Below are 57671 nucleotides of genomic sequence, written 5' to 3'. Positions count from 1 at the left end.
TGGCGGGGTCGACCTGATCGTTGGAATCCTTCTTCGCATTCGGCAGCCGCACCAGCGGCTTGGTCAGGCGATGCGGATGGTGGATGTAGTCGAAGCCGAAGCGGCCCTTGACGCAAAGACGGTTGTGATTGGCGGGGCCGTCGCGGCCCTCGGCATAGATCACCTTCTCGTCCTTGACCTCGTAGGTCACCTGGCAGCCCACGCCGCAGAACGGGCAGAGCGAATCCACCTTCTTGTCGGCATAGGTGACGCGGGTCTGCTTGTCGTCGAGCATCACGGCCGGCATCAGCGCGCCGGTCGGGCATGCCTGCACGCACTCGCCGCAGGCGACGCATGTGGACTCGCCCATGGGATCGTCGAAGTCGAACACGATCTTGGCGCCGTGATTGCGGTAGGCCATGCCGATGACGTCGTTGACCTGAACCTCGCGGCAGGCACGCACGCAGAGGCCGCACTGAATGCAGGCATCGAGATTGACGCGCATCGCCGGATGGCTGGCGTCGGTCTCCCAGCGCTCGGCGGCGGGGAAGCGGCTCTCGGTGACGCCCGTTGTCTCGGCCCAATGCCAGAACTTCGAATCCGGATCGTGCGAGGTCTCGCGCGCCGGCTGGTCAGCGACCAGCAGCTCCATCACCATCTTCTGTGCGGAGACCGCGCGCGCGGATTCGGTCTTCACCTTCATGCCGACCGACGGCGTGCGTTTGCAGGAGGCGGCAAGTACACGTTCGCCCTCGATCTCGACCATGCAGGCGCGACAATTGCCGTCGGGGCGATAGTCCGGCGCGGGCGAATAGCACAGATGCGGGATCTCGCGGCCCTGACGTTTTGCGACTTGCCAGATCGTCTCGCCGGGTTTGGCCTCGACCTGCTTGCCGTCGAGCTCGAACGTAATTTTAGTCATTCGGCCGCGTCCTTGAACTCGTCAGGGAAATATTTGATCACGGAGGACAACGGATTCGATGCCGCCTGTCCGAGCCCGCAGATCGAGGCATCACGCATCGCCTGGCTCAATTCCTCCAGCAGCGCGCGGTTCCAGACCGGCTTCTGCATCAGCTGTGCCGCCTTCTGGGTTCCGACGCGGCACGGCGTACACTGGCCGCAGCTCTCATCCTCGAAGAACTTCATCAGGTTCAGCGCGGCGGCACGAACGCTGTCCTTCTGCGACAGGATCACGATCGCGGCCGAGCCGATGAAGCAGCCGTATTTCTCCAGCGTACCGAAATCGAGCGGGATGTCGTCCATCATGGCCGGCAGAATGCCGCCGGACGCGCCGCCCGGAAGATATGCATAGAACTGATGGCCGTCGGCCATGCCGCCGCAATATTCGTCGATCAACTCGCGTACGGTGATGCCCGCAGGCGCGAGTTTCATGCCGGGGTTCTTGACGCGGCCGGAGACCGAGAAGCTGCGCAGGCCATGGCGCTCGTGGCGGCCATTGCCCTTCCACCAGTCGGCGCCCTTCTCGATGATGTCGCGCACCCACCACAACGTCTCGATGTTGTTGATCAGCGTCGGCAGGCCGAACAGGCCGACCTGGAACGGATAAGGCGGCTTGTGCCGCGGCAGGCCGCGCTTGCCCTCGATGCTTTCGAGCAGCGAGGACTCTTCACCGCAGATATAGGCGCCGGCGCCGCGGCGCATGTGCAGCGTCGGGCCGCCCGCGGGAAGCTTCGCGATCTCCCGCTCGAGAATCTCGCGCGAAGCCGGATATTCGTCGCGCAGATAGATGTAAACGTCGGAGGCCTGCACCACATGCGCGCCGATCAGCATGCCCTCGATGAAACGGTGCGGATCGGTCTCGAGATAATAGCGATCCTTGAACGTGCCGGGTTCGCCTTCGTCGCCGTTGATCGCCATCAGCCGCGGACCGGGCTCACCGAGCACCGCGCGCCATTTGCGACCCGTCGGGAAGCCGGCGCCGCCGAGGCCGCGCAACGAGGCGTCATCGAGCCCCTTCAGCAGATCGTCCTTCGACAGTTCGCCGGAGCGCACACGCCCCAGCAGCTTGTAGCCGCCGCCGGCGACATAGGCGTCGTAGTCCATGTACTTGGGCAGATGCGCGTGGGTCTCGCCGGCCTTCGCCGCCGCCATCACGTTGGCGACGGTGGCATAGTCGACGAAATTGTGCCCGACTTCCGCGGCCGGCGCCGTATCGCAGCGGCCGACGCAGGGTGCGCGCACGACCCGGATGCCGGGACCGGACGCGCTCTGCAGATCCTCGAGCAGCTTCTCACCGCCGAGCATGGCGCAGGTGAGCGAGTCGCAAACGCGGATCGTCAGCGGCGCGACGTCAGGCTCGCCTTCCTTCACCACATCGAAATGCGCATAGAAGGTGGCGGTCTCGAACACTTCGGCAAAGGCAAGCTTCATCTCGTCGGCAAGCGCGGCGAGATGGGCGGCCGATATCCGGCGATACTTGTCCTGGATCAGGTGGAGATATTCGATCAGAAGATCGCGCCGCCGCGGGCGATCGCCGAGCAATTGCTCGATCTCATGCGAGGCGGTCGGGTCGACTTGGCGGCCCTTGGGCGTGGCCTTGGCTCGCTTCCGTCCCTCGCCCGGATGCTCGAACGAGCGGACCTCATGCACGTCGTGGCTCATCGATCGTCTCGTAAACCTTCTTTAGAACACGTCCAACCCTAACCTTTGGCATACCAGATGCCAAGAGAATTTCGTCGTTTAGATAAGCATTTAAGGGGCATGCGGCCAACGAGCCCCATGCCCTTCACCCCAAACTCTTCGCGGGAACCTGGACTCAGCTCTTGTTCATGCACTCTTCGATGTAGAACCAGCGGTCATCGCCGGTCAGGCCCTTAGATTTCACCTCGCCGCGGCAGGCCTTGAGCTTCGGCTTGTTGGCCGACCACTTGGCCTTCATGTCCTTGAGCTTCTGCATCGTGAGCTTGATCTTGCCCGGCTTGGCTTCGGTCGCCGCGGCCGGGGCAGGCGCCGCCGCGGTCTGCGCGGACGCGACATGAACGCTTGCAGCCAGCAGCATGGCGGCAAGGCAGATTCGGGTACGAAGCATAGGAATCCCCCTAGGTCCCATTCTCAATCATTTTGTCAGGCAAGCACCGCGGGTGGCTGGTGTCGGCCTCCCGCGGTGGTGGGATTGCGATCAGAAGATCTTGACGGCACTCTCCAACGTCTTCCAGACGCCCCAGGCCAGGGGAACGCCGACGAAGGCCCAGAACAATGCCGCCTTGGCGTCCAGGCCGCCCCTGCCGATGCCGAACGAGCCGTGCTGGATCGCCGCTTCGCTCTTTGCGCTGGCCGCCTGCAAGCGGGCGACTTCCTCGTGGCTCATGTTCCACTTGGGATCGACGGGCTTGATCAGATAGTTGCAGATCAGGCCGGCAATCAGCATGGCGCAGAGGATGTACATGGTCGTGTTGTAGAGTTGATCACGCGGCACACCGGCGGCGAGTTGGAACTCTCGGATGTAGTTCACCACCACAGGACCGATGATGCCTGCGGTCGACCACGCCGTCAGCAGCCGGCCATGGATGGCACCGACGAACTGGGTGCCGAACATGTCGGCGAGATAGGCCGGCACGGTCGCGAAGCCGCCACCATACATCGACAGGATGATGCCGAAGCCGACCACGAACAGCAGCTTCGAGCCCATCGCCGCAAAGGTCGGCGCGAGTGCGTAGAGCGCGATGCCGAGCAGGAAGAACGTGTAGTAGGTGTTCTTGCGGCCGAGATAGTCCGACAGCGAGGCCCAGAAGAACCGGCCGGCGATGTTGAACAGCGATAGCAGACCGGCAAAGCCCGCCGCGATGCCAGCGATGACGGTCTTCTGCTCAGTCGAGAGCTGGCTGAAAGTCAGATCGGGCAGACCGATCAGCTTGCCGGCAAAGATCTCCTGCAACATCGGCGAGGCCATGCCGATCACGCCGATGCCGGCCGACACGTTGAGGCAGAGCACCCACCAGATCAACCAGAACTGCGGCGTCTTGTGCGCGTTGTCGAGATGCACATGGTGCTCGGTGATCATCGACTTCTTTTCGCTCGGTGGCGTCCAGCCCTCGGGCTGCCAGCCGACCGGGATCACGCGATAGGCAAACGCGCCGATCATCATGAAGACGAAGTAGATGACGCCCATCGCGACGAACGTCTCCCAGACGCCGACTGAGGTCGGCGTCTTGAAATAGTTGATCAGCAGGTTGGCGAGTGGCGCACCGATCATCGCGCCGCCGCCGAAGCCCATGATGGCCATGCCGGTCGCCATGCCGCGACGGTCGGGGAACCATTTCACCAGCGTCGACACCGGCGAGATGTAGCCGAGGCCGAGGCCGACACCGCCGATCACGCCGCAGCCAAGCCACATGATCCAGAGCTGGTGGACATAGACGCCGAACGCGCCAATCAAAAGACCGCCGCCCCAGCAGCAGGCGGCGACGGCACCGGCCTTGCGCGGCCCGGCGCGCTCGAGCCAGCCGCCCCAGATCGCGGCGGAGACGCCGAGCAACACGAAGAACAGGGTGTACATCCACCCCAGGCTCGCGACCTTCCAGTCGCAAGTCGTGGTGAACAGCTCCTGCCACAGCGACATGTCGGGGCACGCCTTGCTCTGCGTGATGCCGATCGCACGCGACAACGGCAGCCAGAACACCGAGAAGCCATAGGCCATGCCGATGCAGAGATGGATGCAGAGCGCGGCCGGCGGCACCAGCCAGCGATTGAAGCCGGCCTTCGCAACCGTATGTTCGCGATCGAAAAGTCCCGCGCCAGCGCCTGAAATGCTTCCAGCGCCTTCGATAGTCGTCATGCACCCCTCCCCCTGCAGTCGCCCTTCTGAGCGAGACTGCCGCTACGATCGTGTACCTCAGCCCCTTGCGGCACAGCGATTGTCCCTGCTGCCCCGCACAATCACCCGACACGCGCCAGATCCGTCACGCGTGTCTGAAAAGTTAACCCCTCGAACGAGGGTCTATGCCCGATACGATTTGCAGGCTTCGTGCGCGGCCCGCTGCCCCGCGTATCGCGGACAAGACTCAACCTCCGCGCCTGCGCACGCAAAGTCAATTGGGGCAGAAGCCTCGATCGATGTCGATAGTTAAATGGTCGGTATCCGCGCGGTAACGCGCTCAAGAACGCAGCGCAGCATTGGCGCTGTCTATCGAGCCATTCGCTTTTTCTATCAAGAACACGATGCGCGCGTCGTTGCGCTCGGTGATCTCCACCGTATCGCCGGTCTCGCGGATCAGGTTCGGAATGTCAATCACCGACAAGGGATCAGTGCAGTACACTTCGAGCTGATCGCCCGGCTGCAATGGTTTCAACGCCTTGCGTGTTTTCAAGGCTGGGAGCGGGCATTTCAGCCCGGTGAGGTCGAGCGTCGTTCGGGTCATGACCGCAACATGGCGGGAGGGATCGCGGACGTCAACGCAAGGGCTTCAGAGCAGACCCGCGTAGGACAGGAAACCTACGCTCTCGCCTGGCTCGACGCGCGTGACGCCTTCACCCAGTTCAATCAGGCCGTCAGTCTCCACCAACGATGACAGCAACCCGGCGCCTTCGCGCGGAAACTTGACGGCTTCCAGCGCGCCGTCCTGCGCGCGCCGCAAGGAGACGCGCACATATTCGCGACGGCCCGGCTTCTTCTTGTAGCTGAACGCCGCGCGCAGCGGGATCGGCAACAGTGGTTCCGGCAAACTGCCGGCGAGCGCCAGCACCGTCGGCCGCACCACATGAACGAATGTGACGAAACTCGCGACGGGATTGCCAGGCAATCCGACCAGCGGTGTCCCGTCGATGATGCCCATCGCCACGGGCCGGCCAGGCTTGATCGCCATCCGCCACAGCACGAGTGAGCCGACGCTTTCGACCGCCGCCTTGACGTGGTCTTCCTCGCCGGTCGAGACGCCGCCGGTGGTCAGGATCAGATCATGGTGGCCCGCAACCTGCTTCAATCCGCTCGCGAGCGACGCACGCTCGTCGCGCAAGATGCCGAGATCGGAGACCTCGCAGCCGAGCCGCCGCAGCATCGCCATCAGCATGAAGCGGTTGGAATCGAACAGCTGCGAGGCCGCGCGCGGCTCACCTGGCGAGGCCAGTTCGTCGCCGGTCGAGAAGACGGCGACACGGATACGCCTGACGACATCAAGCCGGGTCAGACCGAAGGCGGCGGCAAGCGCAACATGCTGCGGCCGCAGCCGCTGGCCGGCGCGCAGAGCGACCTGCCCCAGCGGGATATCCTCTCCAGCCGGGCGCACATTGGCGCCTCGCTTCAGCCCGGGTGGCAGCACGACCTTGCCTGATTCGTCGATACGAACGTCTTCCTGCATGAAGACGGTCTCGGCGCCCGGCGGCATCGGCGCGCCCGTGAAGATACGCGCCGTATGGCCGGGCTTGATCGGCGCCTGCGCAAGGCCGCCAGCCTGGATGCGGCCATCGAGCGGGAATGCCTGTTCTGTTTTCCCGGGGAGGTCGGCATTGCCCACGGCGTAGCCGTCGACAGCCGAGTTGGTGAAAGGCGGCAGCGGCAGCGGCGCCACGATATCGTGTGCGAGCACGCGCCCGTCGGCCTCAACCAGCGCCACAGTCTCGATATCGGCAATCGCGCTGACGCGGGCCGCGATCAGGCCAACGGCCTCGTCGACCGACATCATCGGTCCGCCGAAGGCAAAACAATCATCCGATAGCTGCGCCATGGTGCCTCGTCAGCGCATCGCGGCGCTTCTTGCAACTGCTTCCTCGACCGGCATCGCCGCACGCAGGAGCAATGCCGCGGCAGCCTCGATATCGTCGAGATGGACCGTCGGCAGTCGGGTTTCAACCTTGGCGTCGGTCGCAATTCCGGCAATGCCGGGATCGTCGGGAAACAGCAGCGGCTTGTCGTTAGCGGCGCGATGCACCTCGATCTTGCGATGCGGTTCGCGCTTGAAGCCTTCGACCACCACGAGATCGACGGCGGACAATTTGCCCAAAAGTTCCGGGAGCCGCGGTTCGGCTGCACCACGCAATTCGTGCATCAGGGCCCAGCGGTTCGACGAAGCCACCAGCACCTCAGCCGCCCCCGCCTCGCGATGGCGCCAGGAATCCTTGCCGGGCACATCGACGTCGAACTGGTGATGCGCATGCTTGATGACTGAGACGCGCAACCCCTGCGCGTTGAAATGCGGAATCAGCCGCGTCAACAACGTTGTCTTGCCCGCACCACTCCAACCCGCAAGGCCGATGACTTTCATCGCAACTCAATCTCCGCCGACTGCATCACGCGTCCGGAACCACCTTCTCCATCGTCGTGAGCATGCTTATATCGGCTTGAACCGATTGTCATGCTAACGTCGCCCCCATGATGAAGATCGACAAAGCCCCGGTACCCCTGATTGTCCCCAACCCCGACGACCCCCGCCTGACCCAGAGCGTGACCGGGACAGACCAGACCGGTGCCAAGGTCGAGATCAAGGTGCCGATGGAACGGCCGCTGACGCTCTACCTGAATTCGCAGGAGATCGTCACCATGATGACGATCGGCGACTATCCCGAATATCTGGCGCTCGGCTACCTGCTGAACCAGAACATGCTGAAATATAATGATGCCGTCACCGAGGTCGAATACGACGACGACCTCCAGGTCGTCGTCGTGCGCACCTCACATCACACCAATTTCGAAGCCAAGCTGAAAAAGCGGACCCAGACCTCGGGCTGCGCGCAGGGCACCGCCTTCGGCGACCTGCTCGAGGCGGTTGAGAGTGTCGCGTTGCCGAAGGCCGAGCTGCGCACGTCCTGGCTTTACCAGATGACCCAGACCATCAACACCATGCCCTCGCTCTATCTGGAGGCCGGCGCGATCCATGGCTGCGTGCTGTGCAAGGAAGGCGAGCCGCTCTGCTACACAGAAGACGTTGGCCGCCACAATGCCGTCGACAAGATCGCGGGCTGGATGTACCGCCACGGCGTCGATCCTTCCGACAAGATCCTCTACACCACGGGACGCCTCACCTCAGAGATGGTGATCAAGACCGTGCGGATGGGCATTCCAATCCTGGTGTCGCGCTCCGGCTTCACAGCCTGGGGCGTCGATCTCGCGAGACAAGTGGGGCTGACGCTGGTGGGACGCACCCGCGGAAAGCGCTTCATCGCACTCGCGGGCGAGGAACGGATCGTCTACGACCAGAATCTCGCTTACGTCGAGGAAGAGTCGGCGAAGCACAAGCGCAAGGGTGAAGGTGGTGACGACTGACATTCCGGCCACACAAGGCGTGCTGCTTGCTGGTGGCCTTGCGCGCCGCATGGGCGGCGGCGACAAGCCGATGCGGACCATCGGCGGCCGCACCATTTTGGAGCGCGTGATCGCGCGCCTCGCACCCCAGTGCGACGGATTGATCCTCAACGCGAATGGCGATCCTACGCGTTTCGCCGCGTTCGGCCTGCAGGTCATCGCAGACGACGTGCCCGGCTTCCCCGGCCCGCTCGCCGGCATTTTGGCCGCGCTCGACTGGACCGCGATGAACCGGCCTGACCTCGAATGGGTGCTCAGCGCCGCCGGCGACTGTCCGTTCCTGCCGCGCGATCTCGTCGCGCGCCTGCATGAGGCACGAACGCGAGAGAGCGCGCAGCTCGCGGTCGCCGCATCCGGCGACCAGTCGCATCCGGTGATCGGCCTGTGGCGCGTCACCTTGCGCAACGAGCTGCGTCACGCACTGGTCGTCGAGGATCTCCGCAAAATCGACCGCTGGACCGCACGCTATCCGCTGGCGACGGTGACCTGGGCGGCCGAGCCGATCGACCCGTTCTTCAATGCCAATACGGTCGAGGACATCGCCGACGCCGAGCGTCTGGCGGCGCTGGATGACGCGGCCTGAGCCGCTTTACGATTTTGGGAATTCGTTGAGAAGCTGCGCCCAGATGATCGCGAAGGCGATGAGGCCGGCAACGCCGACCAGGATCGTGAACCGCGGCAGCCGGTTGATCGCGACCAGCAGCCAGGCCGGCAGGAAGAACAGCCCAAAAATCATGCCGAGCGGAAACACCGCGAGCCACTGAAAGCCGGTGCCGTCACCCTGCGGGACATGGGCGATCGCATAGAACGTATAGAGCCAGAACAGCGTGCCGGCCGCCGCCAGAAGGGCGGCGATCTTGCGGAAATTAAGGGGTGTCAACGCGGTCATGGCCTGGCTCATGCCTTTGGTCGCGGCGATGGCCATCCCAGTTCATGGGAGCATCGAACCGGGCTGAGGTGAGCTGCGACTACCGATCGGGACACGCCTCGGATCAGTCATGATCGACCCCCTCCTGAACGCCATCTTCACAGTCGTCGATTTCGTGTTCGACCTTTCGATCGCGATCGATCGCACCAAACGGCTGAGCCGACAGGCCACAGGCTGCGACAAGATCGTCGATGTCCCTCCGGACCCAAAGCCCTTGCCGCCAGCCGCACAGCGTGCGCTCGCGGAAGCCAAGGAGCGGGAACGCGCCCGTGAGGCGGCAGCTCAAGCCGCCAGCGGCACCGACCAGGCATCGTAGCCGTAAACCCAGCTCGTATCGGTCCGCTGCTTCAGCCAGATATTGGCGCGCGAGGTCTCCTGCACCCGTGTGGTCCGCACCTTGCGCGTCGCCTCGTAGCGGCGAAAGGCATCTGCAACGCCGTCACGGTCGACGCCGTCGAGGCAGCGTGACAGCACGGCGGCATCCTCGATCGCCATCGCCGCGCCCTGCGCCATGTAGGGTGTCATGGGATGGCAGGCGTCTCCTAACAGCGTGACCTTGCCGTCAGCCCAGCGATCGAGCGCCTCGCGATCCATGATCGCCCATTTGTGCACGTCGGGACACGCTGCGAGCACCTGCGTAACCTGCGGATGAAAGCCCTCGAACGAGGCGCGCAGGTCGCGCACATCGCCCTTCGCCGACCAGGACTCGATGCGAAAGTCCGGCTCGGGCTGGCTGGTGACGAGATAGACCTCACTTCGATCCGGCTTGACGTAATAGATCACGATGTGACGATCCTCGCCCCACCATTTGGTGCAATCGTCGATCGCCTCACCGAGCAATGCGGCGGGATAGGTGGTGCGATAGGCAATGCGGCCGGTGAATGTGACCGGCGCGGTATAGAACAAAATGTCACGCACCGCCGAATGCACGCCGTCGGCGCCGACCACGGCATCGGCAACGACGCTGGCACCGTCGGCAAAGCTCAGCCGGACACCTTCGCTGGTCTCGTCGAGGCCGACGAGCTTGTGATTGAGCCTCACAAACTCATCCGGCACCACGCTCGCCAGCGCCGCATGGAGATCGCCACGATGCGCCAGCAGATAGGGCGCGCCAAACCTCTCTTCTGCGCTCTCGCCAAAGATCATGTCGAACTTGATGTCACCGCTCTTCCAGTCGCGGTTGTTCCATGAGCGCGGATAGAACGCGTGCTGGCGCATCCGCGCCTCCAGCCCAAGCTCGCGCAGCACCTTCATGGCATTGCAGCCGATCTGGATGCCGGCGCCGATGCGGGCGAACCGGGAGGCCTGCTCGTAGACCATCACGTCGATGCCGACGCGCCTGAGCGCCGCAGCGGTCGCAAGCCCGCCCATGCCGGCCCCCACGATCGCAACCGAAAGCGGCCTTGCCATCGCGTCCCCCTCTGTTTTCCGCGCGGCTTGAGTGCCGCGTCGACATCTATGCGGGCCGGAAGCCCGCGTGCTCCAGCGCCGTGCGCGCCTCGTCCGAGCCGAGCGCATCGAGAAACGCCTGCACGGCCGGACGCTGCTTGCGCGCCGTCACCAGCGCGAAATCATAATGCTCCTCCGCGAAGGGAATGAAACCGAGCCCGACCGCATGGGCGACCGGCGCAATGGTCATGCCCCAGTCGGCACGGTGCTGCGCGACGGCCGCGGCCACCGCGTTGTGCGAGCGCGGCTGATTCCAATAGCCCTCCGGGCGCGCGCCCCCGAGCAGCCGGTCGATCAGGATGCGCGTGCCCGCGCCCTGGTTACGGTTGACCATGATGCAGGCGGGATCGGCGAGTGCGGCAGTAACAGCCTGCTTCGCGCTGCGCCCCTCGAAACGCCTATCGCCTTTCCGGAACACGATGCCCTGCATTCGCCGCCAACCCGGCACGAGTTCGAGCCCGTCGACGAGATAGGGCGTGTTGTAGGTCTCGCTCTTGTCGTCGAACAGGTGGATCGGTGCGAGATCGCATTCGCCGCGCTTTGCTGCCGCAAGCCCACCGAGGCTGCCGACCGCAATCGAGCGCACCGTGAGGCCCGCAGACGCGAGCTGCGCGGTGACGAGATCGAGGCCAATGCAATGGCTGCCGACGATGACGAGATCGGGCACGCGCACATGCGGCGTGAACAGCGTCACCTCGGCCTCGGTGCCGGCCGGCATCTGGTCGGCGAGCGCGTCGATGCGCAGAAAGCCGTCGGCCTGCGCAAAGGAGGTGATCGCCCCAGAGCCTTTGCCTGAGGGATAGGCGATCAGGCCGTCCTTGCCTTCGACCAGTGAGACCATGACGAATTCGGTGCGACCAAGCTCGGAGGCGATGCGCACTGGCACCGTCGCGCTCACCTTGGCATCGGAGCGCGGCGGCAGGCCGGCCATTTTGCGCAGCGCCGGCACGATCATGTCGTGGAAGGTGAACATCGCCGAGGTCGGGAAACCCGGCAGGATCACCACCGGCTTGCCGTCGCAGACCGCAAGGCACAGCGGCTTGCCCGGCTTGAGCGCCACGCCGTGTGCGATGATGCCGGGCTGGCCGAGCCGGCCAATGATGCGATGGGACAGGTCACCCGCGCCTTTCGACGTGCCGCCGGAGAGCACCAGCATGTCGGCATCCGCCAGCGCCTGGCGCATGGCCGCTTCGAGCTTGGCTTCGTTGTCGGGAATGGCGCCGAGGAAGATCGCCTCGCCGCCGTTCTCATCGATTGCGGCTGCGACGATGGCGCCGTTGGTGTCGTAGATCGCGGCAGGGCCAAGTGCCTCGCCGGGCTGCACCAGCTCGTCGCCGGTGGAAATCACGGCAACACGCGGTTTCCGCGCAACTTTCACCTCGGCGATGCCGCAGGCCGCCAGCATGCCGATCTCACGCGAGCCGATGATTGTGCCGGCGCGCAGCAGCGCCTCGCCGCGCGCGATGTCGGATCCGGCGTAAGAGACGAATTGCCCCGGCGAGACCGCGCGACGAACTTCGATCCCATCGGGCCTGCCGGGCTGGGTGTGTTCGACCATCACGACGGCATCGGCACCACGCGGCAGCGGGCCACCGGTGGCGATCGGCGTTGCGGTCCCCACCGCGACTTGCAGCACCGGCGCGACGCCGCAATGAATCGTCTCGCCGTTCAGTGCGAGCCGTACGGGCGCAGCTTCGCTGGCCATTGCTAGATCCGCCGAGCGGGCGGCAAAGCCGTCGACATTGGAACGGTCAAATGGCGGTACGTCGATCGACGCCGTGATATCCTCAGCGAGCACCCCGCCGAGTGCATCGGCGAGCTTGCGCGCCTCTCTGGGGATCGCACGCGGGAACAGGGCCTTCTCGAAGCGCGCCAAGGCTTCCTCGCGCGAGAGGATCTTGAGAAACTGTTCCTGCTCGAGCCCGCTACGGTCTGGCGGCTTTGGGATCATCGTCATGCGGAATCCATATCATTCCCGCATCAGATAAGCATCGACCGGTTCGCCCGCCGCAAATCCCTCGTGGCTGGCGGGAATGAGCAGCCATGCATCGGCGCCGGCGATGGCCCGGAGCGGCCATTCGCCCACGGCAAGCGGCATCCACGTCTTATGTTCCCCGGACAGCAGCGCGATTTCGGCGATCCCGACGCTGGAGGCGACCTTGCGCGCGAGCGGCAAGGTCACGGCGCAGCGCGGCTGCCGCGCCGCCAATCTATCGATCAGCGGAAGCACCAGCGCGAACCAGACCGCCAGCGCCTGAGCTGGTGACCCGGGCAAGGCGACGACGGGAACCTTTCCGAGCCGCCCTGAGGCTGCGGTGCGTCCGGGCTGGAGCGCAACACCATGACTGAGCTGCGCTCCGCGCTGAACCAGCGCCGCGACGACGGCGTCCGCACGACCGACGCCGGTGCCACCGATCGTCAGCAGGAGCTCGCAGGCGGAAGCATCGAGCGCCTCCGCGATCGATGCGACATCGCGCGATCCGACTTCATGCGCGCTCACATCAAGTCCCGCCCCGCACGCGAGGCCGGCGATCATCTGCATCGTCGCGGTCGCGCCCGGCACGTTGACGATGCGGAGCCGCGGCCGTCTGACACTCAGTCTATCGTAGCCAGCGACACGCGCGAGCAACAAAGCCGCCGCGCCAACGGGATATCCCGCCGCGGCCGCGAGCGAGTCTTCCGCGATGTCGCCGCCGCTACGCCCTACGCCTTGCCCAGGAACGCCCTCCGCCAGCACCTGGGCCAGCGGGCCCGACACCTCGACGGCGCCAACATCGAGAACGCAATCGCACCCCGCCGGCATCGCGTCGCCAGCGTCGACCCACGCCGGAAGCTCGGTCAGAGGCACCGGCGAATAGGAGGACGCGCCGACGAGATCGTTGGCGCGCAACGCCCAGCCATCCACGGCGGCGATGTCGCGCGGTGGATAGGCTGGCAGCAACGGCATTCCCGCGGCGATACAGCCGGCCGCTTCAGCCAATGGCAAATCCACCGGCGCGACCGGGTCAACGGCCTCCAGCAGCGCGGCGAGCGCGGTGTCGAGCGGCGTGAGCGAGGGCGGCAGGCGCTGGGTCATGCCTCATGATGGATCACGCATCGCTCAATTTGGCAACCGCTCGCGCTTCGACCATCAACCTCCTGATTTGTCCGCATTCGGAAAGAACACCTGCTGCCCGTCGACCTTGTAGCCGGCGATCGCTGCCTGCCCCTCAGACGAGATCAACCAGTCGACGAAGATCTGGCCCAGTTCCTTTCGGACACTCGGATGCTTCTCGGGGTTCACCAGCATGACGCCGTATTGGTTGAGCAGCCGCTTGTCGCCCTCCACGACGATGTCGAGATCGCCGCGGTCCTTGAAGGCGATCCAGCTGGCGCGATCCGTGAGCACATACGCATTCGCCGCGCGTGCGGCGTCGAAGGCGGCCGTCATGCCGGGCCCGTTCTCGCGATACCAGGCACCCTTGGCGCTGGCGATGTCGATGCCGGCGACGATCCAGAGCGCGAGCTCCGCCGCGTGAGTGCCGGAACGATCGCCGCGCGTCACGAACGACGCCCCCTTGGCCTCGATCGCTTTCAGCGCAGTGGCGATGTCCTTGCCCTTGACGCCTGCGGGATCACTCTTCGGTCCGATCAGCAGATAGTCGTTGTACATCACGTCGAAGCGCTTCGATGCAAAACCGTCAGCGACGAACTTCTCCTCCAGCGGCCGCGCATGCATCAGCACCACGTCGGCCTCGCCGCGCCGCGCACCGTCGAGCACCTGATCGGCGCGCCGTGCGATCACGGTCACCTCGATGCCGGACTTGTCGCGGAAGATCGGCAGCAAATAATCGAGCAGCCCCGACTCCTGCGTCGACGTCGTCGAGGCCAGGACGATAGCGCGCTCCTCGGCAAACGAGGCCGAAATGCTCCCGCCGAGGCCGCAGAGAAGCGCAAATGCAAAAGTCAGTCGGCGAACAGCCATGCGGGGTTCCCTTGAATACGACCCGATCATGATGATCGATTGCGCCGCACTCGTGACGATCTTGCTCGCTGCACGGGCAACAGGAAATAGAGTTTGGCTTTGGCCACTACCAAAGGGCAAGTTCGCGATACATTGCGTGCCGAAGCGAGCAAGCCGGGAATTTTCGGCAATCAATCAGCCGGCTCGTTGACCGCAATCACACCGACAAAGCGGGCGCAAGGCTCACGCCATTCGAGCCTCGCAAGATCGTCAACCAAAATCAAAACACGCGTCGGGATGTGTTGCAAAGCAACGAGATCATCGGGCATGGTTCGCAAAGAAAGTTGAGTGCAGAATTCCACCTGCGTTGAACGCCAAAAAGAAGCAAGAATTTGCATAGGAATGCAGGATGGAATTCCTGACGACCAGCGAAGCCGCTGACTATCTCCGTCTCGGCGAACGCAAGCTCTATGAACTCGTCACCAACGGCGCGATCCCCTGCACCAAGGTAACCGGTAAGTGGCTCTTCCCGCGGCACGAGCTCGATCTCTGGGTGCTGTCGGGAATGGCGCGTCCGGCCGGCATGCTGATTGCCGAGCCACCGCCGGTTGTGGGCGGCAGCCAGGACGAGCTTCTGGATTGGAGCCTGCGCGAATCCGGCTCGGGTCTGGGATCGATGACCGAAGGCAGCGCGCGCGGGCTCGAGCGGCTGCAACGCGACGAGGTGATGGCCGTCGCGGTGCACTTCCACAGCCTCGATGCCGAGGGCAATCTCGCCGCCGACGCCAGCGTGACGGCGCTACGGGGCGCGCCCGACCTGCATGATGCGCTGCTGGTGGCCTTCGTGCGACGCGAGCAGGGTCTCGTGCTGCCGCCGGGCAATCCCAAGCGGGTGCGCGGGCTCGCCGACGTGCTCGCACTCGGCGCCCGGATGGCGATGCGGCAACAGGGAACCGGCGCGCAAATGTTGCTCGACGTGCTGTTGACGCGCGCAGGCGCCTCGATGCGCGATTTGCGCCGGGTGGAGACGCCGGCCCTCACCGGACCAGATCTCGCGGAAGTGGTCCGCGCCGGACTAGCCGATTGCGGCGTCGCGACGCGCGCGGCGGCACGCTCGGCGGGGCTCGATTTCGTACCGCTGGTCTGGGAAAACCTTGATCTCGCGATGCGGCAGCGCAGCTATTTCCGCCCTGCCATGCAAGCCCTGATCCGGTTCCTGAGTGAACGGCGGCTGCGCCAGCGCGCCGAGGAGCTGACCGGCTACGACCCCTCGCCCGCCGGCCAGATCCGCTTCGCGGCCTGAGATTGACGCCCACCCCAAAATAGTTGCAAAAGAAACCAATTCAGCCGGGCCATACCCGGCACAGGCAACTTTCGGCCAACGAGCCGGATCAGGGGAGGACAAGCGTGAATCCAACGAGATTTGGACTGCCGGTCGCGGCCGCCTTGATGGCGGCGCTGCTGCCGGACACGGCGTCGGCGCAGGTGTCCGACGACATCGTCAAGATCGGCGTGCTCACCGACATGAACGGCCCGGCTTCGGCTCCGACCGGTCAGGGCTCGGTGACGGCAGCGCAGATGGCGATCGACGATTTCGGCGGCACCGTGCTCGGCAAACCGATCAGCATCGTGATCGGCGACCACCAGCTCAAGGCCGACATCGGCGCTGCGATCGCGCGGCGCTGGTACGACGTCGACCAGGTCGACCTGATCGTCGACGTGCCGGTCTCGGCCGTCGGCCTCGCGGTGCAGAACATCGCCAACGAGAAAAAGCGGCTGTTCATCACCCACTCCACCGGCACCGCGGACTTCCACGGCAAGTTCTGCTCGCCCTACGCGATGCAATGGGTGTTCGACACCCGCGCGCTCGCGGTCGGCACCGCGGATGCGGTGGTCAAGCGCGGAGGCGACAGCTGGTTCTTCATCACCGACGACTACGCCTTCGGCCACTCGCTGGAGCGCGATGCCTCCAGCGTCATCACCGCCAACGGCGGCAAGGTGCTGGGCTCGGTGAAGCCGCCGCTGGCGACGCCGGACCTCTCCTCCTTCGTGCTGCAGGCACAGGCCTCCAAGGCCAAGATCATCGGCATTGCGGCCGGCCCGCCCAACAACATGAACGAGATCAAGACCGGCTCGGAGTTCGGCGTGTTCAAGGGCGGCCAGCAGATGGCCGCGCTGCTCGCGCTGATCACCGATATCCACGGCCTCGGCCTGCAGGCAGCCCAGGGCCTGTTGCTGACGACATCGTTTTACTGGGACATGGACGACAAGACGCGCGAATGGTCGAAGCGCTATTTCGCCAAGATGAACAAGATGCCGACGATGTGGCAGGCCGGCGTCTATTCCAGCGTGATGCACTATCTCAACGCCATCAAGGCGGCCGGCACCGACGATCCGCTCAAGGTCGCGGCGAAAATGCGCGAGACGCCGGTCGAGGATTTCTTCGCCCGCAACGGCCGCCTACGCGATGACAATCTGATGGTGCACGACCTCTGGCTGGTGCAGGTGAAGACGCCGGAGGAGAGCAAATATCCGTGGGACTATTACAAGATCCTCAGCACCATTTCCGGCGACAAGGCCTTCGGGCCGCCGGACCCGGCGTGCGCGATGGTGAAGAAGTGACGGCCTAGCCGTCACTTCACGACGCCGATCTCGCGAAAGTACTTCATCGCGCCCGGATGAATCAGCTCCGGTTTCGGCGCCGCGGCGATCGTGTTCGCCGCGGTGGTCTCGCAGGCCTGGGCGAGCTTCTTGCAGAAGGCCGCCTCGACGCCATGGAGCGTCTTCGCGAGACGATAGGCGACATCGTCGGGCAGATCCTCGCGCGTGAGCACAAAACTCCAGGAGCCGAGCGAGGCGATCGGCTCGGCCTGTTTTGGATAGGAGCCGGCCGGAACGGTCAGCGATTTAAGGAACGCATGCTTGGCGCGGATGCGCGCGATCTCCTCCGCGCTGGGCGCAATGAAGCGCGCGCCCGAAGCGCTCGAGGCCACCGCTGCAAATCCGGGCCAGCCGATGCCGGCACCCCAGAGCGCGGCGACGCGGCCGTCCTCGACCATCGCGGGGCCGTCGCCGGCGCGGTCGAGATAGATGGCCTTGAAATCCTCGTCCTGCTTGAGACCGAGGCCGTCGAGCACGTAGCGCGCCAGGATCGGCAGTCCCGAGCCCTTGGCGCCGAACGCAACCGGCTGGCCGACGAGATCGTGAATCGTCCTGTAGGGACTGTCCGCCCGCACCACGAACATGCCGGGGTTGGAATAGATCGCGGTCAGGATCTTCAGCCGAACGGGCGTCCGTCCGATGCCGGCGAAGGCCTCATAGGCCGGCTCGCCCGCGACCAAAGCGAGATCGAGCTCGCCCTTCTCCAGCAGCGGAATGTTCTCGTTGCTGCCCTTGGTGTTGCGCGGCGCGATGGTGAGCGAGGCATCCGCCGCATTCATCACCTCCGCGAAGGCGTTGCCATAGAGCGGAAAGCCGCCGCCCGGCGTCGCGGTGCCCAAGCTGATCGTGGTCGTTGAAATGGCGTTGCCTCCGGTTTGAGCAGCAGCGGGACTCAAGAGCAAAGCCGCACTGAGAAGGATAGTGGTTGCGAATTTCATGGTCGTTCCGGCTGCGCCTGCGTCAACATCGACTTGAGGCGATGTAGGCAGCGGGCGGTTTTTGTGAAAGCATGCTCCGCAACCACAATAGAACAATGGGAGGCGGCATGTTGCGAATTTTGCGTAACGGTGTTTTCGGTCTGGCTTTGCTATCCGGTTTATTCGCCGCCGCACCTCCCGCCTCCGCCGCCTACCCCGACCGCCCCGTGCACTGGATGATCGGCTTTGCCGCCGGCGGCCCGGTCGACATCGTCGCCCGCATCATGGCGCAGTGGCTGTCGGACCATCTCGGCCAGCAATTCATCGTCGAGAACCGCGCCGGCTCCGGCGGCAACATCGCGGCTGGCGCCGCGATCAACGCTGCCCCCGACGGCTACACGCTGCTGTTCGTCGCGCCCAACAACGCGATCTCGACCTCGCTCTACAAGAAGCTGCCGTTCGACTTCCTGCGCGACACCACCCCGGTCGCCAGCATCATGCAGCTCACCAACATGCTGGTCGTCTCCAATGCGATGCCGGTGAAGACGGTTCAGGAGTTCATCGACTATTGCAGGGCCAACCCCGGCAAGATCTCGTTCGCCTCGTCCGGCAACGGCACCTCGGTGCACATGTCGGCCGAGCTGTTCAAGGTGATGACCAAGTGCGACATGGTGCACGTGCCCTATCGAGGATCTGCGATCGCCTTCCCGGACATCATCTCCAACAAGGTGCAGCTGATCTTCGACAATTTGCCGTCCGCGCTGGAGCAGTCGAAGGGCGGCAATGTCCGCGCGCTCGGGGTGACCTCGCCGCAGCGCTGGCCGACCGTGCCCGACGTGCCGGCGATCGCCGAGACCGTGCCCGGCTTCGAATCGGTCGGCTTCTACGGCATCTCCGCGCCGAAGGGCACGCCACCCGAGATCGTCGAGATCCTCAACAAGGCGGTCGGCGAAGCACTGAAGGACCCGAAGCTGGTGGCGCGCCTCGCCGAGACCGGCGGCATCCCGAGGCCGATGACGCCGGCCGAGTTCGGCAAGCTCGTCGCAGACGAGACCGAGAAGTGGCGCAAGGTCGTGGAGTTCGCCGGGGTGTCGGTGGATTAGGCCGGCGCTCCCCCGCCGGTCATTGCCCGACACGACAAAGGGGACCCGCGGGGCCCCTCCCGTCAAAACGCGAAAACAACCCCATGCACAGTAGAAAGCGGCGCGATTACAGCGAGTTACGGCAGCAAAAACCGCCGCCCCGCGAAGACCGGTTGACACGTCGGGCAAAACAGGCGCATAAGGGCATCATCGTCAAATTCGGTAATTCGGAAATGAGCGCCAATGCGGCCTAAGCCGCTTTGGATCGGTGACACCCGGCATTGCACCCCCGCCTCCATCCCTGTAAACGAACCGCGCACCGTTGCCGGCCGCACGTTCCCGCGGACCGCCTCGCGGCGGGGCCTGTAGCTCAATGGTTAGAGCCGGCCGCTCATAACGGTCTGGTTGCAGGTTCGAGTCCTGCCGGGCCCACCAAAGCAAAATCAATAAGTTAGGGATCAAGTCTTTCCGTGTCCGGAGTGGCGTCGGAGCGACAACGGCTTTCTTGCAGGTTCACACAACAGGGTCGCATATAGCCCAGCCCCCTTCGGCGAACGAGCAAGGTTCGCTCTGCCTTCAAATTCGGACGTAACGCAATATCGTCGAGATGGGCCACAAGAAGACGCGACCGTGCACGGTCATTTCGCTCGTTTCCAAATCACATCGACATTCTCCCCACTTGGAGGGCGAATGGTTAGCGTAAGCTGATCATCGGTGATCGTAACAAAGCGTTTCTGATCTGCACCATTCCAATTCGGAAATGAACTACCTTCAACATGAATTGCTATGCTGCGGTCTGCCTCGTTCACCGAGTACGTCCCAAAATAAGTCTGGGTGCCATTAGCTGTTGCTTTGTTTTCTTCCGCAGTACCCTGCCAGAGCGCATTGCTTGTGTATTTGGCGCGATCTGAACGCATGACCGTGATGATGTACCGTCCGCCGGCATCAAAAATGGCCATGCCGGTTGGCTTCTCTCCAAACTGTCGTAAGGTGGTGCCATCATTTTTCTTTTGCTCCCAAGAAACTACCATCCACGTCCCGACAAGTCTTTCCCTTAGCGATGGCTGCTGGCCAGAGGCGCTATGCAAAGAGATGCCCAAAGTTGTGGCAACGCAAGTGCCGAGAACGCTAAGGTGTTTCATTGGTGTCCTCCGTGACTCCGCCTTGTGCCGGCTTCGCAGTTTATAGCAGGCAATAAGAAATCCGGGCCACGAAAGACTTTCGCCTTGCCAATGCAACTAGGGCGCGGACTCATAATTCGCGGCCAGCCATTAGGCGGATTGATCGACAGTGCGAGAGCTTGCTAAGGCCGATGATGTCATCGAATAGCACGCCCCACTTGTTGCGGCGTGTTCGTCCGCCTCAGGCGCATCGCCGCAGCTGGCCTCAACAAAGCCGCGACTCGATCAAGTTATAGCGGCCGGCGCGGTAAACAGCCATGGGACGGAAGCCGCTCTCGGTCAGGAGCCGATAATATTCCCTTTCGGTCCGTTCACGGCCACCTGGACCGCGCAGCATATTCAAATCGCTCATCGCGCACGACCTGCCGGCGTCATCGGTGCCGGGCAATTCCGGCATCGCACGTTCGACTAATAGCAGTCTGCCCTTTTGGGGAAGTGCGTTGCGACAGTTTTCCAAAATGATGCGGCTGCGCTCATCATCCCAGTCGTGAATAATGCTTTTCAAGATGATCGCATCGGCCACTGCAGGCACCGCGTGAAAGAAATCGCCTGCAACAAAATCGACGCGGTCGGAGATTCCGAGGTGCCCGAAGTGCTGGTTGGCGGCGTCGGCGCACCTCGGCAGATCGAAAACCGTTCCTTTGATATTCGAGTATTCTCTCGCGACGGCGCCCATGAGTTCCCCGGAGCCGCCTCCGACATCCATCAAGTGGGAGATCGTGCCAAAGTCGTAGGCCTGCAGCAGATCGCGCGTGACCAGCCGTGTTAGGTCTGTCATGGCTTCATTGAATATCCGCACATGCTCTGGCGTGCGCGCCATCAGATCGAAATTGTCGTCGATGTCCTGGAGTTGGGCAGCCGTCTTCCCTGACATGATCGAATCGAGAAGACCATCCCATCTCTTGGTCAGCATGTAGCCTTCAAAGATGACCCAGTTCTTGAACGATCGTTCAGCAGTCCCGTCGAGTCCCGCCCCCAGTTCGGTTAGCAAGTAACGGCCTTCGCCGACGCGAGAGCAAATCCCGACGGTTGAGAGGGCGACGAGCAAGCGGGCCAATGCGCCTTGGTCCGTGCGGGTTCGACTCGCGAGTTCTTCGACCGTTCGCGGTCCGTCGCGCAGCAATTCGGCAAGCCCCAGCTTGGCAGCGACATAGATCACGGCCGTCACACGGTGCGATTGAACAAGGTCCAACAACTGTTCGGGGGGATTGGTGGTCATGTGCCGCCCTAGTCTTCGATCGGGAATCCCGACACCCTCACGATCGGCCCCCAGCGGTCCAAGTCGGCGCGCTGGATACGTTGGAGTTCGTCCGATGTCGTTCCTGTTGGCTCACAGCCCATGGCATGAATCTTTGCGCGCATTTCGGGATCGCGCCCGATTGCAATGATCTCCTCTCCCAGACGCTCAACGGACTGACGGGAAGAACGGGCAGGCGCATAGAATGCGAACCATCCGGACGCGTCGATATCGATCCCGCTTTCCTTGAGAGTCGCGGTTTGGGACAGGAAGGAAGATCGCCCGCCGGCTGCGGTGGCGATAATGCGTATGCCACCATCCCGGTGTTGCTCCAGGAGTTCGGAAAGAAACGCCATATACATCGGGACCCGGCCGGCCAGCACATCTGGGAGGGCAGCAGGTGTACCTTTGTAGGGCGTGTGGCGCAGGTTTAGGCCTGTGATCCGGCCAAACTCGCCGCAGATGAAATGAGGTGCTGTACCTGCTCCCGGCGAGCCGTACACGGCCTGTTCGGGATTGGCCTTCATCCAGTCGATAAGTTCGTGCACCGAATGGATGGGCAGCTTCCCGCTGACCGCCAGAGCCAGATCGACCGTCATCACCTGCGAAAGGGGCACAAAGTCGCGCTCTGCATCGTATCCCAGGCTCCTGAAGAGATGCGGCTGAAGTGTGAACTGCGAAGCTGAAGCAAACAGCGCTATCTCCTCGCCCGGTGCGGCATTCTTGACCGCTCGAGCGCCAATCCGTCCGCCAGCGCCAGCAAGATTCTCCACAATGGCCACCTTGCCGAGCCTGGTATGGAGTTGCTCGGCAAACAGCCGGGCGATCGAATCTCCCGACCCGCCAGGCGGGAACGGAAATACGATCTTCAGCGGCTGGTCGGCGGCAATAACGGGTAGCGGAAGAGCCAGCGCCGAAAACCCGCCCAGTATGGCGCGACGCGAGTAAAGCTGCATGGCGTTCTCCATGTGCTTCGGAAAGCAACGCAATGATCCGGCCGGCTTTCCATCTCGCTATCCTGAGGCAACGACGGTATAACCTGAAATCGCAACTTCCTATCGGGCTATAACGTGAGGTGAACACTCATGCAATGGCAGGACCGCATCGGCCGACGCCTGCGCCTCAAGGATCTGCATACGCTCCAGACCGTCGCAGAGGTCGGCAGCATGGCCAAAGCGTCTCACCGTCTTGGATTGTCGCAGCCTGCGATCTCCAAAGCCATCACCGATATGGAGCACGCCGTCGGGGCTGCGCTGCTGGATCGCACTTCGCGCGGAGTCGAACTCACTGAGTGTGGCCACCTTCTTGTCGATCGTACGCGCGTCGTTTTCGACGAAATAAAGCTGGGTGTTACCGACATTGTGCAAAGGTCGAATCCGGCGCAAGGGCTCGTTACGATCGGTACAACCGAGCCGGTCACCGCGATCGTTACAGAAATTATCGGACATCTCGTCCGAAGATATCCGGGCATCAGGTATCATATCACGATAGGTGATCGGGATGCGCTGGAGCATGCTCTGCGCCAGAGAATGCTTGATCTGGCCATAACGCGCTGGGCGCCGTTGCCGGTCGCCGATGATTTGTCCGCGGAGGTGCTGTTTAGGTCCTCGCTTGCGGTGATGGCGGAGCGACGGCATCCGCTCCTGCGATCGAGGAAGAAGTTGAAGCTCGCTGAACTTATGCAAGAGCAATGGACGCTCTCGCCGCCCGATTCTTTTTTGGGGCGTACCGGCGTCGAACTATTTCGGCGACATAACCTGCCGCTTCCGCCAACGACCGTCACCACGATTTCAATCTACATGCGATTGAATCTGTTGGCGAGCAGCCGGTTTATAACCCTATTGCCCATGCAGATACTCAGAATGCGATCGAGTAGCGCATGGCTGCGCGCGCTGAACGTCGATCTTGGCGATACTTCCGCCCCGATAGCCTCAATCACCTTGAAAGGACGACGGGCCGGAGGTGCCGTCAAATTATTCCAAGAGGCCAGCCGGGAGGTCTGTAAGGCGCTGGTTGGAGTAAGCTGATTTGTCCGAGCGGACTGTTATAGGCGGACCTGACGATTTTATGAGTACGAGTTTATGAGTAAGCGCCCCAGCCCAGCAGCGCCCACCAGAAATCCCACAGAAACCCCGTGAACAAACGCGCAGGAGCGTGCGCAAGAATGGACGAGCTTTGTTGAAAATGCTCAGATATTCCGGATATTCGCTGCGCTCATAACGGTCTGGTTGCAGGTTCGAGTCCTGCCGGGCCCACCACGCTTCGCCCTTCGGGCTACGCGTGGCGCAGCCGCGACGAGACCGAAGGGCGACGCGTGTCCGGCGTAGCTGGAGCGCAGCGGAAGCGAAGACGGACTGCTGCCGCGAGCTACGGCTCGGCAGGCCACCGCACCAGAAACGCCCCACTACGATGGCAGCGACTGCATGAAGCAGTTAAGCGCCGCGTCGGAGCGGCTTGTCGCCGGCGAGGCAGATATCTGACTCAGTTGCTGAATGCGAAGCGGAAGCAGCGCTGTCTCACAGGGCGTCACGATCCCCTAACGAAGGTGTGACCCGGCGCCAGTAAGCCATTTCACATCCAAAAAGCCTGAGCGTCGCCTAAATCGTCGAACGTATTCTTCTGCCCATGAACCACTCTCGTCAGGGGTGAAGAATGTTTGAACGAAATTATTTTGGTGAGCCCATGAGCATCGATCGCGCGGCCAACCGCTTTTCGACCATCTCCAATGCCGGACGCGCTGGATCAGGAGTCACGAAAGGACTGATTTTCTCCGGGTGTCTGGTGGTCAGCTTCATCTCGATGACCGGCGCCGCATCGGCTCATGTGAAGTGGTTCGTGCCATGCGTCGTATCCGACGATCCGCTGCCCGTTCAGGCGGTATTGACGACGAAGTTCTTTCTATTCCTGGCGCTGTTCCTCGCGCTGTTCTATCTCGCTTGCGCGGCCGAGCAGACCAGGTTCGGCGCCACGGTCTCGAAATTTCTGGATCAATTGACCGAGCCTCTGCGCGATCGCGTCGACGACCTTTTGCGCGCGGCCGCTGCGGTGTTCTTTGCCTTGCTGTGGGCTCATGGAGGACTCATTCTCACCCCGGAGCTCGAGGCAAGCAGTTTCTGGCTCTCGGCCATTCAGTTGCTGATTCCGCTTTTCCTGGGCGCGCGGGCCACGCTCCCGGCAGCAGGGGCCGGCATCGTGCTGCTTTATGTCTACGGTGCCGCCAGCTATGGCCTGTTCCACATGCTGGATTACCCGGTCTTTCCGGGGCTCGGGGTCTGGTTCGCGCTGTCTTTGTCGCGCAATGCCAAACTGCTCGCTTTTCGATCTGATTTCCTGCGCTGGACTGTCGCCCTGTCCCTGTTATGGCCGGCGATGGAAAAATTTGTGTACCCGGCCTGGGTCGCGCCGATCGCAATCGCTCATCCGGAACTGACCCTGGGCTTCGATGTCCCGACTGTCGTGACCGCCGCTGGGATCGTGGAATTCGGCCTGGCCTTCGCGCTGTTCTGGACACCGCTGGTCCGGCGTCTCGCCGCCCTCGCCCTGGTGCTGGTGCTGACCGCCGCAACGCTTGATTTTGGCAAGGTGGACGGCATAGGTCATTTGATGATCATTGCGATACTTGTCGCTGTGTTCGCCAATCGGGACGACAGGCCCGCCCGGTATCGTCCCGCCCTCGCACCGCTTGTCGGCAGCATGGCTTTGCCGGCCACACTCCTTCTCTACACCGGCGCTCACACGCTCTCCTATACATCCTTGACCACCCCGATCGAGCCGCTCGCGGGCGGCACGGCTTTGCTGCTGCTCGTCTTCCTTTGCCTGCGCCGCTTCGCGGCAGGTCCAGGCAACACACGTTACGAGAGCGGGCAGGACCTCGTGCGCCAAGTCTCGCGCCAAGTCCCGCGTCAAGTGCCGCACCGGCTCTCGCTCCGCGCAAGCATCGTGGCGGCGACCTCCGACGCTGCGCCCGAAGTCGCGGTCGGCGGTGTCGCTCTGACGGCCGTCGTGCTGATCGCGTTCCTGGGCCTGCGCGGCCACGAGCTGCAAGTTCCGCCGTCGGCCGCAAGCGCACCACCTCGACAGCAGCACTCGGACATGAGCCCCCTTGCAATGATCCGGACGACCTAGCCGAGGTTCTGAAGCCTGGCGAGGGATTACGAGGATTACGGCCAGGGATTACGTCGCCCACCCATCGGTTGGAGATGCTCCGATAGAGCCGCCGACTGACAATTGCCGAGGCTTATTCAACAGACCGGCCCGCGCGCCAGCCCATCTCCCAGAAGTCCGCCTCGAGCCGGGTGGCTTCCTTGAAGATCGCAATCAGCTCGGCCTCGCGGGCCGGCGTGGCGTAGAGATCGGCGAGATGCTCCAGGTGCGCCCGTGCTTTCGTCGCGACCTCCTGGTATGGAACGCCAGCGTACTCGGCGATCCAAACGCGATAAGGGTTCGTCGCAGCATTCGCATCGGGGCGCGAGGCGAGCCGCGTTGCGATCTCCGCGTAGCCGATCACGCAAGGGGCGAGTGCCACCTTGAGTGCCAGCAGATCACCGCGCATTCCCGCGTCGAGCACGTAGCGTGTGTAGGCCAGCATCTCGACTGCGGGAGAGGTTTGCTCAAGCTCGCTCGCGGAAAGACCCCAACCGGCACAGAGCTTCACATGCAAGTTCATCTCGACGTCAAGAATAGCCGAGAGGCCGGCCGCCGCTTCACGCATATCGGCAAGTTTCGGCGACTTGTAGACCAAGAGCGCGTAAGCGCGAGCAAACTCGACAAGGAATAGGTAGTCCTGAGCGAGGTAGTGACGAAACGCCGCTTCGGGAAGCGAGCCGTCCGCCAGCCCGTTCGTGAAGGGATGTTCTGTATAGGCCCGCCACTCGCCGGACGCTTCCATCTTTAAGCGCTCGAAGAAACTCACGATTTTTTTGCCTGGCTTGTTGTCCGATGAACGTCTTTGGCTCGCGAAAGGAACACGTCTACACCCGTCTTGCAAGCGGGTGATATCAAGTGGCACGTAAAGCCAGGAGGCCCTACACTTCGCGCAATCCTGCAAAAAGCTCGCCAGCCCGCAAATTTTTAAAAGGCGTCGGATTTGAAGACCGGCCGGACGCAGGGCCGCCATTGAGCTGGCCTGAACTGTTTTGCTCTTGTTGGCATTGTTTCCTTTCGTGGTTGTACAAGATTCAATGAAGACACTGCCCTTGCTGGCGCAAATAGGTCGGAAAGTCCGTCCCTTGTATTGTTGAGACAACACGTTATGGTCGAACGGATCATTTCCACACACGAATGCTTTTTTCAGACCATTGTTCAAGGAAAACTTTGATGCAATCGGCCCTCTTTCTAGTAGTACTCTTTGTTGGATTTCCTTCGCTCGCCGATGACTATGTTCGAATAGAGCCTGAGTACATTCAAAGCGGTTTTTATTTGCGAATGTTGGGTGAAGAGGCTTGGAGCGAAGCCTTCCCCACCGCGATTGAAATCCAGTTCTCGGGAACGGAACCCCCGTGCACGCGGTCCACACCAGCTGGCTCGGCTTGCACGTGCAACCACGGAGTCCTTCGTGGCGCAAATCATCTTGGAAAAGCTGGGTGGCACATGAATGAAAGACGGAAAGCCGTCCGTGATGGCTGGCACGTGACTTATCTCGAAGGTGGGCGTTTGGTTTGTCATCACGATTTCGTCCCTGCACGCTAACCGCGCCTCAAAATCTCACGCCCAACGTCGTTACAAGCGATCTGCGGGCTCCGGTTAATCTGACAGACGAACAGTTCGCCACTGCTCAACAGCGCCCGCTAGCCACGACAGCGCGTTTCTTGACAGCACTCCTACGAACACCGGCCAAGGCCTCAAACGCACCACGGGTCGCGACAGCTCGTTCTACGGCCATGACCACCGCCCCGTGGCTTTTCCATTCTCCAAAACCCTCCCACAGCGCGACATCTGTGACAGGGTATATACCCCTGGCACGTCACGTCACGCTAAGATGGGCCGTGACATCCGTGACATGTCACGCGTGACAAGAAAAATGTCACGCTGGTCGAACCGCCAGCGGAGATAGCCCTCAATGCTTGCTCGCTGCGGAGCCTTGTTTGGATCATCGAACGGCCTGCCCGGCCCTGTCTGTCACTGAATTGGAGTGACCAGCTCGCCGACAAAATTGCAGACCATCGTTGTGTCGCTCAGGCCGATCGTTTGGACTTCAACATATGGAAAGCGCGACTGACCAATCAGCCATTGTGGATCGGTATCGATGGACATGTAGTAGAATGTATTGATCAGGTTCGCGGCCGGTGTCGGCAAGTCCGCAAAGCGTCCCAACGAGACGCCACCATTTGCAGCTGAAACGGAGAGGCGGGCCACAAAGACCTGCTCGGTACTTCTGATCTTGCAGTTGACCTTCCGAACCAGTGTGAGCTTGTCGGAGGGCAATTGCGAGAAATTGACCCGGCAACCTGCGCTGCTTAGGCAAGTAGATACGGATACCGAGTAGTCGTCATAGTACGTGCCGTAGCTGGTGGGCGCTGCCTCTATCGGGCTTGCACCAACCGCCGCGGCGGCAACAATTGCGAGTTCGACAAAGCGAGTAGAATGCATTTTCGACCTCCAAATGAGAAGAATAGAGGCCGCATTTTCGGGGCTATCTGAGGGTGCGTCAATCTGTCGGGTGCAACCTGCCGATATCGTACAGCCAGCAGACGACCCGACTCGGCATTGACCGCCGTTGAGCGCAGGCGGTAACTGAACGCAATCGTAACTCCCAGGTCGAACACGTCGTGCTAGGCGAACGGCATGTCGATGAGCCGAAGCTGGATCGCCTTCGCGATCGCGTGCGGCCTATTCGACGCGTTGAGGTGCACGATCGCGCGCTTCATGTGCGAACGTACCGTCTCGCACGACAAGCCGAGGATCAAGGCGATGTCGTCCGAGGTCTTCCCTTGCGCGGCGAGGGACAGGCACTCCTTCTCTCGCGTGCTGAGCCAGGCCTTGGTGTCGGCGGCCTGGCTCCACGACCATCTCCGCAGCGAGGTGTTCTGGAATTGATGACACAAAGCGAACAGCGCATTGACGACGGACGGTGACGAACCGGCCTCGTACTCGGTCGCGCCTTCCGAAATCGCACTGACAAACGCAAATGACCCGTTCGGCATGTGCATCGGCACCGTGATGCCGTAGTGCAGGTTCTTGTCGTTCAAATGGTCCACGCACGCCCGCTCGCCGGCGCTGAGGCGTTCGTGGGCTTGCACGTCAAGCCACCTCAGGGGCAAGGTCGTCGTGAAGCAGAACCGGTAGTAGGGGTCACAAAGGTGGCTCCAATGCCGATCCCATCGATTTGGAAAGGCTCGCGTCTTCACGATGGGAGACGCGAAGGTGCCGTCTTGCGCTCTCGGCGTGCTGGCCATGCCATAGGCGAAGGCGGAAAATCCCAGGCCCGACAGGGTTTGATGCAACGCATCCAAGGCGGACTCGAAATCACCCACCCGTTCAAGGTCGGCCGCGAAGCCTTCCATCAGAACTTCGCGGTCGGCAGTGGGAAATGCGTGAGCTGCTGGGAGAGACATCAGGGTCGATCTCTCATCATGGGCAATGAATGATGGTCCTCCCGCAGCTCGCAGGTGTCAAGCCGCGCTAGGCGGCCAGTTTCGGTCGCCGATGCTGCCAGGGGCGCGTCGCGCCTTCGAACGCGGACGCGATGCGGAACACCCTCAGGTCGTCATAGGCCGGACCGATGATCTGCATCCCGGTGGGCACGCTCGTTTCGGCATCGAAACCGGTGGGCACCGACATCACGGGAAGCGTGCCGACCAGGTTGAAGGGATACGTCATGAACCAGCCGATAAAGGGGTTCACCGATTTCCCATTGATGGTGAGCGGCTCTTCGCTGCTTCGCCCCGCGACGATTTTCGTCGTTGCCGTCGTCGGGCAGATCAGCGCGTCGTGGGTCTCGAAGATCTTCGTCATCGATGCGTACATCTTCTGCCGCACGGTATTCAGATTATAGAACTTCGTGACGTCGTGCTTCTTGCCCTCTTCGAGGATCCTGATGACGAACGGGTCCACGTCGTTGCGGGACTTGGTCAGAAGACTGCCCGCCAGCGCGTAGAATACGCCCTGCCACCTTGTATTCCATGTCTCTTCGACTTCCTTGGTCCAGCCGATGTCGACTTCATCGACCACGGCGCCGAGCGAACGCAGAACCGACACGGCATTGCGCGTGTTCTTCTCTACCTCGGGATCGACCGCGAAATAGCCGAGATCCATAGACATGGCGATCTTCATGCCGGCGATGCCGTCGAAGGTCGGCGGGATGACCACCTTGTCCCGCAGGGACGACATGTCGGCCGGATGCTGGCCGGACGTGACGTTCTGCATCAAAGCGCAATCGCCGACGCTGCGGGCCAGTTCGCCATAGTGGATCAGCCATTCATTCGGGTGCTCGCGGTCATCGGGGTTGCGTCCCCATGGCGGCTTGTAGCCGAACACGCCGTTCATCGCAGCCGGGATGCGAATGGACCCGCCACCATCCGTGCCGTCCTGCAAGGTCGTGTAGCCGGCGGCCAGGGCCGCGCCGCCTCCGCCCGTCGAGCCGCCGGGGGTATAGGCAGGATTCCATGGGTTGTGCGTGACGCCCCAAAGCAGGGATGCCGTCACACCTGAATGCGCGAACTCCGGCGTCGTCGTGCGGCAATGCATGATGGCCCCGGCGGCGAGCAGGCGCTCCACGGTCGGCGCGGATTGGTCCGGAACGAAATCCTTGTAGAGCCGCGAACCGTAGGTGGTGATCTTGCCCTTGACGGAGTGATAGTCCTTGATGGAACACGTGAGGCCTTCCAGCGGGCGGACCGGTTCACCACGCGCGTACTTGCCCTCCGCAATCCGTGCCTGATCCAGCGCCTCGTCGAAATAGGTGTATGTCGTTGCCTTGAGCGTCGGCTCCCATGCTTCGACCTGTTTGATCTGCGCCCGCAGCAGCTCGACCGGCGATAGCGTCCTGGCCCTGAATCTCGCGAGCGCCTCGCCGGCCGTCAGGTAGGCAATGTCATCGACATCGACCTTTTCGGACGGCCCGGCGGCGGCCGCGCTCGACGCTGCCGGCAGGACCGACCCGGCGACGCCTGCGAGGGCGATGCCCAGGAGCCGGCGGCGCTCCAGGTTCGGCTGGCCTTCAAAACTCTCGTAGGGGGCTTGGCTCATGACGTCTCGTCTCCTTTTGGTGGAGCTGGCAAGCGACCGGACAGCTTGCGTCAATTCGACGCCGTGCGATTCCAAGTCGCAACTCCCCGAAAGGGTGAATCGAGACGAGAACGGGACGGAAATAGTGCTGCGCCGTCACCGAAGGCGACGAAGCTGCGTGACGCGAGCGGACATTTAGAGGTCGTAGCTCCAACCCGCGTGCCGCTGCTGGTGTCGTGACGCAGAGCTCGTGACCCGAAGCCGGATCGATCCACGGCGAGGAGCACGCATTGATACGCAACAGAAAGGGCGAGCGTCCTGTCAACGCTCGCCCCTGTCTCGGAAATGCCTGCTCTTCCCGTTCGATCCTATTCTACGGGTATCCTGATTTCGCCGAGCCCCTCGATTCCGCCCGTCATCACTTGCCCCCGCTGCACGGGGCCGACGCCCTCGGGCGTGCCGGTCATGATGATGTCGCCGGGCTTGAGCGCCATCGACTGCGAGCAGATCGAGATGATGTCGGCTACGGGCCAGATCAGCTTGGAGATGTCGGAGTCCTGCTTGAGCGCGCCGTCGACGGCGAGCCAGATGCGGCCGGCGCTGGGATGGCCGACCTCCGAGACCGGCCGCAACGGGGCGATCGGCGCCGAAAGGTCGAAACCCTTGCCCCAGTCCCAGGGACGACCCTGCTCACGGGCCTGAAGCTGCAAATCGCGGCGCGTCAGATCGATGCCGACGCCGTAGCCCCAGACATGATCAAGCGCGCGCGCGACGGGAATGTCCGCGCCGCCCTGCCCGATCGCGACGATCAGTTCGATCTCGTAGTGGAAGTTGCTGGTCTGCGGCGGATAGGGAACGCTCATCCCATCGTCCACGACCGTGTCGGCGGGCTTCATGAAGAAGAACGGCGGCTCGCGATCGGGATCGCGCCCCATCTCGCGGGCATGCGCCGCGTAGTTGCGGCCGACACAGATGATCCGGCGCAGCGGAAAGCGCGCCGTCGAATTATGGACCGCGACGGACGGTTGCGGTGGCGGCGGCAGAACGAAATCGGCGTGCGTGTTGGCGTTAGACATTGCCACGGTCCTCTCGGAAAAGATGCAGGGCTTCCTGAATGGGTCGGTCGGAATAGGAGAAGATCACGGCATCGCGGTCGATCGCTTCGTGACGCACGCGATGCCAGGAGGGAACGACGAAGATGTCGCGCTTGGACCACTCGACCACGACGTCCTCGCCGGATCGCGACGAGATCACGCTGCGGCCGCGGCCTTCGATCGGCACGAACACGGTTGCGTCCGTCGAGCGGTAGGCCGCGGTCGCAAAGCCCTTTGGCAGGAGCTGGATGAAGGTCGCCATGGTGGCCATGGCGTGATTGCCGGTGATCGGATTGGTGTAGCGCATCTTGAGACCGTGGCAGGGGTCCCAGGCGGCAGCGCGTCGCAAGCGCTCGAGCGCCTCGCGCGTTCGTGCATAGGGATAGTTGAACACCGGCGACGTGCCGCCGCCGCCCTTGTGGTCGACGGGAAGCAAATTGTGGCCATAGCGGGCGTCGCTGTCGCCGACCGGCCTTGTGATCGGCTGCTCGTCGACGTCGAGATGTTCGGCGAAGGATGCATCGAGCATCTGGATGACGGGAATATCGAGGCCGTCCAGCCAGAACACCGGATTGGGGCTGGGGTTGCCGTGATCGTGCCAGGCCCAGGGCGGCGTGATGATGAAATCGCCCTCGTGCATGATGGTGCGTTCGCCGTTCACCGCGGTGTAGGCACCCTCACCTTCGAGGATGAAGCGCAGCGCGGATTGCGTATGGCGATGGGCCGGCGCAACCTCACCCGGCATGACGAGCTGCACGCCGGCATAGAGATCGGTCGTGATCTTCGATTGCCCCCGCAGGCCTGGATTTTCCAGGACGAGAACTCTCCGCTCCGCCTCCTTGGCAGTGATGAGACCTCCGGCCTCGAGCATATCCTCGCGGATCTCGTCAAAGCGCCAGGATGCAGGGCGGCATGCGCTTCTCGGCTCGGGCGTCACGAGATCCGCCAGCGACAGCCACAGCGCCGTGAGGTTCTTCTTGTCGATCTTGTCGTAGAACGCCCGGCGTTCCGGCGTGTCGGCGGTTGGCGCCATGATCGTATCGTGGGACATGGTCTGTCTCGCTGTTAGTGATGAAGCGTCGCGGCCGAGGGCACCAGCTTGAGCGACGGCTCTCGTCTGCGAAGCGCGATCACCGCGAGGCCCGCCAGCAGCGCCGGCGCCGCCGCCGTGAGAACGACGGACTGCGCAGTCCATCCGAAGCCGAGCAGCACGCCTCCTGCGACAGGGCCGATGATCGAGCCGATACGGCCGACGCCGAGCGCCCAGCCCACGCCGGTGGAGCGGATCTCCGTCGGATAGAGGCCGGCCGCAAGCGCGTTCATGCCGATCTGCGCCCCCACCACCCCGAACCCGGCGAGGAATGTCGAGATCATCAACGTCCAGACGTTCGCCGATCCGAAGGCGATCCCCGCGATGAAGAGCGCCGAGGCGGAATAAGCGCCGCCGAGCACCAGATAGGGATCGAGCCGGTCGACGAAGCGGCCGAGGACGATCGCGCCGACGACCCCTCCGGCGTTCAACACCGCCGTCGAGAGGATCGCGATGTTGAGCGGCAGGCCGCTCGCCTTGAGCAGCGAGGGCATCCAGTTCACGAGGAAGTACATGACGAGCAGGTTCATGAAGAACGCGATCCACAGCAGCACCGTCATGGATGCGCGGCCTTCGGCGAGGAGCTTCGTCACCGGAAAGCCTGACGCTTGCGAACCATGCACGACATAGCGCGTCGGCGCAGTCGCGGAGATGCCCGGATCGAGCCTTGCGAGCAGTTTTGCGATCCGTTGATCTGCGACGTCGCGGGTCAGGAGATAGCGGATCGACTCGGGCAGCCAGACGAACAGCACGATCAGGGTGAGGAGCGGAAGCACGCCGCCGACGACGAAGACCGCCTGCCAGCCGAACGCACCGATCAGCGGCGCGCTGATCAGGCCGCCGATGGTCGAGCCCAGCGGGAAGCCGCAGAACATGATGGCGATCAGCAGTGCGCGCATCCGCTTCGGTGCATATTCGCTGGTCAGCGCGACGATATTGGGCATGGCGCCGCCGAGGCCAAGACCCGTCAGGAAGCGGAAGACCAGGAGCTCGTTCAGCGTGGTCGCGCGCGCCGTGACCAGCGCGAAGATGCCGAACAGCAGCACCGACAGCAGGATCACGCTCTTGCGGCCGAACCGATCGGCCGCGGGGCTCAAGACGAACGCACCAACCGCGAGTCCGGCCAGGCCCGCGCCGAAGATCGGACCGAAGCCGGCCATGGCGATCCCCCATTGCTCGGCAATCACAGGCGCGACATAGGCGATCGCCTGCGTGTCGAAACCATCGAGCAGCGCGATCCACCCGCAAAGAGCCAGGATCAGGAGCTGGAGGCGCCCGAACCGCGCCTCTTCGATGACCTCGGTAACGTCTACAATATTCGCAGCGGACATCACGAACTCCAGTGAGCGTGGGTTTCCAGGCGGGTGACTTTCAGGAGGCTTGGAGAAGGCAGCTGCTCGTTCAGGCCACCAACGGGGCGCTGCGCAGCTTCTGCCGATCGATCTTGCCCGTGCCCGTCTTCGGCAAATCGGGGCAGAATTCGATCAGGCGTGGATATTTGTAGGGAAGCAGCTTCGACTTGACGTGATCCTGCAGCTCACGCGTCAACGACTCGCTCGCCGCGTGACCGTCCCGCAGGATCACGAATGCTTTCGTGGTCATGCGGCGATCGGGAAGCTCCAATCCAAGGACCGCACATTCCCGTACCGCGGGATGGTCCGACAGACAGAGCTCGATCTCGACCGGGTAGATCCACTGGCCGCTCACCTTGATGAGATCGTCGACGCGACCGACAAAGGTGAAGAAGCCGTCGGCATCCTCGACCAGCCTGTCGCCGGTCCAGATCCAGCCCGCCTCGCGCATCGTCTGCCCGGTCTTGTCGGGCCTGTTCCAGTAACAGGGCGCGTTGGAATGACCGCGGACCCACATCACGCCTTCTGCGCCTTGCGCGACGGGCTCCCCTTCGGGCGAGGTCAGCCGGATCTCGTAGCCGGGAACGCGCTTGCCGGCGGTTCCGGTCTTCTTCTGATCGCGCGTGTTCGAGAGATAGATGTGCAGAGCTTCGGTCGATCCGAGTCCCTCGACGATCTCGAGCCCGAAGCGTCGCTTCCAGTCGTTGAAGATGTCCTGCGACAACACCTCGGCGGCCGACAGGCAGAGGCGCACGCTCGACAGGTCGGCGGATCCGATGCGCGGATGATGCAGCAACGCGTTGTACAGCGTCGGCAGGCCGAAGAAGAGCGTCGGCTTGAACCGCTCGATCAGGTCCAGAACGGCGCCGGGCTCGGGCCGCCCGGCGAGCAGGATCGTGCTGGCGCCGACCGAGAACGGGAAGGTGATCGAATTGCCGAAGCCGTAGGCGAAGAAGATCTTTGGCACGGAGAAGCAGATGTCGCTCTCGGCGATGCCAAGGATGTGCTGCCCAAAGCTCTTCGCCGTGTAAGCCATGTCGTGCTGGAGATGCACGATGCCTTTCGGCCGGCCGGTACTGCCCGAGGAGTACATCCAGAACGCCATGTCATCGCGGGAGGTTGGCGCGGCATCCAGCTGGGCCGGGAATTGGGCAAACCATTGGTCGCCATCGAGAACCTTGACCGGCGACTCGCTTGCCGCGTCGCCGTTGAGCATCACCAGCGTATGCAGCTGCGTTCCCGCGACCGTCTCCCGGTCGAACAGGCCAGCATACTCGGCGTCGACCACCGCGACCGGCGCGGCCGAATCCTGCAGGTAGAAGCCGATGAGGTCCTTCGGCGACAGCGTGTTAATCAGCATCGGCACGAAGCCGGCACGGACTGCACCGAAGAACACCGCAGGATAGGAGGCCGTGTCGTTCAGCAGGAGGAGCACGCGATCGCCACGGCGAAGTCCGAGCGATGCAAGCGCGTTGCCGCATCGAGCGGCCTTGGCGCACAATTCGCCATAGCTGGTGTTGCCGCTCGCGGCAAAGATCGCGACCTTGTCGGCGCGGCCGGCGTGGAGATTGTCGAACAGAATTTCGCTGGCGTTGTAACGCTCGGCGATCTCGAAGCCGACTTCCTGCGCGCCGGGGGCATCATCGGGAACTTGGTCCACGATCGCGTTCAGGCGCGTTTGGCCGATTCCGTCCGTCATGGGAGCGCTCCTCATCATCGCTATGTGCTGGAGACCAATGAATTGGCGTCGTAGCGCGCCATGAAACGCGGCGACATCGCACGCAACTGGCTGTCGTCGATCCGCCCCGAGCGGGTGATGTAGCTGTAGCCGAACTCCAGCGGAGCCAGCTTCATGTGCTCGGCAAAGCGCTCGTACCAGGCCGCGCTGGTCCTTGCGGCCTTGACCAGCTTCTCCACCACCGGACGGCGCGTGGCTTCGTAGTCCTCCAGCGCACGGCGGAGACTGTGCGGTTCATTGTCGAGCGCGTTGACGAGCGCGATGACGTCCTCGAGGGCGAGGCGCGTGCCGGAGCCGATCGAAAAATGCGCGGTGTGGAGCGCGTCACCGACCAGAACCATGTTCCGGTGCGACCAGCGATCGTTCCACAGCCAGGGAAAATTGCGCCAGACCGATTTGTTGTTGACGAGAGGATGCCCTTCGAGAGTGCCGGCAAACACCTTTTCGCAAAGCGCCCTGCTCTCTTCCTCCGTCTTCTCAGCGAAACCGGCACGGAGCCAGGTCGCACGATCGCACTCCACGATGAACGTGCTCATCGTCGGCGAGTAACGGTAGTGGTGGGCGTTGAAGCAGCCGAACTCGGTTTCGACGAAGGTCTGGGTCAGCGTTTCGAAGCGCTTGGTGGTGCCATACCAGGCGAACTTGTTGTGGTCGTAGGACAGCGATGTCGCGAAGTCGCCTTCGTAGCTCCGTCGCACCAGCGAGTTCACGCCGTCCGCGGCAACGACCAGATCGTAGCCGGCGAGTTCTTCGATCGAGCGCACGAGCCTGCCGAAGTGCAGATTTGCACCCGCGGATCGTGCGCGTTCAGTCAATTGCGTGATGAAATCGAGCCGTCCGACCGCGGAGAAGCCGACGCCGTCGAGTACGACGCGTTCGCCGCGATGTACGAGCGTGATGTCGCGCCAGGTCTCCATGCGCGACGACACGGCCTGCTCCGTTTCCGGATCATCGGCGCGAAGGAAGTCGAGCGCCTTGTCGGAGAAGACCACGCCAAAGCCCCAGGTCGCGCCTTCGGGATTCTGCTCGAAGACATCGACGTGGTCTTGGGGATGCCGACGCTTCCAGAGGGCGGCGAAATACAGACCCGCAGGACCGCCCCCCATCACCGCAATGCGACTAAGCCGCATGACCTTTCCTTTCCCCGTTGCGTTCTGTTGACCGCTTCTGTTTGCGCATTATGCAATAGATTTCTTGTAATGCAATATATCTCTTGCATTACAGGTAATCATTTTTCTTATACGGAATAATGCCAGCGCGGTTGGACTCCGCGCCGGGCGCCTAGCGGGAGGTTTTTCGGATGTTCGAGACAGCTTTCACGATCGAGTGGGGCGATTGCGACGAGGCCGGAATCGTCTTTTATCCCAACTACTTCTACTGGTTTGACTGCACCTATCAGCGCTGGCTGCGGAAGCACGGATTGAGCCAGCGGGAGCTCAAGCGCCGCTTCAACAGCGTCACGCCGCTGGTCAATGTCGGAGCCAAGTTTGTGGGGCCAGCCCGCTACGACGATGAGCTGGTGATCCGCGCCGAGGTGACCGAGTGGCAGGAGCGGCGGTTTCGAATCGACTACAAGCTATCGGTCGGAAACGTGCAGGTTGCGAGCGGCTTCGAACAGCGCGCCTGGGCCTCGGTCACGGACACGGGCGCACTCCGCGGCGCGAGCGTGCCGCAGGAGTTCAAGGACTTGTTGAGATGAAACGGACGCGGCCGAAAGAGACTGACGACGAGAGCGGCGGGACGGCCCCCGGCGGCATCCAGGCTCTCGACGCCGCGCTTTCGGTCCTGCGAGTCCTCAGGTCCTTTGATGGGCCGGCGACGCTGTCGGATATCGCGCGCGAAGCCGGCATGCCGCCGAGCAAGGTGCATCGCTACCTGGCGAGCTTCATTCATGCGGGCCTTGCCGTGCAGAAGGAGCGCTCCGGCCGCTACGACCTCGGCCGCGAAGCGGCAGAGTTGGGCGTTGCGGCCATCAGCCGGAACAACTTCGTCGTCCGCGCCTCCGACGAACTCGAGGAATTGGCCACGGTGACCGGACAGGCCGCGCTGCTAGCCGTCTGGAGCCATAATGGCCCGACCGTGGTCCGAATGGAGCGAGGCCCCCATCTGACCACCACGTCGATCGGTCTTGGCAGCACATTTCCCTTGCTGGACTCCGCGACCGGACGCGTCTTCCTGTCGTATCTGCCGTCTCCACAACTGACCGCGCGGCTGCAGAACGAACTCGAGCGCGCCGCTTCTGTCGGCGTGAGCTGGCCGGATCTCGATCCCAACACGGAAAGCGTCGAGGCATTGACGACGAAAGTCCGGCGCGAGCATGTTGCCTATGTCGACGGCCGTTACATTCCGGGCCTGGCCGCGATCTCGTCCGCGATCACGAACTGGCAAGGCGAGATCGAAGTCGCCGTGACCTTGTTCGGCACGCACAGGGACTTGCTGCAGCCGCAGAGTCCTGCGCGGACCGCCTTGATCGACTTTGCCTCCCGCCATTCGATCGCCCCACCGGCTCAGCTGGGCAAGCCGCACGACGCACGAGCGCGCTAGCTCGCACGGGCGCGTATCTTGCCGCTATTTGATGGCCCCGTCTGAAGACGGACTGACTGCTTCAGTCCTGGTCGAGTGAAGATCACACCGAGCTTGCCTTAATAGAATTGGTTACTCATTCGTTGATGCTCCGCTGGATGCCGCGCGTCGTCGCGCTCTGGTGCTGAAGCACGCCGCTGCGTCGGTCCTCGAATCGGTGATCGGCATCTCCAATCATGGTCGCGAGCCTGCCGCGGTTCATTAACGACGCAGTGCGAATTGGCTTCTGGCGAAGGCCATCTTTGATAGATTTCGGATACAACCATCGCGGTGCAAATCCAGGCCAACCACGCACCCGACAGGCCGCTTCCCTTGGACAGCTGATACAGGCGCGAGCCGTTCATGGACGTGATCGACCCGTTCACCGGCGAGGAGAGATGAGATGCAGGTCAGATCCGCGCTTCAGATCAATTTGCATCCGCTGGACGTGCGCCATGCCGTCCACACACTTCCGCATCAGCTCGACGTATGGGGCGATCAGGTCGATCGCATCGTATTCACTGTCGACACCAGGCAGAGCAAGAGCGGCCGCTACACCGGCAGTGCCTATGAGGAGAGCCGCAGACGCCTGTTTGCACTGCTGGAGGCCATCGCGCTGAAATCGCCGAAGGCGGAGATTTCCGAGGTCGACTATTCGCCGGCGGCGCTCGAGGCCGTGCGGCAGCGCTATTTCTCGACAAGCCGCGTCCATCCGGAAAAGGCCTTCGATGGCGGACCGTTCCATGCCTATTTCTACGGCCTCTTGAAGACGAACGCGGACTATGTGGTGCATATGGACAGCGACATGCTGTTCGGCGGCGGCAGCCAGGTCTGGCTGGAGGAGGCGATCGGCTGGCTGAAGACGACGCCGGATGCGCTGTTCGCCGGACCACTTCCCGGTCCGCCTCGCGCTGACGGCGCGCTCGGCGACCTGCATGGAGGATTCCCGGGGTTGAGCGGCGTCCAGCCGCCCGAGCGGCTCGCCGCCGCCTACCCGGCCTACCGCTTTCGCACCGTGAGCACGCGCATCTTCGTTCTGGATCAAGTCAGATTCGATGCATCCGTCGGCGCGCTGGAGCTGGTGCGGCCAAATCTCCGACGCCGGATCCGCGCAAAGCTGTTTCGCCAGTCGCCGCTGACGATGCCTGCCGAGGAGATCATCTCCGCGGCCATGATGCGCAAGGGGCTTTGCCGGATAGACCTTCTCGGTTCAGGCGCCGGGCTCTACTCGCTGCATCCACCGTATCGCACGGATACATTCTATCGTGAATTGCCGCACCTGATCGCCCGCATCGTGGCCGGCGCGATACCGGACGCCCAGCGCGGCGACTATGACGTCAACTCGAGCATGTTCGACTGGACGGAGGCTCTTCGGCAGAAGACCGTCGGTCGTCGCCTTGCCCGCGCCGCGCGCACGCTGCTCTCGAGCTGAGCATCGCGCGGTTCGTCCGGCGATGACCTAACCGAGTGCCTGGCTTGCGAGCGCGTAAGTCACGGGCGACGTCCCAGAGCGATCGTTGGGATCGCGAAACTCCCCTCCCAGCGACATCGTCGTGACCGTGTCGAAAAAGGCAAGGCCGGACCGGGCCAGGAAGGCGCAGAACTCGCCGTCGGCGAGGTGCGTGTCGACCCTCAGGAACCGTCCTTCATGGGCCGCGACATGAGGCGCAGCCACCACGATCGCGTCCTCGTCGTTCGACGCGACGACCGGACCCACGACATGCCCTCGCCCGAACGGGCGGCACAGCGCGAATGCGACGAGGCGCCCCTGCCGATAGAGCCCGAAGCCGGTGGATTGCTCCAGGAGGGCCGCCAGCAAATCGAGGCGCGAGGCACCAAACGCCTGCGCGTCGAGTTGAGCGATCGCCGGCAGGTCCTTGCGATTGAGCTCCCGCAGCTCGGTCCCTTCAGGAAGATGCGGCATCTCACTGAGCCGCTGCACCTCTGCCTGGCGCTGGAACACCGTCCGTTCGCGGCGGAAGCCGAGCGATAGATAGAGCTTGCGCGCTGCATGCGTGGCGTTGAGGCGGAGATTGCGCCCCTTGGACGCGGACAGAACGCGCTTCATGAGCCACTGAGCCGTGCCAAGCGCCTGAAGGCGGGGCGATGTGATGACCATGCCGACCGTCGCAAAATCCGCCCCATGCGGAAACCACATCGCGGAGCCCAGCACCCGTCCGATCTCATCGTGAACGACGATGCCGTGGCCGGCATCACGCAGAAACTGCCAGTCCTCCGGACGATGCGGCCAGCCGACGCCGATCGAGAGCGTATAAAGCTGATCGAGCTCCACCGTATCGATGTCGACCGCACGCGCGTCGAATGCGTCGATCGTCAGCGAACTGGTCGTGCGCGATTTCATGTCGCCCCCTGATCGGCTCGACGGCGGTCGACGTCGGCGGCTCCGAGCTCGGTCGGGCTCAGCTTACACCGGGCTCCGCCGCAGATTGCGTTCCGGAACCGCCGTCCAACGAAACATTCCACCAAATCGCAACCGCATTCGGCACCGACCGAGATTGCGGGTCCGATAGCCTGGTTCAATCCGGCAAGCTCGCCATTCTCCGCGCGTCCGAATTCGACAATGACCTTTCTCTTCAATTCCGACGCTCAGCGCGGGGCTGTGTTCCGCGAAGCCTTCGCGCGCGAGCTCCCACACCTGCCCTTCGCCATCGGCCCGGCCACGGTCTCTCCGGCCGATATCCGTTACATCATCACCTGGTCCGTGCCGGAAGCCCTGGAACAATACCGTAACCTCGACATCCTGTTTTCGGTCGGGGCGGGCATCGATCAATTTCGGCTGACGGCGATCCCGCCCGAGGTGAAGGTGGTCCGGATGGTGGAAGACGGCATCATCCGGATGATGCAGGAATACGTCACTCTCGCGGTGCTGGCCCTCCACCGCAACATCCCGGCCTACCTCGATTTGCAGCGACGCCGCGAATGGCGGGCTTTGCCGCAGAAGCAGGCGACCGACCGATGTGTCGGGGTTCTCGGACTTGGCGTGCTCGGCCGCGCGGTGCTGGAAAGCCTGAGGCCGTTCGGCTTCCGCCTGAGCGGCTGGAGCCGGTCGGACAAGACGATCGAGGGTGTTGCGACCTATAGCGGCGATGCCGGCCTCGGCCGGATGCTCGGCGAAACCGACATCCTGATCTGCCTGCTGCCGCTCACCGGGGCCACGCGCGGGATCCTGAATCAAGACCTCTTTGCACAATTGCCGAAAGGCGCGGCCCTCGTCCACGCCGGGCGCGGCGCGCAGCTCGAGTCCAGCGCACTCCTCGCGGCTCTCGATACGGGTCAGCTTGCCGGCGCGGTCGTCGACGTGACCGAGCCGGAGCCGCTGCCCGGCGATCATGCCTTGTGGGCCCATCCGAAAGTGCTGCTGACCCCGCACGTGGCAAGCGTCACCCAGGCGGACACCGCCGCTCGCGCGGTCATCGACAACATCAAGCGATATGAAGCGGGCCTCGACCTCGTCGGGCTCGTCGACCGGACCCGTGGTTATTGAGAGGAGCCCGACTTTGCTGCTGAAACGGATCGACCCCAACCCGACTTTCGCCCCGAAGGAATCCGGCCCGATGCCGGAGCGGCTCATTGCGGGCGCGCCTCACTTCAAGACCTGGGCACAGGACGAGGCCAAGGGCGACCTCGTGCACACCGGCGTGTGGGAAGCAACGCCGGGCGAGACGCGCTCGATCAAGGGAGAGACCTTTGAATTCTGTCACATCCTCGCCGGCACGATCGAGATCACGCCGGACGGCGGCGTCCCGATGACGTTCAAAGCCGGCGACAGCTTCGTCATGAAGCCCGGATTTACGGGGGTGTGGAAGACGATCGAGACCGTGCGCAAGATCTACGTCACGGTGTCATGAGCCTGAGCTTCGACCCCGACCAGGTTCAGTTGCCGATCGGCCACTTCATCGGCGATCGGCTGCAGGAATCCCCCGGCCTGCTTCCGCTGCACCGGCCATCCGACGGTGCGCACTACGCCGAGTGTCCGGTCGCCTCCGCCGAGACCGTGGACGAGGCCGTCCAAACCGCCAGGACGGCGTTGAGGACCAGCAACTGGGGCGGCGTGCGTCCGCGCGAGCGAGCCGGCGTCCCGAAGCGCTGGGCCGATCTCATCGAGAGTGAAGCCGAGACGCTCGCCAGGGTCGAGGCGATTTCATCCACCCGCCCGGTCGGTCAACTCGTTGCGGGAGACATCGCGATCACCGCCGAGCAAATCCGCTTCTTCGCCGAATTCGCCGACAAGGAGGGCGGCGACCTCGCGCCCACCGACGACGCCCATCTCGGCATGATCATGACCGAGCCTTACGGGGTTGTCGGCGCCATCACACCCTGGAATTTTCCAATCAACATGGCGGGCTGGAAACTCGGGCCGGCTCTCGCCGCGGGCAATGCGGTCGTGCTGAAGCCGTCGGAGATGACGCCGTTCTCCTCCATCGTGCTCGCCCGATTGGCGGTCAAGGCGGGGCTGCCTGCCGGGCTCATCAACATCGTGCTTGGCGATGGGGCAACGACCGGCTCCGCCATCACCGGACATCCCGACATTGCGAAAGTGAGCTTTACCGGATCAACCGGCGCGGGTGCTGCCATCATGGCGAATATCGCCCGCACCGGCATCAAACCCATGACGCTCGAGCTCGGCGGCAAGAGCCCGCAGATCGTCTTCGCCGATGCCGATCTCGACCAGGCCGCCGCCGCGATTGCCGGCAGCATCCTTGCAAATGCCGGCCAGGCCTGTGTTGCCGGATCGCGGCTGATCGCCCACGCCTTGGTGGCCAAGCAGTTGGTCGACGCCATCATTGCCCGCATGCAAGCCGTCCAGGCTGGTCCCACCTGGGATGCCGCGACGACCTACTCCCCGATCATCTCCGAGAAGCAGCGATCGCGGATGCACACGATGGTGCGAACGGCCCGCGCTGAAGGCGCCGAGTGCCTGACCGGCGGTGAGCCGATGGAGGCTAAGGGCTATTTCTATACGCCGACCCTTCTTGCCAATGTGGATCGATCTTCCGTCGCCCTCACCGAGGAGATCTTCGGGCCGGTGCTGACGCTGCAGACGTTCACGACCGAGGACGAAGCCTTGGCGCTTGCCGATCACCCGACCTACGGTCTTGCCGCCGGGCTCTTCACCCGCGATGTCTCACGCGCGATGCGGATCACGCGCGCTCTTGCTGCCGGCACCGTCTGGGTCAACCGCTACGGCCGCTCGCGCGATCACATCCTGCCGACCGGGGGCTACAAGCACTCCGGCATCGGCAAGGATCTCGGCCGCGAAGCCTATCACGCCAATCGCCGCTCGAAGAGCGTGCTCATCCACATCGGAGGGCTCTCATGAAGACTTACGCAATCGCACTCATTCCCGGCGACGGCATCGGCCGCGACGTGACCGACGCCGCATGGACCGTGCTGGAAGCAACTGCGAAGCAGTCCGGCTTTGCGCTCAGCGGCACGACATTTCCGTGGTCCTGCGCCTTCTACAAGGAGACCGGCGCGATGATGCCCGCCGACGGCATCAAGACACTGCAGCAATACGATGCGATCCTGCTCGGCGCGGTCGGTTGGCCGGCGGAGGTGCCCGATGCCGCATCGCTGCATGGGCTGCTGCTGCCGATCCGCAAGGGGTTCACGCAATATGCCAATGTCCGGCCGCATCGCCTGCTGCCGGGCGTCAACGGTCCGCTGAAGACGACCGCATTCGACATCCTCTGCATCCGCGAAAACACCGAGGGCGAATATTCGGGCGCCGGCGGGCGCGTGCATCAGGGCACCCCCGCCGAGATTGCGGTCGAGACCTCTGTGTTCACGCGCGCCGGCGTCGAACGAATCCTGCGGTTCGGGTTCGAGCAGGCGCGCAAGCGGCGCAAGAAGCTCGCCTCGGTCACCAAGTCGAATGCGCAAAAATACTCGATGGTCTTCTGGGACGAGGTCACACGGCTGGTTGGCGCCGACTATCCCGATGTCGCGTGCACGAGCTATCACGTCGACGCGCTCGCCGCCCGCATGGTGATGGCGCCGGAGAGCCTCGACGTCGTCGTCGCCTCCAACCTGTTCGGCGACATCCTGACCGATCTCGGCGCCGCCATCCAGGGCGGGCTCGGCTTTGCGGCCTCGGCCAATATCAATCCGGAGCGCAACGCGCCCTCGATGTTCGAGCCCGTTCACGGCTCGGCCCCCGATATTGCCCATCTCGGCACGGCCAGCCCGATCGCAGCGATCTGGTCCGGGGCCATGATGCTCGACCATCTCGGCGAGGCCAAGGCAGCCGCACGCATCATGGCCGCCCTCGAAGCAACCACGTCCAGTGGCATCGGTACGATTCCGGGCAAGGAGCGCACCGAAGCAATCACCGCAGCCGTGCTCTCCCGTCTCTCCTGATCGACAAGGCGCAACAGATGCAGAACCTCAGCGACAAGCAGCTCTTCCGCCAGCAGGGCCTGATCGGCGGCCAATGGCAAGGCGCGCTCTCGGGCGCAACCATCGACGTGATCGACCCGGCGACGCAGACCGTTCTCGGATCCGTCCCGGACATGGGACGGGACGACACAAGCGCCGCCATTGCCGCGGCCGCGAAGGCTTACGGGGGCTGGCGCGCGAAAACTAATGCGGAGCGCGCCGCCCTTCTGGAGGCCTGGCACGGCCTCATGATCGCGCATCTCGACGATCTCGCGCGCATCCTGACGCTGGAGCAGGGCAAGCCATTGGAAGAGTCCAAGGGCGAGATCCGCTACGGTGCCTCCTTCGTCAAATGGTTCGCGGAGGAGGCCCGGCGAATAGGCGGCTCCACGATCCCCTCGCCCACACCCGACCGGCGCATCGTCATCCTCAAGGAGCCGGTTGGCGTATGCGCGATCATCACGCCCTGGAATTTCCCCAACGCCATGATCACGCGCAAGGTGGCTCCCGCGCTCGCGGCTGGATGCACCGTCGTGATCAAGCCATCGGACTTCACGCCCTATTCGGCGCTGGCTCTTGCCGTGCTGGCTGAGCGCGCCGGAATTCCCGCGGGCGTCATCAACATCGTCACCGGCCTGCCGAGCGAGATCGGCGCGGAGATCATGGCCAACGAGACGGTGCGGAAGATCTCGTTCACCGGCTCGACCCGCGTCGGCTCGCTGCTGATGCGCGGTGCAGCTGACAGCGTCAAGCGCGTGAGCCTCGAGCTCGGCGGCAATGCGCCCTTCATCGTCTTTGACGATGCCGATCTGGACCTCGCGGTCGAGGGTGCCATCATGTCGAAGTTCCGCAATGGCGGTCAGACCTGCGTCTGCGCCAATAGGATCCTCGTGCAGGCGGGCGTCTACGACGCCTTCGCGGCAAAGCTCGTCGCCCGCGTCAGGACCATGAAAGTCGGATCGGGCCTCGAGCCGGGCATTGCGATCGGACCGATGATCAACGAGGCGGCGATCAGCAAGATCAACCGCCACGTCGCCGATGCCTTGTCCAAGGGCGCCCGCATCGCCGCCGAACCGGTCGCCTTGCCCGAGGGGCCGCAATTCACCGCACCGATCGTGCTCACCGAGGCGACCACCGACATGGTGCTGGCGCACGAGGAAACGTTCGGTCCTGTCGCACCTCTGTTCCGCTTTAAGACCGACGAGGAGGCGATTGCCATTGCAAACGCGACGCCGTTCGGACTTGCCGCTTACTTCTATACGCGCGACCTGAAGCGGTCCTGGCACGTTGCGGAAGCGCTGGAAGCCGGCATGGTCGGCCTCAACACCGGCATGGTGTCGACCGAGGTGGCGCCGTTCGGCGGCATCAAGCAATCAGGCCTGGGGCGCGAAGGCGCGCAGATCGGGATCGAGGAATACCTCGAGACCAAGGCTTTTCACATCGGCGGATTGGGCTAGGCCGCGGGCGAGGCGCAATCCGCCTCGCGCCCTACTGAATGCGATCGAGCATCTTGTAGTATAGTCCCACCATCGGCAGGAACCACGGCTTGCCGAAATGGCCGGGCACCGCGGGCCAATCGAGCCCTTTCATCGGATTGCGGTCTTCGCGTCCGAGCATCGCGTCGGCGATGATCATGCCGAGATGGGTCGACAGCTGCGCGCCGTGACCGGCATAGCCCATCGCATACCACAGCCCGTCCTGATAGCCGGCGCGCGGAAAGCGGTCACTGGTCATGTCGACGAGCCCGCCCCAGCAATAGTCGATCTCGATGCCGGCCAGTTGCGGGAAGACTCGCGTGAGAGCCTCGACGAGGATGGCACCGCTCTTGGCGTCGGAACGCTGGTCCGACGTCGCCGAGAAGCGCGCGCGGCCACCAAAAATCAGACGGTTGTCGGGGGCCAGGCGGAAATAATTGCCGACATTCATCGACGTGACGCAGGTGCGGTTGCCCGGCATGGTGGCCGCAATTTCGGCCGCATTCAGTGGCCTTGTCGCGACGATGAAGCTGCCGACGGCGATGAGGCGTCGCCGGAAGTAACTGAAATTCGGTGTGGTGTAGGCGCCCGTTGCCAGCAACACCTGATCGGCCGTGACGCTGCCGCGAAGCGTCGTCAGCCGGTGGCGCGATCCTTCGCGCGTTTGCGCCGTCACCGGTGCCTGCTCGAAGATAACAGCGCCGCGGCGCTTGGCCGCCTCGGCCAGTCCGATGCCATAGCGTCCCATATGCATCATCGCGCTCTTCTTCGAGAGCATCGCGCCAAAGAAGGGTGAGCCGATTTCCGCGCCGAGATCCTGAGCCGACAGCAATGCGGTGTCCGGGTCCACCTCGTGATGAAGCGCTTCGAAATTGCGCGCGATGGCATCAAGATGCTTTGGCTTGGAGGCGAGCTTCAGCTTGCCTGCGCGGCGGAAATCGCATGCGATGCCCTCCTCCACGATCAGCGCTTCGAGCGTGTCGATGGAGGAATCAAGCGCGCGGTAGAGCGCGACGGCTCGCTCCTTGCCGAGCTCCGCCTTGGCGGCGAGATAGCTGTGGGCGAGACCGTTGTTGAGATGGCCGCCGTTCCGCCCCGACGCGCCGCCGATCACCCGATCTGCTTCGAGAACGACAACTTTCGCGCCCGCCTTCGCGAGCTGGCGCGCAGCCCCGAGGCCCGTGAAGCCGCCACCGATCACTGCAACGTCATAGTGGCCCTCGACGGGACCTTCGGTCCCGCCGGAAAAGCGCGGTGCGGTATCGTGCCAGTAGGAAACGTATTTCACCGCAGGTCCCGCCGGCTCAGAGTCCGAACACGCCCGGCAGGCCGCCGATGTCCTTGATCTCGACATAGCCGTAATAGGGATTGGCGGGCTCATGCCCCCGATTGACCCACACCTTGTTCTTGATTCCGAGGTCGTGCGCCGTCATTAGATCATAGCGGAAGGACGAGGAGCAGTGCACCACATCCTCGGGCCCGCAGCCCAGCGTATCGAACATGAATTCGAAGCCCTTCATGCGAGGCTTGTAGGACTGAGCCTGTTCGGCCGTGAGCGCGGCATGAAACGGCGCCCCGAGCTTGGCCACGTTGGACGGCAGCTGTGCATTCATGGCGTTGGAGAGGATGACGAGCGGAATCTCCTTGGCGACCTTGGCAAGGCCGGCAGGAACGTCAGGATGCGGTCCCCAGCTCGGCACGCGCTCATAAACCATCTGTCCATGCTCGGACTTGAAGGCAACGCCGTTGCGCTTGCAGGCGCGCTCCAGCGCATTGTGGATGACGTCGGCATAGGGTTTCCAGTCGCCGAGAATCTCGTCGAGCCGATACGCCGCGAAATCCCGCACGAGCGAAGCCATCTGCGCTTCGGGAAGATGCGCACGATAAAGATCCTGCGCCGCTTCGGCCATCTGGAAATTCGTCAGCGTGCCGTAGCAGTCGAAGGTCACGTATTTCGGGCGAAACTGGCTCATCATCCCTGTCCTGGTGCGCTCGCACAATGTCAGGGCCGCAACAATAGAGCGTCAACGCGGCATAAGATGCGGCTTTTCCGTCGCCTGCGGTGAAAGATGTCGTTCCCGCGGGGCCCTTCAGACGATCTGCATGTCACCGACGTAAGAGACTGGAGGCGGACAGGAAAGCCAGTCTATGACCCAGAGCACGATCTCGCTCACCACGTTACGCGATGAACATCTCGAAGGCGCGCTGCGCCTTTCACGTCAGGCCGGGTGGCCTCACCGCCTCGACGACTGGCAACTGGCGCTGGATCTGAGCATGGGATTTGTGGCGCTGGACTCCGATGCCGCAACGGTGCTCGGGACCGTGCTGATGACGCCCTACGCGCAGGACGTCGCGACCATCAACATGGTCATCGTCGATGAAGCCGCCCGCGGGCGCGGATTGGGCCGCCAGCTCATGGAAGCGGTCATCGCGTTGGCGGGGCCGCGCAAGCTGAGGCTGATCGCAACGCGTGAGGGCGCCCCGCTCTATCAGAAACTCGGCTTTTGGCAGACCGGCACGATCGTCCAGCATCAGGGCCAGACACGGCATGTTGCGTCGCCCGCAAAAGTCCGGCCGGCCGAGGCGCAGGACATCGTCGAGATCATCGAGCTGGATAAGAGCGCCTACGGCGCGGACCGACGAGACCTGCTGCGTGCGCTTGCGAAGGTCGGCCAATTGGCCGTGCTCGATCGCGGCCAGGGCATTATCGGATTTGCGGGGTCACGTGCCTTCGGCAGAGGTGAGGTGATCGGCCCCGTGGTCGCCGCAAATGTCGACGACGGCAAAGCGTTGATTGAATTCTTCATGGCCCGAAGCGAGGGGCGCTTCGTCCGCGTCGATACGGCTGAAGGCTCTCAATTGAGCGCATGGCTCGCACACCATGGACTGACCCGGGTTGACGAAGGAATCGCCATGCAACGTCCCAACACTGCACGGTCCTGCCTCGGGCCGTTGACCACCTTTGCCCTCGCCAGCCAGGCATTTGGATAAGCGGAGACCTTGATGCTCAGCAATTCTCTCATCGAGCTCGACCGAGCCCATCTCATCCACCCGGTCGCCTCCTACCGGGGTCACGAAGCGGCCGGCGTCAAGGTGCTGAGATCAGCCAAGGGAGCCACCGTAACGGACGCTTCCGGGCATCAGCTCATCGACGGCTTTGCCGGGCTCTGGTGCGTCAATGCCGGCTACGGTCACGACAGCATCGTTGCCGCCGCGGCAAAGCAAATGCAGGAGCTTCCCTACGCCACGGGCTATTTCAGTCTCGGATCGGAGCCCGCAATCCGGCTTGCGGCCGAGCTGGCAGAGCGGGCGCCCGGCGACCTCAACCATGTCTATTTCACGCTCGGCGGCTCGGATGCCGTCGACAGCACGGTCCGTTTCATCCGTTATTATTGGCACGCCAGGGGCGAGCCGCAGCGCGAGCATTTCATCTCGGTCGAACAGGGCTATCACGGCTCTTCGACCGTCGGCGCCGGCCTGACGGCCCTGCCCGCCTTCCACGCGGGTTTTGGCGTGCCGCTGAGCTGGCAGCACAGAATCCCCTCGCACTATGTCTATCGTAATCCGGCCGGCGAGAGCGACGAGGCCGTCATCGCGGCCTCGCTGGCCGCGCTTGATGCAAAAATCGAGGAGATCGGCGGCCCGCAGCGCGTCGCCGCATTCTACGCCGAGCCGATCCAGGGCTCGGGTGGCGTGCTGGTGCCGCCGAAAGGCTGGATGAAAGCCATGCGCGCGCGGTGCCAGACCTATGGCATCCTCTTCGTCGCCGACGAGGTCATCACCGGCTTCGGCCGGACGGGACCCCTGTTCGCGTGCAGCGAGGACGACGTCGTCCCTGATCTCATGACCGTCGCCAAGGGACTGACCTCTGGATACGTCCCGATGGGCGCGGTCTTCATGTCGGACCACGTCTACGACACGATCGCCGATGCGGCAGGCTCGAGCGCCGTCGGCCATGGCTACACCTACTCCGCGCATCCGGTCAGTGCCGCCGTGGCTCTGGAAGTGCTGCGCCTCTACGAAAGCGGTCTGCTTGCGAATGGCCTGAGGGCGGGAGCACGTCTCATGGCGGGCCTGCGGTCGTTGAAGGATCATCCCCTCGTCGGAGACGTGCGCGGCCGCGGCATGCTGGCCGCGATCGAGCTCGTCACCGACAAGAACCGCAAGACGCCACTCCCGGCTGCGGCCGAGCCGGCAAAGCGCATCTTCGAACGCGCCTGGACGAACGGTCTGGTCATCCGGGCCTTCCCGACCGGCGTCTTGGGCTATGCGCCGCCGCTCTGCTGCACTGACTCCGATATCGACGCCATCATCGAGCGCACCGCCAGGACTCTCGACGAGACGCTGGCCGATGCCGAAGTTCGCGCCGCGCTGCAACATTAGTAGGCATGCACAATGAGCCGGCTGGACGCAGGTCCGAAATACTAGAAACAGAGACATCTTCGCAATTTTGTGCCGCGGCTCGCGGTTTTTTCGGCCAAAGCCGCGGGACTATCCTGCGAGACTTCGATCGCGGGAAAGAATGCAGTCCTGGGTGGGAGACGCGACAAACGTCGTTGTGACGGATCGCGCCAGCCTCCACCATAACGGCGCGGCAGAACAATCTGCCGCTCCCCGCAACACCAGCCGTAAGCTTTAGCCAGCGAGGGATTGACATGAGCAACACGACGAACTGGTCTTCTTCGGACGATGCCACGATCGAGAACGCAATCCGGCGCGGGGCTTCGCGCCGCGACCTGCTGAAGCTAATGCTCGCGAACGGCGTGGCGATGGCCGCGGCCAGCACGGTCTTCGGCCGTGCGTCGGAAGCGGTGGCGGCGACCCCCGTGAAAGGCGGCGCCCTGAAAGCCGCGGCCTGGTCCTCATCCACCGCCGACACCCTGGACCCGGCCAAAGCCTCGCTCTCGACCGATTACGTTCGCTGCTGCTCCTTCTACAATCGCCTGACATTTCTCAACCAGACCGGCGTGGCCCAGATGGAGCTCGCGGAGTCCATCGAAAGCAGCGATGCCAAGACCTGGACGATCAAGCTGAAGAAGGGCGTCACCTTCCACAACGGCAAGAGCCTCGGCGCCGACGACGTCATCTTCTCGCTGAAGCGCCATCTGGACAAGGCGACCGGATCGAAGGTCGCGGCGATCGCATCCCAGATGACCGACTTCAAGGCCGTGGACAAGACGACCGTCGAGGTCACGCTGGCGAGCCCCAACGCGGACCTGCCGACGATCCTGTCCATGCATCACTTCATGATCGTGGCCGACGGCACCACCGATTTCTCCTCGGGCAACGGCACCGGCGCCTTCACCTGCAAGCAGTTCACGCCCGGCGAACGCTCGATCGGCGCGCGGAACACGAACTACTTCAAGAGCGGCCCGAACGTCGACTCCTTCGAGTTCTTCGCCATCCCGGACGAGAGCGCCCGAATTAACGCCCTGCTGTCCGGAGACATCCATCTCGGTGCCTCGATCAACCCGCGGTCGGTGCGCCTGCTCGACGGCAAGGACGGCTTCGCGCTGTCAACGACCACATCGGGGACCTACACCGACCTGAACATCCGCATGGACATGACGCCCGGCAACAGCAGGGATTTCGTCGAGGGCATGAAATACATCGTCAACCGCGAGCAGATCGTCAAATCGGCGCTGCGCGGTTTCGGCGTCATCGGCAATGACCAGCCTGTCTCGCCCGTCAACGTCTACCACAACGCCGCCCTCAAGCCGAAATCGTTCGACCCGGACAAGGCCAAATTCCATTTCCAGAAGGCGGGCGTGCTCGGTCAGACCGTCGAGGTCATCACCTCCGATGCGCCGAGCTCGGCAGTCGACATGGCCATGATCGTCCAGGCCAGCGCCGCCCAGATCGGCATGAAGCTCGACGTGAAGCGCGTGCCCTCCGACGGCTACTGGAGCAATTACTGGCTGAAGGCGCCGATCCATTTCGGCAACATCAACCCGCGCCCGACGCCCGACATCCTGTTCTCCCTGCTCTACAAGTCGGATGCGCCGTGGAACGAGAGCCGCTTCGTCTCGGAGAAATTCGACAAGCTGCTGGTCGAGGCTCGCGGCTCGCTCGATCAAGCCAAGCGTCACGAGATCTACAATGAGATGCAGGTGATGGTGTCGGAACAGGCCGCCACGATCATTCCGGCCTACATTTCCAACGTGGATGCGATCACCGCCAAGCTGAAGGGACTTGAGCCCAATCCGCTCGGCGGCATGATGGGCTACGCCTTCGCCGAATACGTCTGGCTGACCGCCTGACCGGCGCAAGGCGAGGTCACGGGCCGGGATCGCGAGACTGGAACCCGAACCGACCAGAATGACCGGTGTGGCGCAGGAGCGCGAATGTGAAGAAGCAAGTTTCGTTGCTTGTGGTGAGGCGGCTTCTCATCGCCTTGATCACGCTCGTGATCGTTTCCTTCGCGGTCTTCTTCGCCACCGCGCTCCTGCCTGGCGATACCGCCACGATCCTGCTCGGGCAATCCGCGACGCCCGAGGCGGTCGAGGGCCTGCGCAAGGCGATGCATCTCAACGATCCCGCGATCATTCGATTCCTGAGATGGATCGCGGGTCTCTTCCAGGGCGATTTCGGCAAGTCTTACGCAAACAATGTTCCTGTCGCCAACCTGATCAGCGGACGGTTCGTCAACACGATGAAGCTCGCAGGATTGACCGCCGCGATCGCCGTGCCATTCGCATTGACGCTCGGCATCACCGCTGCGATGTGGCGCGGCACGCTGTACGACCGCACCGTGACCATCGCGACCATCGGCATCATCTCGGTGCCGGAATTCATGATCGCAACGCTGGCGGTGCTGCTGTTCGCGGTCTACCTCAAATGGCTGCCGGCCCTCTCCCTCACCAACGAGGTCAAGTCGCTCCATGACCTGCTGAGGATCTACGCGATGCCGGTCATGACGCTCACATTCGGCGTTTCGGCGCAGATGATCCGCATGACCCGCGCTGCCGTGGTCGAGACATTGAACACGCCCTATGTCGAGATGGCGCTCCTCAAGGGCGCCTCGCGGCCCCGGCTCGTGCTGCGACACGCACTTCCCAATGCGCTCGGCCCCATCGTCAACGCGGTCGCGCTCTCGCTGTCCTATCTGCTCGGCGGCGTCATCATCGTGGAGACCATCTTCAATTATCCAGGAGTTGCGAAGCTGATGGTCGATGCCGTTTCGACTCGCGACCTGCCGCTGATCCAGACCTGCGCGATGATCTTCTGCCTCGGTTATCTGGCATTGATCACGGCTGCCGATATCATCGCCGTCCTGTCCAATCCGAGGCTCCGATGACGGATTCGACAGCAACAGGCCGGCCGGGCATGCGATTGGGCTATCGCTTCAATCTGGTCGGCATGACAGCCCTTGGCATCATCCTTCTCTGGGCCTGTGTCGCGCTTTTCGCCCCGCAAATCATCCCGCATTCCGTCGGAGAGATCGTCGATTCCGATTATTTCGGCCCCATGAGCCGAGAGCTCTGGTTCGGCTCGGATTATCTCGGCCGCGACATCTTCTCGCGGATCCTGATGGGTGCCCGCTACACGCTCGGCATCTCGCTCGCCGCCGTCACCATCGCCTGCTTCAGCGGCATCGCGCTCGGCATGACCGCGGCAGTCGCCGGAGGATGGTTCGACAGCACGCTGAGCCGTTTTCTCGACGCACTCAACTCGATACCCAGCAAGCTGTTCGGCCTCGTCGTGGTCGCCGCGGTCGGCTCGTCGATCCCGGCGCTGATCGGGACGCTGTCGGTGATCTACACGCCGGGCGCCTATCGCTTCGCCCGCGCTCTTGCCGTCAACGTCAACACGATGGACTTCATCGTCGTCGCCCGTATCCGCGGCGAGCGCCTGCCCTATCTCATCGCCTCCGAAATTCTTCCCAACATTCTCGGGCCCGTGCTTGCCGATCTCGGCCTGCGCTTCGTCTTCATCGTGCTGCTGCTCTCCGGCCTGTCCTTTCTCGGGCTCGGCGTGCAACCGCCCTACGCCGACTGGGGCGCGCTGGTTCGTGAGAACATCGCCGGCCTGCCGTTTGGCGCACCTGCCGTCATCTTTCCTTCGCTCGCCATCGCGAGTCTCACCATCAGCGTCAACCTTCTGATCGACAATTTGCCGCGCAGGATCCGCGATCGGAGCGCCGAATGACGGGAAACCTCGTCGAGATCCGCAATCTCAGGGTTGAGGCAACGACCGACGCCGGCAGGCGGGTCGAGATCATCAGGGGTGTCGACCTCGACATTGCCAAAGGCGAGATCGTCGCGCTCATCGGCGAGAGCGGCTCGGGCAAGACCACCATCGCCATGACGCTGATGGGCTACGCGCGGCAAGGCTGCGCGATCACCGGCGGCGAGGTGCGCGTGGCCGGCGTGGACATGGTGAGCCTGCCGGAAGCCGAACGCGCCAGGATTCGCGGGACGAGCGTGGCCTACGTGCCGCAGAGCGCCGCCGCCGCCTTCAATCCCGCACTGACCATCATGGACCAGGTCACCGAGGTCGCGCGGATCCACAGGCTGATGTCCGCAGCGGAGGCGCAGGCAAAAGCCCTCTCACTCTTCAAGGCGCTATCGTTGCCGGAGCCCGAGACGATCGGCAACCGCTATCCGCATCAGGTCTCTGGTGGCCAGTTGCAGCGGCTCGCCGCCGCGATGGCCCTGATCGGCCAGCCGAAAGTTGTCATCTTCGACGAACCCACCACGGCGCTCGACGTCACGACGCAGGTCGAGGTTCTGCGCGCGTTCAAGTCCGTCACGGCGCAGCACAACATCGCCGGCGTCTACGTCTCGCACGACCTGGCGGTGGTCGCTCAAATCGCCGACCGGATCGTCGTCCTCAAGGATGGCACGGTCCAGGAGACGGGGACGACGGATAAGATCCTCGAGGACGCTCAACACCCCTATACGAGACAGCTGCTGGCCGCATTCAGGCCGAAGACTCAGCAGCGAGCACCTGACCACGACGGCGCAGCGAAGCGCCCCCTGCTCGAGGTCGACAATCTGACGGTTGGCTACGGACCTCGCGCGCGCGATGGGCAGCCGCTGATCCGTGCGGTCCAGGCCGTCAGCCTCAAGCTGGATCCGGGACAAAATCTCGGCATCATCGGCGAGTCCGGCTGCGGCAAGTCGACCCTTGCCAGGGCGATCGCCGGCATCCTGCCCGCGCATGCGGGCGATATCATCTTCAACGGACGCGAATTGGGGAAAGCGGGCCGCAACCGCAGCCGGAACGAGCTCCGCGAGATCCAGATCGTATTCCAGCACGCGGATACGGCACTCAATCCGGCGAAGCCGGTGGAGGACATCCTGAGGCGTCCTCTCACCTTCTACCACGGCATGAGGGGCAAGGCGCGCGACGCGCGCGTCAGCGAACTTCTCGATCTCGTCCGCCTCCCGAAATCCGTGCGCCATCGATTGCCGGGAGAGCTGTCGGGCGGCCAGAAGCAGCGCGTGAATTTTGCCCGGGCACTCGCCGCCGAGCCCACGCTCATCCTGTGCGACGAAATCACCTCGGCCCTCGATACGGTCGTGGCGGCCGCGGTGATCGACCTGCTCAAGGAGCTGCAGCGCGAGCTCGGCATCTCCTATATCTTCATCAGCCACGACCTGTCGGTGGTCGAGGCGATCTGCGACGAGATCATCGTGATGTACCGCGGTCAGAAGGTCGAGCAGATCACGTCGACCCGGCTCGCGGCACCACAGCACCCTTATACCCGGCTGCTGTTCTCTTCAGTCCCCAAGCTCGATCCGGACTGGCTCGACAATTTGAAACAGGACGCCGACGAGTTGCGCGCCTATGGCCACCGGTAGGCGCGGCTGGCGCGGCGGCCGATCAAGCCGGAAAGAGGCTGGTCAGCGGCATCTGCGAGCGCACGATCGGCGACTTGAGGACGACGAAGCTGAAATATTTGTCGATGCCGATATCCATGTCCGTCAGGCGTTCCATGATCGTCTGATACTCGCCGATGCTGGCGGTGACGAATTTCAGCATGTAGTCGTAACCACCGGAGACCAGGTGGCACTCGATCAGCTGGTCGACCTTGTCGACCGCCGACAGGAAACGGGCAAAGTCGATCTGCCGGTGGTTCTTCAACGTCACCTCGGTGAACACGGTCAGCGTCTGTCCGAGCTTGCGCACGTTGATCTGGGCGGCGTAGCCCTCGATATAGCCCTCGGCCTGCAATCTCTTCACACGCATGAGACACGGGCTCGGCGACAGATTCACCAGCTCGGCGAGCTCGACATTGGTGATGCGGCCGTTCTTCTGGAGCTCGTGGAGGATCTTGATGTCGATCCGATCCAGCTTCATTGGTGACTCTCCATCGAACACGCGCCGGAAGGCACAACAGAAAATTCGGCACGACGAGCCAAAAGCTCATCCTGCCCGCAGAGATCGCTTCTCATCGCCGCCATATCGTTCGAGAAAAGCGCAGTTTTGTAGCGACATGACGATACAGCATAAAATGCTGAGACACCATCGAATCCGGCGCCGCCCGCGGCGGTGCGCGCCTTAAGCTACGGCGATCGAAATCTAGGAAACCAGGATGCCCGCGCCACTCAACCATATCGAAACCACGCCGGATCTTCCCGGCAGTGCCGATGCCGTGGTCATCGGAGGCGGCATCGTCGGCGTGTTCGCGGCCTACTATCTCACCCTGCGCGGCCTCCGTGTCGCGCTGGTGGAGAAGGGGCGGATCGGCGCCGAGCAGTCCAGCCGAAACTGGGGCTGGTGCCGCCAGCAGAACCGCGATGCTCGCGAGTTGCCGATGGCGACCAGGAGCCTGGATCTCTGGGAGAGTTTTGGCGCCGAAAGCGGCGAGAGCACCGGCTTCTCCCGCTGCGGTCTTCTGTATCTCAGCAACGACGAGGCCGAGCTCGCGGGCTGGGCGCGCTGGCGCGATTTCGCTCGAACGGTCGGCGTCACCACGCACATGCTCGATGCGACCACGGCAACGCAGCGCGGCACGGCGACGGGCCGCACCTGGAAAGGCGGCGTCTTCTCGCCGACCGACGGCACCGCCGATCCCGCCAACGCTGCACCGGCCGTCGCACGGGCGATGCTCCGGCGCGGGAGCACCGTGCATCAGATGTGTGCGGCGCGCGGGCTGGAGACCGAGGGCGGCCGCGTCAGCGCGGTCGTGACGGAGCGCGGCGCAATTCGCACGCGCA

At 63.4% G+C, this 57671-nt stretch carries 52 protein-coding genes and 1 tRNA gene (2 of these 53 cut by a window edge); 24 read left to right on the top strand and 29 right to left on the bottom strand.

All coding sequences use genetic code 11. The annotated features are described in order from the left end of the window. The 7 genes from fdhF to mobB all read right to left on the bottom strand — a co-directional run. Positions 1-901 carry the start of a formate dehydrogenase subunit alpha gene (gene fdhF / locus JQ587_RS24350; protein ID WP_212426960.1) on the bottom strand. Its footprint begins 1868 nt before the window's first position, so 901 of the gene's 2769 nt are visible here — the first part of the coding sequence; it begins with the start codon at positions 899-901; the stop codon falls past the left edge of the window. Then, a complete protein-coding gene (locus JQ587_RS24345; protein WP_212426959.1) occupies positions 898-2601 on the bottom strand; it encodes an NADH-ubiquinone oxidoreductase-F iron-sulfur binding region domain-containing protein in 1704 nt (567 codons plus the stop codon). The genes fdhF and JQ587_RS24345 overlap by 4 nt, the downstream gene beginning before the upstream one ends. Positions 2602-2755: 154 nt before the next feature. Beyond that, positions 2756-3028 carry a hypothetical protein gene (locus JQ587_RS24340; protein WP_212426958.1) on the bottom strand — a complete coding sequence of 91 codons (273 nt, stop codon included), beginning with the start codon at positions 3026-3028 and terminating at the stop codon, positions 2756-2758. A 90-nt stretch (positions 3029-3118) separates the two neighbouring features. After that, the gene (locus JQ587_RS24335) at positions 3119-4774 is read right to left on the bottom strand and encodes an OFA family MFS transporter (RefSeq protein WP_212299898.1); all 1656 of its coding nucleotides are present in this window, start codon (positions 4772-4774) and stop codon (positions 3119-3121) included. 319 nt (positions 4775-5093) lie between these two features. Next, a complete protein-coding gene (locus tag JQ587_RS24330; protein ID WP_212299899.1) occupies positions 5094-5357 on the bottom strand; it encodes a sulfurtransferase TusA family protein in 264 nt (87 codons plus the stop codon). A 45-nt stretch (positions 5358-5402) separates the two neighbouring features. After that, positions 5403-6659, bottom strand: a complete 1257-nt coding sequence (locus JQ587_RS24325; protein WP_212426957.1) for a molybdopterin molybdotransferase MoeA — start codon at positions 6657-6659, stop codon at positions 5403-5405. A 9-nt stretch (positions 6660-6668) separates the two neighbouring features. Beyond that, complete coding sequence (mobB, locus tag JQ587_RS24320; RefSeq protein ID WP_212299901.1) at positions 6669-7196, bottom strand: molybdopterin-guanine dinucleotide biosynthesis protein B; 528 nt, start codon at positions 7194-7196, stop codon at positions 6669-6671. A gap of 107 nt (positions 7197-7303) precedes the next feature. Here mobB and fdhD point away from each other — a divergent pair, with 107 nt between their 5' ends. Together fdhD and mobA are read left to right on the top strand one after the other, a co-directional pair. Continuing rightward, entirely contained in the window at positions 7304-8194 is an 891-nt protein-coding gene (gene fdhD / locus JQ587_RS24315; RefSeq protein ID WP_212299902.1) for a formate dehydrogenase accessory sulfurtransferase FdhD, read from the top strand. Next, positions 8181-8816, top strand: coding sequence for a molybdenum cofactor guanylyltransferase MobA (gene mobA, locus JQ587_RS24310; protein WP_212299903.1), 636 nt, complete (start codon positions 8181-8183; stop codon positions 8814-8816). Before fdhD ends, mobA begins: the two co-directional genes overlap by 14 nt. Before the next feature lie 6 nt (positions 8817-8822). Here the strand turns inward: mobA and JQ587_RS24305 are convergent, their stop codons facing one another. Continuing rightward, positions 8823-9158 (bottom strand): hypothetical protein, encoded by a 336-nt coding sequence (locus JQ587_RS24305; protein WP_249154492.1) that lies wholly within the window; start codon positions 9156-9158, stop codon positions 8823-8825. Between the two features lie 73 nt (positions 9159-9231). Here JQ587_RS24305 and JQ587_RS24300 point away from each other — a divergent pair, with 73 nt between their 5' ends. Further along, positions 9232-9477, top strand: a complete 246-nt coding sequence (locus JQ587_RS24300) for a hypothetical protein (RefSeq protein ID WP_212426956.1) — start codon at positions 9232-9234, stop codon at positions 9475-9477. On the opposite strand, the gene JQ587_RS24295 is transcribed toward JQ587_RS24300, so the two are convergent. From JQ587_RS24295 to JQ587_RS24280, 4 genes are read right to left on the bottom strand one after another with little or no spacing between them, the layout of a single operon-like run. Next, a complete protein-coding gene (locus tag JQ587_RS24295) occupies positions 9444-10571 on the bottom strand; it encodes an FAD-dependent monooxygenase (protein ID WP_212426955.1) in 1128 nt (375 codons plus the stop codon). The genes JQ587_RS24300 and JQ587_RS24295 overlap by 34 nt on opposite strands. Before the next feature lie 46 nt (positions 10572-10617). Next, positions 10618-12567, bottom strand: coding sequence for a molybdopterin biosynthesis protein (locus JQ587_RS24290; RefSeq protein ID WP_212426954.1), 1950 nt, complete (start codon positions 12565-12567; stop codon positions 10618-10620). 12 nt (positions 12568-12579) lie between these two features. Then, positions 12580-13686 (bottom strand): molybdopterin-binding protein, encoded by a 1107-nt coding sequence (locus JQ587_RS24285; RefSeq protein ID WP_212426953.1) that lies wholly within the window; start codon positions 13684-13686, stop codon positions 12580-12582. A gap of 54 nt (positions 13687-13740) precedes the next feature. Continuing rightward, the gene (locus tag JQ587_RS24280; RefSeq protein ID WP_212426952.1) at positions 13741-14574 is read right to left on the bottom strand and encodes an ABC transporter substrate-binding protein; all 834 of its coding nucleotides are present in this window, start codon (positions 14572-14574) and stop codon (positions 13741-13743) included. 388 nt (positions 14575-14962) lie between these two features. Between JQ587_RS24280 and JQ587_RS24275 the strand changes: the two genes are divergently transcribed. After that, on the top strand, positions 14963-15856 hold the full coding sequence (locus tag JQ587_RS24275) for a substrate-binding domain-containing protein (RefSeq protein ID WP_212426951.1): 894 nt from the start codon (positions 14963-14965) through the stop codon (positions 15854-15856). A gap of 104 nt (positions 15857-15960) precedes the next feature. Further along, a complete protein-coding gene (locus tag JQ587_RS24270) occupies positions 15961-17175 on the top strand; it encodes an ABC transporter substrate-binding protein (protein ID WP_212299911.1) in 1215 nt (404 codons plus the stop codon). Positions 17176-17186: 11 nt separating this feature from the next. On the opposite strand, the gene JQ587_RS24265 is transcribed toward JQ587_RS24270, so the two are convergent. Beyond that, a complete protein-coding gene (locus JQ587_RS24265) occupies positions 17187-18152 on the bottom strand; it encodes a TAXI family TRAP transporter solute-binding subunit (protein WP_212426950.1) in 966 nt (321 codons plus the stop codon). Positions 18153-18259: 107 nt separating this feature from the next. Between JQ587_RS24265 and JQ587_RS24260 the strand changes: the two genes are divergently transcribed. Continuing rightward, positions 18260-19234: a Bug family tripartite tricarboxylate transporter substrate binding protein gene (locus tag JQ587_RS24260; RefSeq protein WP_212299913.1), complete on the top strand. Its 975-nt coding sequence runs from the start codon at positions 18260-18262 to the stop codon at positions 19232-19234. A gap of 338 nt (positions 19235-19572) precedes the next feature. Beyond that, positions 19573-19648: transfer RNA gene (locus tag JQ587_RS24255), tRNA-Ile, on the top strand. A 203-nt stretch (positions 19649-19851) separates the two neighbouring features. Here the strand turns inward: JQ587_RS24255 and JQ587_RS24250 are convergent. The 3 genes from JQ587_RS24250 to JQ587_RS24240 form a co-directional block, all read right to left on the bottom strand. Further along, a complete protein-coding gene (locus JQ587_RS24250) occupies positions 19852-20355 on the bottom strand; it encodes a lipocalin-like domain-containing protein (RefSeq protein ID WP_212426949.1) in 504 nt (167 codons plus the stop codon). Positions 20356-20599: 244 nt separating this feature from the next. After that, positions 20600-21613 (bottom strand): methyltransferase, encoded by a 1014-nt coding sequence (locus JQ587_RS24245; RefSeq protein ID WP_212426948.1) that lies wholly within the window; start codon positions 21611-21613, stop codon positions 20600-20602. Positions 21614-21621: 8 nt separating this feature from the next. Then, the gene (locus tag JQ587_RS24240; protein WP_212426947.1) at positions 21622-22587 is read right to left on the bottom strand and encodes a Bug family tripartite tricarboxylate transporter substrate binding protein; all 966 of its coding nucleotides are present in this window, start codon (positions 22585-22587) and stop codon (positions 21622-21624) included. A gap of 129 nt (positions 22588-22716) precedes the next feature. Between JQ587_RS24240 and JQ587_RS24235 the strand changes: the two genes are divergently transcribed. Next, positions 22717-23658, top strand: coding sequence for a LysR family transcriptional regulator (locus JQ587_RS24235; protein WP_212426946.1), 942 nt, complete (start codon positions 22717-22719; stop codon positions 23656-23658). Positions 23659-24313: 655 nt separating this feature from the next. Continuing rightward, positions 24314-25756, top strand: coding sequence for a hypothetical protein (locus JQ587_RS24230; protein WP_212426945.1), 1443 nt, complete (start codon positions 24314-24316; stop codon positions 25754-25756). Positions 25757-25868: 112 nt separating this feature from the next. Here JQ587_RS24230 and tenA read toward each other — a convergent pair whose 3' ends face one another. The 9 genes from tenA to JQ587_RS24185 all read right to left on the bottom strand — a co-directional run bounded on the left by tenA (position 25869) and on the right by JQ587_RS24185 (position 37200). Beyond that, the gene (gene tenA, locus JQ587_RS24225) at positions 25869-26543 is read right to left on the bottom strand and encodes a thiaminase II (RefSeq protein ID WP_212299922.1); all 675 of its coding nucleotides are present in this window, start codon (positions 26541-26543) and stop codon (positions 25869-25871) included. Positions 26544-27748: 1205 nt separating this feature from the next. Beyond that, a complete protein-coding gene (locus JQ587_RS24220; protein WP_212426944.1) occupies positions 27749-28219 on the bottom strand; it encodes a hypothetical protein in 471 nt (156 codons plus the stop codon). A gap of 182 nt (positions 28220-28401) precedes the next feature. Beyond that, complete coding sequence (locus tag JQ587_RS24215) at positions 28402-29133, bottom strand: helix-turn-helix transcriptional regulator (protein ID WP_212299924.1); 732 nt, start codon at positions 29131-29133, stop codon at positions 28402-28404. A 118-nt stretch (positions 29134-29251) separates the two neighbouring features. Beyond that, positions 29252-30892 carry an amidase gene (locus JQ587_RS24210; RefSeq protein WP_212426943.1) on the bottom strand — a complete coding sequence of 547 codons (1641 nt, stop codon included), beginning with the start codon at positions 30890-30892 and terminating at the stop codon, positions 29252-29254. A gap of 272 nt (positions 30893-31164) precedes the next feature. Beyond that, positions 31165-31872 (bottom strand): fumarylacetoacetate hydrolase family protein, encoded by a 708-nt coding sequence (locus tag JQ587_RS24205; protein ID WP_212426942.1) that lies wholly within the window; start codon positions 31870-31872, stop codon positions 31165-31167. Next, on the bottom strand, positions 31865-32923 hold the full coding sequence (gene gtdA / locus JQ587_RS24200) for a gentisate 1,2-dioxygenase (RefSeq protein ID WP_212427004.1): 1059 nt from the start codon (positions 32921-32923) through the stop codon (positions 31865-31867). The genes JQ587_RS24205 and gtdA overlap by 8 nt, the downstream gene beginning before the upstream one ends. Positions 32924-32955: 32 nt before the next feature. Then, positions 32956-34311, bottom strand: coding sequence for an MFS transporter (locus JQ587_RS24195; RefSeq protein ID WP_212426941.1), 1356 nt, complete (start codon positions 34309-34311; stop codon positions 32956-32958). A gap of 70 nt (positions 34312-34381) precedes the next feature. Further along, positions 34382-36031, bottom strand: a complete 1650-nt coding sequence (locus tag JQ587_RS24190; protein ID WP_212426940.1) for a benzoate-CoA ligase family protein — start codon at positions 36029-36031, stop codon at positions 34382-34384. A gap of 20 nt (positions 36032-36051) precedes the next feature. Beyond that, on the bottom strand, positions 36052-37200 hold the full coding sequence (locus JQ587_RS24185; RefSeq protein WP_212426939.1) for an FAD-dependent monooxygenase: 1149 nt from the start codon (positions 37198-37200) through the stop codon (positions 36052-36054). Between the two features lie 170 nt (positions 37201-37370). Here JQ587_RS24185 and JQ587_RS24180 point away from each other — a divergent pair, with 170 nt between their 5' ends. From JQ587_RS24180 to JQ587_RS24170, 3 genes are all read left to right on the top strand, one after another. Beyond that, positions 37371-37769, top strand: coding sequence for an acyl-CoA thioesterase (locus tag JQ587_RS24180; protein ID WP_212299930.1), 399 nt, complete (start codon positions 37371-37373; stop codon positions 37767-37769). Continuing rightward, positions 37766-38614, top strand: a complete 849-nt coding sequence (locus JQ587_RS24175; protein WP_212426938.1) for an IclR family transcriptional regulator — start codon at positions 37766-37768, stop codon at positions 38612-38614. The genes JQ587_RS24180 and JQ587_RS24175 overlap by 4 nt, the downstream gene beginning before the upstream one ends. A 421-nt stretch (positions 38615-39035) precedes the next feature. Further along, positions 39036-40064, top strand: a complete 1029-nt coding sequence (locus JQ587_RS24170; protein ID WP_212299932.1) for a glycosyltransferase family 2 protein — start codon at positions 39036-39038, stop codon at positions 40062-40064. A 27-nt stretch (positions 40065-40091) separates the two neighbouring features. On the opposite strand, the gene JQ587_RS24165 is transcribed toward JQ587_RS24170, so the two are convergent. After that, positions 40092-40994 carry a GNAT family N-acetyltransferase gene (locus JQ587_RS24165; RefSeq protein WP_212426937.1) on the bottom strand — a complete coding sequence of 301 codons (903 nt, stop codon included), beginning with the start codon at positions 40992-40994 and terminating at the stop codon, positions 40092-40094. Between the two features lie 219 nt (positions 40995-41213). Between JQ587_RS24165 and JQ587_RS24160 the strand changes: the two genes are divergently transcribed. The 5 genes from JQ587_RS24160 to JQ587_RS24140 all read left to right on the top strand — a co-directional run bounded on the left by JQ587_RS24160 (position 41214) and on the right by JQ587_RS24140 (position 46488). Next, positions 41214-42137 carry a 2-hydroxyacid dehydrogenase gene (locus JQ587_RS24160; RefSeq protein ID WP_212299934.1) on the top strand — a complete coding sequence of 308 codons (924 nt, stop codon included), beginning with the start codon at positions 41214-41216 and terminating at the stop codon, positions 42135-42137. A gap of 70 nt (positions 42138-42207) precedes the next feature. Next, positions 42208-42501: a cupin domain-containing protein gene (locus JQ587_RS24155; protein WP_212427003.1), complete on the top strand. Its 294-nt coding sequence runs from the start codon at positions 42208-42210 to the stop codon at positions 42499-42501. After that, positions 42498-43973, top strand: coding sequence for an aldehyde dehydrogenase family protein (locus JQ587_RS24150; RefSeq protein WP_212426936.1), 1476 nt, complete (start codon positions 42498-42500; stop codon positions 43971-43973). Before JQ587_RS24155 ends, JQ587_RS24150 begins: the two co-directional genes overlap by 4 nt. Next, the gene (locus JQ587_RS24145) at positions 43970-45013 is read left to right on the top strand and encodes a tartrate dehydrogenase (RefSeq protein ID WP_212426935.1); all 1044 of its coding nucleotides are present in this window, start codon (positions 43970-43972) and stop codon (positions 45011-45013) included. The genes JQ587_RS24150 and JQ587_RS24145 overlap by 4 nt, the downstream gene beginning before the upstream one ends. A 17-nt stretch (positions 45014-45030) precedes the next feature. After that, positions 45031-46488, top strand: coding sequence for an NAD-dependent succinate-semialdehyde dehydrogenase (locus tag JQ587_RS24140; RefSeq protein WP_212426934.1), 1458 nt, complete (start codon positions 45031-45033; stop codon positions 46486-46488). Between the two features lie 31 nt (positions 46489-46519). Here JQ587_RS24140 and JQ587_RS24135 read toward each other — a convergent pair whose 3' ends face one another. Both JQ587_RS24135 and JQ587_RS24130 read right to left on the bottom strand, forming a co-directional pair. After that, entirely contained in the window at positions 46520-47794 is a 1275-nt protein-coding gene (locus JQ587_RS24135; protein WP_212426933.1) for an NAD(P)/FAD-dependent oxidoreductase, read from the bottom strand. Positions 47795-47810: 16 nt separating this feature from the next. Then, positions 47811-48479 carry a haloacid dehalogenase type II gene (locus JQ587_RS24130; protein WP_212426932.1) on the bottom strand — a complete coding sequence of 223 codons (669 nt, stop codon included), beginning with the start codon at positions 48477-48479 and terminating at the stop codon, positions 47811-47813. 175 nt (positions 48480-48654) lie between these two features. Here JQ587_RS24130 and JQ587_RS24125 point away from each other — a divergent pair, with 175 nt between their 5' ends. The 6 genes from JQ587_RS24125 to JQ587_RS24100 all read left to right on the top strand — a co-directional run bounded on the left by JQ587_RS24125 (position 48655) and on the right by JQ587_RS24100 (position 56312). After that, positions 48655-49497, top strand: a complete 843-nt coding sequence (locus JQ587_RS24125; protein WP_212299940.1) for a GNAT family N-acetyltransferase — start codon at positions 48655-48657, stop codon at positions 49495-49497. Between the two features lie 12 nt (positions 49498-49509). Continuing rightward, entirely contained in the window at positions 49510-50889 is a 1380-nt protein-coding gene (locus JQ587_RS24120) for an aspartate aminotransferase family protein (RefSeq protein ID WP_212299941.1), read from the top strand. Positions 50890-51161: 272 nt separating this feature from the next. Further along, the gene (locus JQ587_RS24115; RefSeq protein ID WP_212426931.1) at positions 51162-52766 is read left to right on the top strand and encodes an ABC transporter substrate-binding protein; all 1605 of its coding nucleotides are present in this window, start codon (positions 51162-51164) and stop codon (positions 52764-52766) included. A gap of 86 nt (positions 52767-52852) precedes the next feature. After that, a complete protein-coding gene (locus JQ587_RS24110; protein WP_212299943.1) occupies positions 52853-53803 on the top strand; it encodes an ABC transporter permease in 951 nt (316 codons plus the stop codon). Then, positions 53800-54654: an ABC transporter permease gene (locus JQ587_RS24105; RefSeq protein WP_212299944.1), complete on the top strand. Its 855-nt coding sequence runs from the start codon at positions 53800-53802 to the stop codon at positions 54652-54654. Before JQ587_RS24110 ends, JQ587_RS24105 begins: the two co-directional genes overlap by 4 nt. Continuing rightward, complete coding sequence (locus tag JQ587_RS24100) at positions 54651-56312, top strand: ABC transporter ATP-binding protein (RefSeq protein ID WP_212299945.1); 1662 nt, start codon at positions 54651-54653, stop codon at positions 56310-56312. The genes JQ587_RS24105 and JQ587_RS24100 overlap by 4 nt, the downstream gene beginning before the upstream one ends. A gap of 22 nt (positions 56313-56334) precedes the next feature. On the opposite strand, the gene JQ587_RS24095 is transcribed toward JQ587_RS24100, so the two are convergent. Beyond that, positions 56335-56811: an Lrp/AsnC family transcriptional regulator gene (locus tag JQ587_RS24095; protein ID WP_018642567.1), complete on the bottom strand. Its 477-nt coding sequence runs from the start codon at positions 56809-56811 to the stop codon at positions 56335-56337. 235 nt (positions 56812-57046) lie between these two features. Here JQ587_RS24095 and JQ587_RS24090 point away from each other — a divergent pair, with 235 nt between their 5' ends. After that, a protein-coding gene (locus JQ587_RS24090; RefSeq protein ID WP_212299946.1) for an NAD(P)/FAD-dependent oxidoreductase crosses the window boundary here: on the top strand, positions 57047-57671 show its start. Its footprint extends 701 nt past the window's final position; only the first 625 of its 1326 coding nucleotides appear in the window; it begins with the start codon at positions 57047-57049; its stop codon lies off the right edge, out of view.

It is taken from the genome of Bradyrhizobium manausense (assembly GCF_018130615.1).
Lineage (GTDB): Bacteria > Pseudomonadota > Alphaproteobacteria > Rhizobiales > Xanthobacteraceae > Bradyrhizobium > Bradyrhizobium manausense_A.
Note: the sequence above shows the minus strand (reverse complement) of the source record. Positions and strands in the feature narration are given on the sequence as shown.

Excerpts from the sequence above, each read along its gene's own strand:
- JQ587_RS24130 (WP_212426932.1), bottom strand. The coding sequence starts at position 48,479 with ATGAGCCAGTTTCGCCCGAAATACGTGACCTTCGACTGCTACGGCACG.
- JQ587_RS24215 (WP_212299924.1), bottom strand. The coding sequence starts at position 29,133 with ATGGAAGGCTTCGCGGCCGACCTTGAACGGGTGGGTGATTTCGAGTCC.
- JQ587_RS24280 (WP_212426952.1), bottom strand. The coding sequence starts at position 14,574 with ATGGCTGTTCGCCGACTGACTTTTGCATTTGCGCTTCTCTGCGGCCTC.
- JQ587_RS24325 (WP_212426957.1), bottom strand. The coding sequence starts at position 6,659 with ATGGCGCAGCTATCGGATGATTGTTTTGCCTTCGGCGGACCGATGATG.
- JQ587_RS24165 (WP_212426937.1), bottom strand. The coding sequence starts at position 40,994 with ATGAAATCGCGCACGACCAGTTCGCTGACGATCGACGCATTCGACGCG.
- JQ587_RS24335 (WP_212299898.1), bottom strand. The coding sequence starts at position 4,774 with ATGACGACTATCGAAGGCGCTGGAAGCATTTCAGGCGCTGGCGCGGGA.
- JQ587_RS24230 (WP_212426945.1), top strand. The coding sequence starts at position 24,314 with ATGAGCATCGATCGCGCGGCCAACCGCTTTTCGACCATCTCCAATGCC.
- JQ587_RS24150 (WP_212426936.1), top strand. The coding sequence starts at position 42,498 with ATGAGCCTGAGCTTCGACCCCGACCAGGTTCAGTTGCCGATCGGCCAC.
- JQ587_RS24295 (WP_212426955.1), bottom strand. The coding sequence starts at position 10,571 with ATGGCAAGGCCGCTTTCGGTTGCGATCGTGGGGGCCGGCATGGGCGGG.
- JQ587_RS24205 (WP_212426942.1), bottom strand. The coding sequence starts at position 31,872 with ATGTCTAACGCCAACACGCACGCCGATTTCGTTCTGCCGCCGCCACCG.
- JQ587_RS24155 (WP_212427003.1), top strand. The coding sequence starts at position 42,208 with ATGCCGGAGCGGCTCATTGCGGGCGCGCCTCACTTCAAGACCTGGGCA.
- JQ587_RS24140 (WP_212426934.1), top strand. The coding sequence starts at position 45,031 with ATGCAGAACCTCAGCGACAAGCAGCTCTTCCGCCAGCAGGGCCTGATC.
- JQ587_RS24275 (WP_212426951.1), top strand. The coding sequence starts at position 14,963 with ATGGAATTCCTGACGACCAGCGAAGCCGCTGACTATCTCCGTCTCGGC.
- JQ587_RS24160 (WP_212299934.1), top strand. The coding sequence starts at position 41,214 with ATGACCTTTCTCTTCAATTCCGACGCTCAGCGCGGGGCTGTGTTCCGC.
- JQ587_RS24105 (WP_212299944.1), top strand. The coding sequence starts at position 53,800 with ATGACGGATTCGACAGCAACAGGCCGGCCGGGCATGCGATTGGGCTAT.
- JQ587_RS24300 (WP_212426956.1), top strand. The coding sequence starts at position 9,232 with ATGATCGACCCCCTCCTGAACGCCATCTTCACAGTCGTCGATTTCGTG.
- JQ587_RS24180 (WP_212299930.1), top strand. The coding sequence starts at position 37,371 with ATGTTCGAGACAGCTTTCACGATCGAGTGGGGCGATTGCGACGAGGCC.
- JQ587_RS24260 (WP_212299913.1), top strand. The coding sequence starts at position 18,260 with ATGTTGCGAATTTTGCGTAACGGTGTTTTCGGTCTGGCTTTGCTATCC.
- JQ587_RS24190 (WP_212426940.1), bottom strand. The coding sequence starts at position 36,031 with ATGACGGACGGAATCGGCCAAACGCGCCTGAACGCGATCGTGGACCAA.
- JQ587_RS24250 (WP_212426949.1), bottom strand. The coding sequence starts at position 20,355 with ATGAAACACCTTAGCGTTCTCGGCACTTGCGTTGCCACAACTTTGGGC.
- fdhD (WP_212299902.1), top strand. The coding sequence starts at position 7,304 with ATGATGAAGATCGACAAAGCCCCGGTACCCCTGATTGTCCCCAACCCC.
- mobB (WP_212299901.1), bottom strand. The coding sequence starts at position 7,196 with ATGAAAGTCATCGGCCTTGCGGGTTGGAGTGGTGCGGGCAAGACAACG.
- JQ587_RS24305 (WP_249154492.1), bottom strand. The coding sequence starts at position 9,158 with ATGGCCATCGCCGCGACCAAAGGCATGAGCCAGGCCATGACCGCGTTG.
- JQ587_RS24340 (WP_212426958.1), bottom strand. The coding sequence starts at position 3,028 with ATGCTTCGTACCCGAATCTGCCTTGCCGCCATGCTGCTGGCTGCAAGC.
- JQ587_RS24265 (WP_212426950.1), bottom strand. The coding sequence starts at position 18,152 with ATGAAATTCGCAACCACTATCCTTCTCAGTGCGGCTTTGCTCTTGAGT.
- JQ587_RS24145 (WP_212426935.1), top strand. The coding sequence starts at position 43,970 with ATGAAGACTTACGCAATCGCACTCATTCCCGGCGACGGCATCGGCCGC.
- JQ587_RS24285 (WP_212426953.1), bottom strand. The coding sequence starts at position 13,686 with ATGACCCAGCGCCTGCCGCCCTCGCTCACGCCGCTCGACACCGCGCTC.
- JQ587_RS24235 (WP_212426946.1), top strand. The coding sequence starts at position 22,717 with ATGCAATGGCAGGACCGCATCGGCCGACGCCTGCGCCTCAAGGATCTG.
- JQ587_RS24185 (WP_212426939.1), bottom strand. The coding sequence starts at position 37,200 with ATGCGGCTTAGTCGCATTGCGGTGATGGGGGGCGGTCCTGCGGGTCTG.
- JQ587_RS24345 (WP_212426959.1), bottom strand. The coding sequence starts at position 2,601 with ATGAGCCACGACGTGCATGAGGTCCGCTCGTTCGAGCATCCGGGCGAG.
- JQ587_RS24330 (WP_212299899.1), bottom strand. The coding sequence starts at position 5,357 with ATGACCCGAACGACGCTCGACCTCACCGGGCTGAAATGCCCGCTCCCA.
- JQ587_RS24290 (WP_212426954.1), bottom strand. The coding sequence starts at position 12,567 with ATGACGATGATCCCAAAGCCGCCAGACCGTAGCGGGCTCGAGCAGGAA.
- JQ587_RS24125 (WP_212299940.1), top strand. The coding sequence starts at position 48,655 with ATGACCCAGAGCACGATCTCGCTCACCACGTTACGCGATGAACATCTC.
- JQ587_RS24095 (WP_018642567.1), bottom strand. The coding sequence starts at position 56,811 with ATGAAGCTGGATCGGATCGACATCAAGATCCTCCACGAGCTCCAGAAG.
- JQ587_RS24195 (WP_212426941.1), bottom strand. The coding sequence starts at position 34,311 with ATGTCCGCTGCGAATATTGTAGACGTTACCGAGGTCATCGAAGAGGCG.
- JQ587_RS24115 (WP_212426931.1), top strand. The coding sequence starts at position 51,162 with ATGAGCAACACGACGAACTGGTCTTCTTCGGACGATGCCACGATCGAG.
- JQ587_RS24175 (WP_212426938.1), top strand. The coding sequence starts at position 37,766 with ATGAAACGGACGCGGCCGAAAGAGACTGACGACGAGAGCGGCGGGACG.
- JQ587_RS24245 (WP_212426948.1), bottom strand. The coding sequence starts at position 21,613 with ATGACCACCAATCCCCCCGAACAGTTGTTGGACCTTGTTCAATCGCAC.
- JQ587_RS24220 (WP_212426944.1), bottom strand. The coding sequence starts at position 28,219 with ATGCATTCTACTCGCTTTGTCGAACTCGCAATTGTTGCCGCCGCGGCG.
- JQ587_RS24240 (WP_212426947.1), bottom strand. The coding sequence starts at position 22,587 with ATGCAGCTTTACTCGCGTCGCGCCATACTGGGCGGGTTTTCGGCGCTG.
- JQ587_RS24100 (WP_212299945.1), top strand. The coding sequence starts at position 54,651 with ATGACGGGAAACCTCGTCGAGATCCGCAATCTCAGGGTTGAGGCAACG.
- JQ587_RS24120 (WP_212299941.1), top strand. The coding sequence starts at position 49,510 with ATGCTCAGCAATTCTCTCATCGAGCTCGACCGAGCCCATCTCATCCAC.
- JQ587_RS24170 (WP_212299932.1), top strand. The coding sequence starts at position 39,036 with ATGCAGGTCAGATCCGCGCTTCAGATCAATTTGCATCCGCTGGACGTG.
- gtdA (WP_212427004.1), bottom strand. The coding sequence starts at position 32,923 with ATGGCGCCAACCGCCGACACGCCGGAACGCCGGGCGTTCTACGACAAG.